Origin of the sequence: Novosphingobium sp. CF614, assembly GCF_900113255.1 — a bacterium.
Classification (GTDB): Bacteria; Pseudomonadota; Alphaproteobacteria; order Sphingomonadales; family Sphingomonadaceae; genus Novosphingobium.
The window spans coordinates 57,672-106,951 of sequence record NZ_FOOR01000010.1; the positions used below are offsets into that span (position 1 = coordinate 57,672).

Consider the following 49,280-nt stretch of genomic DNA (forward strand, 5'->3'; position numbering starts at 1 on the left):
CGGCATAGTCGCGTTCGACGCGCGCGCGCGCCGCCTGGCCCATTGCATGGCGTTCAGCGGGAGTGAGGGCGATCATTCGGCGCATCGCCTCGGCAAGCGAGCTCACATCCTTCGCTCGGCAAAGCAGCCCGGCGACGCCGTCCTCGACCACGTCGCGGCATCCTGGGACGTCGGTGGTGATCATCGGCCGGGCGAGCGCGGAAGCTTCCAGGAGCACCCGCGATGTGCCTTCGCGATAGGATGGGAGGACAATCACGTCCGCGTCAGCCATCGGCATGCGGACATCTTCGACGTGCGGGTAATGGTCGACCACACCCTCACCCACCCATTCCTCGACCGTACGCGCGGGAATGGCGGTGCGGTTTGCCGCGCCAATTCCACCGAGCAGGCCGAAACACACGTCCGGATATTCGCGGCGCACGATTCGCGCCGCTTCCACATATTCGCCAATTCCCTTGTCCCACAGCATCCGTGCGACCAGCAGAAAACGGAGCGGTCGCGCCGGGTCGGCGGGCGGCGCGGCGGCGAAACGGGTCAGATCGATGCCCGAACCGGGGAGCAGTACCGCCTGCCTCGCGTGGACGAGTCCCAGCGCCTCGAACTGCAAGAGGTCGTCATTGTTCTGAAAGAAGACGGTATGGGCCCCTGCGAGGCCGACGCGATACAGGCCCCGGACAATGCGGTTCAGTGCTCCCTTGCGCATGAAACCGGTGCCCAGGCCCGATATGTTGTTGAGGGTCGGAATACCCAGACTTCGTGCTGCGATCGAACCATAGACGTTGGGCTTGATCGTGTAGCCGAGCATGGCCGAGGGCCGTTCCCGGCTCAGCACGCGCCGATAGCCGGCCAGCAGCGCAAGATCGCGCACCGGCGACAGTCCCGCACTATCCATCGGCAGTGCTACCAGGCGGATACCCGCGTTAGCCAGCGTGGGGCGTGCCGCAGTGTCTTCCGGCGTAACCGCCACGATCTCAAAGCCCTGCGCCATCAATGCGCGCAGAACGCCCATGCGAAAATTGACGAGGTTCCATGCCGCATTGACGGTGGCGACGATCTTCATCGGACCGCTTCACCCTGGCTGGCGGCGAGTCCCGCGCATGCCGCCAGAAACTCGTCCCGGTAGAGGGGGGAGTCGCGCCAGGTTCGCACCGACGCCTCGCGCATGTTACAAAATGCACTGACATCGGCCAGCACCTGCTCGACCCTGTGGCGCGCCTGCTCAGGATTGCTGAACCAGATTCCGTTGCGGCCATCCTCGACATACTTGCCAATCTCGCCGACGGGCGTCACGATCGGGATCAATCCCAGTTGCATTGCCTCCACCACGGCCATGCCCATGCCCTCAAACCGACTGGTCTGGACGAAGAACGTTGCGGCCGCCGCATGGCGCGCGATCTCGGCTTGGTCGGCGGGGCCCACAAACCGTACGGCATCCGTCAACGCGAGTTGCGCGACTTTCGCCTCGAGCATCGGTTGCTCGCCCCGATCGGGACCGATGATCGTGAAGCGTGCTTCCGCGCGGTGGGCATGAACGAGTGCGAAAAACTCCAGTGCCAAATCGATGCGCTTGCGTGGGTGCAGGCGCCCCCATGTGATGAACTGCGCGGCCGGCTGCTCGCTGGTGACCGGGCCAAGACGCGCGGTCAGGAAGGAAATCTGCCGCGCGCGAGAGGCCAGAGTGGGGCCGAGCCGCTGCGCGGCAGTAGAGGCCGAATCGGCCCAGATGGCATCGGAGACCCGCGCCGTCAGTTGCGTGAGCAGCGCATCCACACGGTTGGCATGACGGGTATTATGGAGAAAGATGACGAGCTGCGTGCGCGGGCGCAGCGCCTTTACGGCCAATCCCACGATGCACGACCGCCACAGCGACAGCACCAATGCGGCCGGCCGCAGGTGCAGCAGGTGCCCGATCGTGCGGGCGAAGGCCAATGGGTTGTTCTCCGGCCCGATGCCCGATTCGTAGACGTAAGGGCGCGGCTCTGGCTGGCGTTTGCTGGCAACATAGGCTTTGCGCAGGATGAAGCCGGGATAACGTCCGGCGGGGACGCTGGACGCCGCGGTTTCGACACCGCCAATGTCGTCATAAGGGATGACGTGGACGATTTGCGGTAGCGTCTGTTCATCCGCCATTGCGGCGGCAGAAGAACTGGAGGCGCCGCTGTCGGCGGGTCTGACGCGGCTCATCGTCGCGCCCTCAATAGCCGATGGAGAGGAATCGCCAGGCCGAGCTGTGCCGCCAACACCATCGCGGTACTGCCCCAGCGCTCGCCCGGAAGGGGATCGAGCTCAAGCAGAGCATCGCGAAACCGGCGGGCGGCGGCAACGTCACCGAGACGAAGGCTGGTGCGTAGGCGGCCCAGCAGGAAGCGACGGCGGTTCGCCGCGCTTCGCAGTTGATCGCGCGCGAAGGCGAGGCTTGCATCGACGTTGGAGCGCGCGCTCATCCGCGTGTTGCCCACAAGGCTGATTGTCGCGCCGGGTACGGGATCGAACCCGATCCGCTCACCGTTTCGCGAAGCGGCGAGAAGGAAACCCCAATCTTGATGCTTTGCCAGGCGCGCGTCGAAGGTGGTGCCGCGCAGCGCGGGCTTGTACACGGAGATCGTCGACGAGCGCGCGTCGCCGCCTCCCGCGAACAGATAGTCTTCAAAGTCCCTGTCGTCATAGGCGGCCATCGGGCCGTCCCACTCCCGTACGCCGTCGCTCAGCCGGAAGCGGCCAATGGCGACGCTTGCTTGCTGCGTAGCATGAAGCGCGCGGCGCCGGGCGACATGGCCAGGCAGAAAATAATCGTCCGAATCGAGGAACAACACCACATCGCCCGCCGCGCGTGCAAGTCCAAGGGCGCGCGAATGCGCCGCGTTGCTTCGCTCCAGCTTGCCGATCAGAGTGACACGCGGATCGAGGGCGACGATCGTCTGCAACGCCTCTGCGTCATCGGAGGCGTCATCCACAACAAGAATTTCGGCGGCGCAATCATCGATCGACGCAAGGGCGCGGAGCAGAGTGGAAGAACTGTTATAGGTCGGAATGACAACGGTCGCGGCCGGCGTGGCCGACCGCAACGGGCCGTCCTGGGTCGCGGAAGACCCCGTCATGCCTTCACTGTCCTCACGCCGTGCCCGCCAGCGTCACTGCCGATCATTTCCTCGAACGACCCCTCGGCAACGATCCGCCCGGCATCGATGCGGATGATCGTGGAGCAATGCCGCAGCGTGCTCAGCCGGTGGGCAACAATGATGATCGTCAGGTCCTGGTCGAGCCGCCGAATAGCCTCCATGACCGTGTCCTCGGTTGCCGCATCGAGTGCACTGGTCGCTTCGTCGAGTACCAGCAAAGGACGGGGTGCATAAAGCGCGCGCGCCAGCCCGATCCGCTGGCGCTGCCCGCCCGACAGGCGGACGCCCTGCTCACCGACGCGGGTCGCATAGCCTTCCGGAAGCGTCGCGATGAACTCGTCCGCGTGCGCAGCCTCGGCCGCCGCGCGCACCCGGACCATGTCGATGGCGCTGGCTTCCTGTCCGAAGGCAATATTGGCGGCCAAGGTGTCGTCGGACAGGAAGATCGCTTGCGGGACATGGTTGATATTGGCCTGCCAGCGAAAGCGGTCTTGCGCATTGGCAAGCGATATCCCGTCGACCGTCACCGTACCTTGCTGCGGCTGAAGCAAGCCCATCATCGTGTCGAGAATGGTGCTCTTGCCGCTGCCGGTGCGGCCCACCACGCCGACGCGCGCTCCTTTGGGGATGGCGAACGAGATATCGTGCAGCACCGGCCCCGCGGCGCCATAGGCGACGGAAACGCCGCGCAGTTCGATCGCCCGCGCGAAAGCGAGAGGCGGCGCATCTCGATGCGGGCGCTCCACCGGTTGATCCAGCACGTCGAGGACATTGGTAAGATTGGCGTAATTGGTCATCATCTGCGACCAGCCAAAATAGACCTGCTGGAGGAGCGGCATCAGCCGTTGCCCACCGACCGCGAGGGCACCCAGCACGGGTAACGCCGCCGTCAGTCCTCCGGGCTGTCGCGAAGCGACGGCCGCGAGCCCGGCAATCAGGATCATGCCGACGCCCTCGACCAGATAGCGCGGTGCGTTGGCAAGGAAGGTCGTCACCGATTGAGCGTTGCGAAAGGACTGGTCGAGGTGCGCGAACTTGCGCAGATAGAGCGGTTGCGCCCGCTCGATCAGCACGTTGCGGATAGATCCCATGCCTTCCTGAATTGCCTGGATGCGCCGCGTGACAAGGCCGGAGAGCCGATTGCTGTTGCGCTGGAGCACACGCCGCACGGTCAGTGAGATACCAACATAGACGCCGCCGAAGCTTACGATGGCCGCCGCCGCGAGTGCGGGATCGATGGCCGCGAGCGCGGCAATGATGAAGACCATTACGGTGAGCGAGATCAGTCCCTGCATGAGCGGCTGCAGGAACAAGTTGGTGATGTTGTTCACCTTCTGGATGCCCGCCTGCAATTCCGCGCTGTTATGGAGCGTGTGGTAGAGGTAGCTCTGGTGCAGCAGGTGGTCGTAGAGGCTCATGCCGAGGTCGTGGCCAACGGCGAAAACGAAGCGCTGCGAGGCACGCAGCAACAGCAACCGAAGGACCATGGATATGATCGCGGCGGCGACGAACAGCATCGTCGCGGCGAACAGAAGACGATCGGACGGCAGGCCCAGCCAGGCGACGATACGACCAAACAGGGGATAGCGCTGAACGCGCTCGGGCGCGGCAAGCAGCGTCAGGAACGGCAGCAATGCGCCGATGCTTGCCATCTCTGCGAAGGCGCCCACGAGCATGAACAGCCAGATACGCGCCGCTTGGCGCCGCCGCTGGACGGACAGATGGGCGAACAGGCGGCGCACTGCGGTCGATACGCGGTGCGCCTTGGCGTCATGCAGACTGGCCTTTGCAACCGGCGTCAGCGGCACGAGCGTGCTCGGCAATGGGTCGCGGCCGGTCATGCTCGGTCTTGCTCCTGCTGCGGGATTGTCAGGCCCGGCATCACCACTCGGGTTGCAGCGAAGGTTGCTATCGAGCGCATCAGTAGGATTTGTCCGGACCGCCGCACTCGAGGCATATGCCATTTTCAAACAAGTAGAAGCGATAGGGCAACCACGCGGCGGCATGATCGCTATAGTTGATGAAGATGAAGAACACGACGAGGTAGAGGAGGAGGATGCCGAGGGCGAAAAGCTGGCGCTGCTGATTCGAGCGCGCCAGGGCATCGGGCGCGCGTGCGTAGACGAAACATTGGACGGGCAGCAAATACAGACCGAGCCGGTCGACCACGGTCGACGACGAGTAAAGGAGCGTCGCCGGCACGCTGGCCACCGCCGCCGCACTGAGCGCCATCCACGCGAGGCGGGAGCTCCCTTCCAATTTGAACTGTTTGCGAAAGACAAGGAAAATCGCGCCTGGTAGCGCGGCCATCAAGGCACGGACCAACGCGCCGGACGAACTGGCATCCACGTCGACATAGCTGGAAACGAGGACATCCGCGCGTGAACCGATCAGCGTGCGAAACCCGATGATGGTCACTGCGGCTATAAGCGCGATGACAAGCAGACGGTTGCGGCGGCTCACAACCGCACCGAGCGGAACCATCCCCAGTGCGGTGGCATGAAACAGTGCCCCGATCGCCACCCAAAGCGTGTATCGTCCGATTTTCTCGCGACCCAGCGCCAACAGCCCCATCAGGATGAACGATATGGCGATACCCTGGCGAATATATCCCATGCCGCAGACCACGACCAGGTAAGGGTACGCCACCGTCATGCAAAGCCACGGCCGTGGCTGGGCAAGGCAGAAGAACAGCAATGCCACCGCCATGACGATACCGCTGAACATGGTGATGACGACTATCCCGGTAGTGAACTGGGAGGCGATGATCGAGAGCAGGGTGAAGCCGAGGTCCTTGGAGGTTACCGCGGCATTGTCGACAGTCAGCCAGTAGAATGGCTCGAGGTTGAGATAGTAATTGCCCCAGTCCCCGCCGGTTTTCCAACGCCCCCCAATGAACAGCGCCAGCGCGATCGTATACAGGATCCACACGAAGTTGACGCGCGGGTTCACCTTCTCGACGCCTTGCTCAAGCAGTGCCATGAAGGCGGCGAAACCGAGAAAAATCCAATATATCAGCACTGAGCTTGCCACCCGATCAGCATGAGGACAGACCACAAGGCGGCGGTCCAATCATGGGTGCCGCGCAGGTGTTGCTGCCAACGAAGCTGCACTGCCGCACTATCCAGACCCTCTATTCCCGCCAATGATGACGGTGCAAGCTGCGTCTCGGCCCAGTCGCGCAGCGGTCCGCGCAACCACCGGTCCAGCGGCACGCCAAACCCCGCCTTGGGACGATCGATCAGGGCGGGAGGAACATGGCGGTAGAGCACCTGGCGCAACAGCCACTTGCCTTGGCCCCCGCGAATTTTCAGCGCAAGCGGTGTCTGCCATGCGCAGGCGACAACGTCGCGATCGAGCATCGGCGCGCGCACTTCCAGCCCTACCGCCATCGAGGCACGATCGACCTTGGTCAGAATATCGTCAGGCAGATAGGACATCATGTCCCAGTACATCATCTGCTCCTCGCGGGCGATCCCGGGAAGCGCTTCGTGTGTCGCGGACATGGATAGCCGTGCGTCATGGCGAATAGGAATTCCAGAGTGCCATTCCTCTGTAAAGGCGGCATAAATCTCCTGCAACTCGCCGCCCGACCGCATGGCGCGCGCAACTTTATGCGCCTTGTTGCCCAGCATGGCGACCGGCGCCATAAACGGAAGCGTGCCCATGCGGTCCCACAGGCTTGCCGGCACGCCCCCGATCAGCCGCCCGAGGTTGCGGCGTCCGCCAGCAGGCAACAGCGACAGGCGGTCGAAAATCCGACTGGTCATCGTGTAGCGATTATAGCCGCCGAACAGCTCGTCTCCACCATCGCCCGACAGGGCGACGGTCACGTCGCGGCGGGTTTCCCGGCTCAGGATATGCGTCGCGACCTGCGATGAATCGGCGAACGGCTCGTCGTAGATGGTCGGCAGCTTTGCGATGACGTCCATCACACAGGTCGGCGTCATGTAGTGTTCGTGGTGCTCGGTGCCGAGATGGCGCGCAATGGCCGCGGCATGCGGGGCCTCGTCATACGCGGGATCATGGAAGCCAATGGTGAAAGTCCGCGCTCGCCCGCCTGTTGCGCGCTGCATGAGGGCGACAATCAGCGAACTGTCCACGCCGCCTGACAGGAAGGCGCCGATCGGCACGTCGGACATGGTCTGCTGCAGGATCGCCGTAGTGAGCGTCGCTTCCAGCGAGGCGATGGCGCTATCGGGATCGTGCTCGGGTGCTTGCATGCCCGTGCGCGCGGCCGCCGCCAATGACCAGTAGCGCGCGCAGGTAATTCCGGGTGCGTCCGACGGCACGGCCGGTGGCCGGGAGGGGGGCTGGTCGATCGTGCGCGCATCAAGCGTCACGATCGACCCGGGCATCACCTTGAAAATACCGCGGTAGATCGAAAAAGGCGCCGGGACGCAATTGAAGCGAAGATAGAGAGCCGTAACGTCGGGATCGATGTGCGCCAAGAATCCCGGCACCGCCCTGAACGGTGCCAGGCTGGAGCCGAACAGGATTTTATCGCCGTTCCAGCCATAGAAGAGCGGCTTCTCTCCGATGCGGTCACGAGCGAGGCTCAGTTGCCGCTTTTCGCGATCCCATAGGCCCAGTGCGAACATGCCATTGCAGCGCTTGAGAGCCTCGGCCAACCCCCAATGGGCGATCGCTTCCATCAGCGTTTCCGTATCCGAATGGCCGCGCCACTCGATCGCGCCGTCCATCTCGAGCGCGCGCCGCACTCCGGCATGATTGTATATCTCGCCATTGTAGGTGAGAACGTAGCGGCCACAGCGGGAATGATAGGGCTGGTGGCCCGCTTCCGACAGGTCGACGATCGAGAGCCGGCGGTGGCCAAGACCGATGCCTGCCTCAGGATCGATCCACGCGCCCTCGTCGTCGGGGCCCCGGTGCGCCAGCGCCCTGGCCATCGCGCGAACGGTTGCCTCGGACACAAGGCCGGTGGTGAGTACCCCCGCAATGCCGCACATCAGGCATTGATCTCCAGGTCGCTTAGCGCATTGAGCGAGATGAGTTCGCGCGCCGTGGCGACCGGCAAAGCCTCCACCCGAAGCCCTTCGGCGGCGAGGCGCCCCACCACCTGCAGGAAGCCATGCTCGCCCTGCGCGCGGTCGTGCTCGGCTGCCGAACGGCGCAGGGCGCCAAGGACAGGTGCCGTCTGGAAGACGAACAGACCGATGTCACGCTCGCCAGGCCCTGGCTCGGTTCCCGTCACGCGGGTTTCGTCGAGGGCGATGACCGCCCCGCCCTCCCCCCGCGATACGACCGTATAGGCCCGCTCGACGTGGCGCGAGGGAAAGGTCAGTGCGGCGCCCGTCCGCAGATGATGCGCGAGCGTTGCCGTGAGCGTTTCATCCGACAGATAAGGAATGTCACCCCATACCAGCACGACTGTTTCCGCATCGCACGCCGCCGGCGATTGTTCGAACATCAACACAGCATCGCCCATGCCCGTCGGCATTGCCTGTTCGACCAGGTGTGCGGCCGTGCCGTTCTCTGTGAGGAAGTGCGCCACGGCGACGCGACCTGCCGGGGAGACCACAATCGTCGGATGAGGATCGGCCAGGCCGGTTACGTCCAGGATGCGGCCCAGAATCGGCCTGCCATCGACCGGATGGAGCGTTTTGGGATAAGGCAGTCTGGTGCGTGTTCCCGCGCCGGCGGCAGCGATCAGCACACGAAGATCAGCCATCAAAATCGGCCCCCACCTGCCCGCGCAAGCCGCGCATCACCGCGCGCGGAACAAGCCGCCGCTGCCGGCCCATCAGGATAAGCGCCAGCGTCGACCAGCCATTGCGAGCACCGTAACGGGTTAGACCGATGGCAAGCGTAAGGAGATTACGCAGCAGCACCTTATCAAAATATCGCTCGTTTAGAACTAGTGTATTTTTTAGATAATAGTAAAGTTTAGTCGGGGTCAGCGGCCGTCGCGTGACATCTGGATGGTAATGCCGAGCAGCAAGCACCGATCGCACCTCGCCGATTTGCCGCAGGCGAAAGAAATAGTCGACTTCATCGCCGAACATGAAATAGCGGGTGTCAACGGTTCCTGCCGCTTCGATGGCCGGCCGGGCGATCAACGCGCCGTTGAAGAAATGGGCGAACGGATAGCTGCCATCCGCCGCCAGCTTGCTGAGTTCTGCCAGCGTCTCCAATTTGCGGCGGCGTCCCAGCACGATCGGCAGTCCCCTGCTGTTGAGCAAGGGAACAGGGAACACGAAATGGCTCGGCATGTCCTCGCGCAGCACGACGGAGGAAACGCAAGCGATGCCCGGAGCCAACGCTTGCTCGAGGGCCGCAAGGGCTGTTGCATCGGGAAAGCCATCGTCGTCCATCAACCACACCGCCTCGAAGCCGCCTTCGAGGCACGCGGTGATGGCGCGATTCCAACCTCCGGCCGATCCGAGATTGGCCTGGTCGATGTGCGCAATGCCTTTGCTATCGAGCATGGCCACGGTGCCATCGGTGCTGGCGTTGTTGATAACCACGATCCCATCGGGCGGGCGCGTCTGCCCAGTGATATGATCGATGCAGCGCTCCAGCAGCGCGCATCGGTTGTGGGTGACAACTGCGGCCAAGATTCTCATGCGGCCGCTCTCGCCAGCACGGCATGAAGATCTGCCCAATTCACGCCACCTTGGCCGATGCGGATCGCATCCAGCCCGGCAGCGCGCGCGGCGGCAAGGCCGGCCTCGCTGTCTTCGAACACCAGCGCATCGGTTGCGGCGATCCCAGCCCGATCGAGTACCGCAAGGAAGCCATCGGGCGCGGGCTTGCCGCGCGTCACGTCGTCGGCCGTGATAATCGGGTCGAAACACCCCGCGAACCCCAGCACCGCCAGCGTCCTCTCCACGGTCGCACGGGCGCCCGAGGTGCACAGCGCAAGCCGGTGCGTGGACGAGGCATATCTCACGAACGCGCCGGCACCGGCGATCTCGCGTACCGCTGCAAGGCCGGCGCTGGCGGCGTCACGCTTCGCGGCAACAAGCGCGGCCACCGTAGCATCGTCGGCCTGCTGTCCCGCGCGCGTCAACAGTCTGCGCACCGCATCGCCAGTGGCCAGGCCCGCAACCGTCGCATAATCGACGGGCACTCCCCGCGGCTCCAGTACCGCAGCAAAAGCGGCGGCATGGACTGGCGAGGTTTCCGCCAACGTGCCGTCGAGGTCGAAGATAAATAGTTGGCGCCGCTTCAGAAACGCCTCAGTGCCATGCATTGGGTCGTGCCTCGTCATGGCGCTCGAGCTGTGCCAGGATCAGCCGCACGATCGCGTCGCCATCGTGCTTGCCCGGAGCCGTGCGCGATTCGAGATCAGCAACGACGCGCTCCACCGGCAGATCGGTGAAATTTTCCGCGTCGTCGTCCACGTAGGTCTCGTCGGGCTTGATCCGGCTCGAGTTGATGAGTGCGATGTGAATGAGATCTTCCGTAACAATACGTCGCTCCTCGCCTAGCCGCAAGAACCGGAGCGCGCCGCCGACGAAGTCGGAGGTGCGATAGCGCGGCGTTTCATAATCCGCGCCGATGTTGGTCACGAACACTTTGAGTGCGCCTGCATTGGCAGCGATGCCCGCCGCCAGCCCCCGCGACATGTAGGTGGGATAAAGAGAGCTATGCTGTGTTCCGGCAGAATAGATGATTGCATCCGCCTGATCGATCGCGAGGCGCGCACCGGCAGACAGCCGCACAGGGGTATGGCGTTGGGCCAGAAAACGCGCGCGGTCATCGGGTTCGAGCCGCCCGAGCGCATCGGTATCGACAGGGCGTTCCAGCAGGAATAGCCGCGCGATGCGATCGTTCGATCGTAGCTCCACGATGTCCGCTTCGCTCGTGAGGATCACACCATCCTCCCGTTCAGCCGCCAGCCACCGGTTGTCACAGCTGTTGGGCAGTACAACCCCGCGCAGGCGAAACAGACGATCGACCGCAGACACCGTGGCCTCCATGTCCCGGGCGTGAGCAAGGAAGGCGCCGGCATATAGGCAATTCATCAAGGCGCAGTCGGCAAACACGAACGGGCGCCCCATCATCGTCTCGGCCAGCGGCAACGCGTCAAGAAACACGGCGGTCCAAATGCGCAGCACTTGCGAGATACGAAGCGGCAGTGGACCGACGCCGTTCAGCGCTTCACCCCCGTCGCGGAAACGCGCGAGCATCGCCAGCGCGGTCTCGTTGCTGGTGTCCATGGCGAAGCGGTGGTCAAACAGCGTGCGTGTCGCCGCGAACGCTTCGTCATGGCGCAGCATGAGCGCTTGCACCTTGCGCAGATCCGACGGGCCCAGCATGCCGAAGAAGCGCCGGATCTCGCCGGTCGACTTGCCGTCGTCATAAGCATTGACGATCGAAGTCAGCCGCACTCCCGGCACATCAAGCAATGCCGGGATAAGTGTTGCCGCCCCGCGTCCCCCATTCAACACAACAACGTTCAGCATTCACCCGCCCCGAGTGCCTCGTAGACTGAGGCATAGGCACCTATGCCAGCTTCGAGACTGAACGCCAGCGCGGATTTACGGATTTGTGCGGATGTCTTCATTCGGGCCAGCACCTGCTCGAGACCGGCGCGCATGGTTGCCGGAGCCAGATCGGCAAGCGCCAGCGAGCCGTTGACGGCAGGGGAGAGCAGCGCGTCGAGATCGCCAACCCCATTGTTCGCGATCACCGGCACGCCGCAGGCAAGCGTCTCCCCAAGTTTGGTGGGCGAGCAGCCGAGCTTCGACAGGTCGGCACGGAACACCACCGACAGGTCGGCGGCGGCAATGAAACCCGGCACTTCCTTTCGCTGCGCGTTGGCGACGCGCAGCGTATCCTGCGGAATACCGGCGGCCGCAGCCGCCTGTTCCACCAAGTCGCTGTCGTTGTTGACCATCAGCAGGAAGACGGCGTTCGAACGCAACCCCCTCAGTTCCTTGAACAAGCGCATCATGTCGTCGAGCAGATAGTCGGGGCCGAGGCTACCGAGATAGAGAAGCACGGTTGCGTCTGCAGGGATATTCAGCCGTGCGCGCGCGGCAGTGCCCGCATCGGCGTCAAGACGAAACAGGTCGAAGTCCGCGCAACAGGGGATCACCGACCAGCTGGCCCGCTGCTCCGGATAGAGCCGGCGCAGATGCTCCCCGCCGCGCGCGGTGATGCAATTGACATGATCCGCTCCCAGGATGAAGCCTCGTTCGCGCCGCTTTATCCAGCGATAGACCGGGACGAATCTCCCTTTCGCGATCCCGCTATCCGCCCAGAAGTCGCGAAAGTCGAACAGCACCCTGGCGCCGGTCCATCGCTTTACCGCGAGCGCGACCGGCATGGGCGGGTGGCTGCGGCAATGGACCAGAGCAATGCGTTCCCGCCGCGCGATCCGCAGCGCCGCATGCATCATCGCGAGCAGATCGCGGACCGTTCCCACCAGCGGTTTGTGGTAGCGGATCGTCGTCCAGCGCACCCCGGCAGCCGCGAAGCGTGCGCGATAGTCGGCGGCGATTGCCTCCGTTCCCGCCTTCTCCGCGCTGAGCAGGTGGATATCATAACCGCGCCCGGCGAGCCCCAATACGTAAGGCGCCACCTGGCTCTGCCCGATATGATCGGCGATGCCGTCTTGGCTGATGAAAAGAACGGTCATGCCGCCGGCGCCGCGTAGTCCGATGACGCGGGCAGCAGAAAGCCCCTCATAACGGGCTCCCTAGTAGCAGCGCACGATACCGGCGCGCGATCGGCGCCGGCGCGAACGCGGCTGCGCGCGAACGCGCCGCGGCGGGATCATCGGGCGCCGCCAGCGCCGATATGATGGCCTCGGCCATTGCGGCAGCGTCGCCCACCGGCACCAACCTGCCGAGGCCTGCAAGAATTTCCGCCGGCCCGTTCGGGCAGTCGGTGGAAACCACGGTCAGCCCATGCCCCAGCGCCTCGGCCACGACGTTGGCAAACCCTTCGTAATCGGACGAAAGCACAAACAGGTCGGCAGAATTGTACCAGGCTCCTGGATCGGCCGTATATCCGGGCAGCAGCAGCCGATCCGCAATCCCCAGTGCCTCGGCCGTCCGTTCGATCGTTTCGTGCTCGCCGCCCTCGCCGACGATCGCGAGGCGGTCTTCCGGCCGTGCCATGCGGGCAAAGGCATCAAGCAGGAGGCGGTGGTTCTTCTGCGGCTTGAGCCTGCCTACGGTCAGGATGCGCCGGCCGGTGCCACCCCAGTCGGGCGCATTACCGGGCATTGCTGGCGCTGGTGGTGGGATCGGGTTGTGGATCGCCTTCACGGCCTCTTCCGGCAGCCCGCACAGCCGCGCCAAGTCCACGGCCGCGCCGACCGATACCGCCACGCATGCCGCCGCCCGCGGGTGACTCCAGCGCAGGATCGGTCGCAACAGCGCGCGCGCGGCTACCGGCCACCGCCACGCCTCGACCGATAGCGTGTTGTGCTCAACCACCATGGCGCGCGTCCAGCGCCGCGCCGCCCACACCGCGATGCTGGTCAGCGGCCATATGGAGGCAAGAAGCCCATCGGGCCGCTCACGCCTGCAATAGGCCGAAAGCGGGCCGGCCGCATTGCGCAGCCGGTTCGCGCCCAGCACCACCAGTCGAACGCCGGCGGGCACTGCGTCCACAAGTGCCCCTTCGCGGCGCAGCACCAGCAAGTCGACCGAATCTCCCATCGCAAGGAATTCGGCGGCGAGCGTCAGCGTCACGCGCTCGGCGCCTCCAGCCTCGAGGTTCGGCAACAGCAGGGCAATCTTGGCCACTCAGCTTTCCTGGCGCCGGACGAGATAATCGTGCCGGTCGAACCGCTGCACCGCAAAGCCGGCGCGCGAGACGACCACGACAACCTGGCTCACGGGTGGACCCGGCGAAACGGGCGCGCCGGAACCCCGACCGCCATCATTCCGGGCGGGATCGCCCGGGTGACTACGGCATTGGCGCCCACCACCGCGCCGTCACCGATCGTCGCGCCCTTAAGCACGGTAACCTTGACGCCCAGCCACACGTTTCGGCCGAGCCGCACCGGCGCCGTCACGAACCCTTGCAACCGGTAAGGAACCGCAGGATCGGTTGTCCTGTGGTCGTGGTCGCGGATCGCGACATATTGGGCGATCAACGTATCGTCGCCAATTTCAACCGCAGCCTTGGCATGAAGGGTGGTGCCGATCCCGAGGTGGCAACCGGCGCCGATGCGTATCGTGCCGCCCTCTGCCAGGATCGTGGCCCGCGCGGCGATCTCTGTTCCTCGCCCGATCACGATGCTGCCGCCATCGCTCGCACCGACGCGTGCAGTGGGATCGATCGTGACACCGGGCTCACACTGAATCTCGGGATGAGCCATGAGGATGAGCCGGCGGTGCAACCACGCGCGCCAACGCCATAGTGTGAAGCGCTGGCGGCGGATCCCGCCGGCGACTAACCAATTCCATCTCCGCCTGATACTTGATGCCCCCACGACCCGGCATTTAGCGCAAATCAGGGCCAGGTCCAAGCGGCGGTGAACGCAATCCTGGCCGCTCAGCTTTCCTGACGCCGGGCGAGGTAATTGTGCCGGTCAAGCTGCCGCACCGCAAAGCCGGCGCGCGAGACGGCGGCGACGATGGCGCCGGCATCATCAAGCTGTTCGAAAATGATTGCGTCGGTGCGTGCAAGCGTTGCTCGCGCGCCTGCCAGCGCATCGAGCTCGGCACCCTCGATATCAAGCTTCAGCAACGCGATCCGGCCCACCCCCGACAGCACCTCGTCGAGTGTGCGTGTCGTCATGGAAAGCGTCTCCGGCCGATCAAGCGTGTGCGCCAGGGCCAGCGTCGCTTGTCCACCCTTCGCTGGGTCGATCGCAGCCGTAACGGTGAGGCCCGGGCTGGCGGCGAGCGCGGCCTCCACGATATCCGCCGTCAAGCCATTGCGCGCCAGGTTGGCGCGCAAGCGCACCGCCGTGCGCGGCATCATCTCGATCGCGATCAGATGACCGCCAGGGCCGATCAGTCGCGCGGCGAATACGCTGAACGCGCCGATATTGGCGCCTGCGTCGACCACGGTATCCCCGGGGCGAAGCAGCGCCCTTGCCGCCGCGTAGACTGCTGCTTCGCGCCGGGGCAGCACCAGGTACAGCTCATCACAGCGCGCATGGACGCGGAAGCGGCCGAGTGCTGGAACCCGCACATCGATGTCGCGGAGCAGGACCGGATTGCGCCAGCGGTAGAAGCGGCCCCAGGCGGTTATCGGCGCGGCCAGCGCCGAGCGTCGCAGCCAGCGCTGATCGAACAGGGCCTCGCCCTCGATCTCGCGCAGAATGATGCCCCAGATCTTGATGCGCTCAATGTAGTTGAGCGTGCCTCGGCCCGCCCGTCGAACAGGCGCAGGCAGTCGCCGGGCACGCCTGGACGCCAGCTTCATGGCCGCCGCTGGGGGCACGGGCGCGCGGCATGTCCGGGCGGCGAACACCCTCTCCCATCCCTGCCTGGCTGATGTACCCCCACGACACGATGCCTAGCGCAAATCAGGTCCGCGTCCAAGCGGCGGTGCACGAAGATGGCGCGAGCGCATGGAAACCACGCCGAACAGACCGGCGGCGCCCAGAAGCGACGGCTCGATGCCGAGCGTCCGACGGGCGAACCGGTTCAGCATTCCGCCGCGAACAAGTGTCGCGACGAGGGCCGATGCCGCCACCCCGACGGCGCCGAACCATGGAACGAGCAGCACCCCGGCCACCACGGCCGCTGCCACCGATGCCGTAAAGGCTCTGGCTACCACGCGTTCGTGCCCCGTCATGCTCAGCAGGATGACGCCCGGTCCGAACATGGCGATGAGCAACTGGTTGCAACTGAGCACCAGCAACGGCCAGTAGGCACCGGCGAAAGCTGTTCCGAAGGCGAAGGGCAGCGCCCACTGTCCCGCGATCGCGATGGCCAGCGTCGCCGCGCCGACCGAGACCGTCATGAAGACCGTCGATCCCGCCACGATCCGGGCCAGTCGATGCGGTTCGTCGGCGGCATGGGCGCCGGCCAGGAAAGGCGCCACCACGATGTTCTGCAACGAAATCGGCACCGACACGGCGACCGAACAGGCCATCGCGACGCGCAGCAGCCCGGCGTCGGCAGTGCTGGCCGCGTAACTGGTCACAAGCACGCCGTAATTGCCCTCCAGCGTCCGCATCGCTTCCATGAGCATCATTGGCAGCGCTGCGGCAGTCCAGGCACGCACGCGTGGCGCGGCCCGCCTGGCAAGGAGGGGGATGCGCCGCCAAAACAGCGTGAAACCGATCAACGCGATCGCCGCGGCCGCCAGAGTCTGCGCGCCGAGCGCCGCCGGTATTCCAAGCGGTTGCGACCCGGCGAGGAGAAGGGCGGCAAACGCAAGTGGCCGCACGAGCACATCGAGCAGCTGACTGGTCACCACGCGTTCCTGCCCGCGCAGCAATCCGGTTGTCAGAGACGAAAGCGCTAGCGCAGGTAGCAATATCGCCGCGGTCGCGAGCGGTTGCATAAGCGCTGGCGCCAGCGGCAATACCTCGATGGCGAGACGCAGAGCGATGCCGATAAGAACAGAGGCGGCTGCGACCATCGCAGCAAACCACCAGGCTAGCGCCGCCGCATCGTCCGCGCGGTTGCGCGCGCGTGCCGCCGAAACCTCACGCGTGGCCAGGAGCGGCAAACCGAGTTGCGCCGGGACGGCAAGCAGGGTCGCAACCGCGACGGCCGTGCCGTAAATACCGTATCCTTCGGGCCCGAGCCGCCGCGCCAGGATCACGCCGACGAGGAAAGTCGCCAAGGTGCCCGCTATCCAAATCACACCGCTCGACATGGTCGCGACCGCGAGGCGGCGACCGAGTTCAGAACGGGTCAGCATGCGAAGAGGATTCATCACGCCGCCGCCTTTCAGGCTTCGTTCGGGGCATCGCAACTGGCTGGTGACGCCACGACAGGAGCGATAATCACCGCGCGCGCTGGTACATGGTCAGCTGCCAGGCACCAGTGCGACACCGGTGATTTGCGCTTCGATTTCGCTGAACATCTCGCCAGGCGTTGCCATCAGACGAACCCGCAACATCTCGCAGCCTGGCGTAACCTGCACCGGTGTCGATAGCCTGCGTAGCTGCGTATCGAGTGGATCAAGCGGCAAGGTAGCGATGACATTCCCGCTGACGCAGCGCAGCTCCATGCTCAGCCGGCCGCCGGTCGCACCTTGGGAGCGGCGCCGCGCGGCGAGTTGGAACTGGTAGGCGCCGGGTGATGCATAGACATATTGTTCCGCCAATACGCCGCCAGTCGAGCCGAAGTACCGGACATCAAGCGCCGTCGTCTGCGGCAAGTCGCTTGCCTCTACTGTGCGCGCAGTGCCGATGTTGCCTTGCTGAAGTGTCCAATTGAATGGCTGGGCGCCGGGCCAGCCACCGAAATTGCCATCATAGACACCTTGCGCGCGCGTACGATAGCTTTCCGGAAGCAGTTGCCGCCATGCCTGAAAGGCGCGCGCGCCTTGACCAGCTTTTATCAATGCGTAGAACACCGCGCGTTGCTCGTCCATGGCCGCTGTCCGGTCGAGATTGTCCGGCCGAACCGACAGCAGTGCAAGCAGGGTATTGGGCGATGCGTTGTTCACCGCCGTTTGGAAGAAGGCGGTGGACCAGAACGGTCCTGTCGCGAGCTTCTTCGCCAGCGCCGCTTGTCCGTCGGCATCATTGGCGATCGCACCCAACACCGTCATGACGGCAGTGATTGCCTCCGGCTCCAAACGGATCGCGGGACCGACCTCGTCGAGCGCGAGCGTGTACTGCCCGGAGCGCACGAAATGGTCGAACAGCCAGAAGCGGACGAGTGAGGAGCGTGGGTTACGGTCCCGCGCGGCGATCATAAGCCGCTCGGCGCGGTCGAGATCGCCCGCGGCCGCCACGTCAAGTCCAGCCAGTGCCAGCGGATCGGACAGCATGGGCGCCCGCGCAAGCGCCGAACGATAGAGCACGCGCGTGGCATCATCGATTTCGCCGCTGGCACTGGCAACCCGGCGGCTCGCGAGCACTGCGAGGCTCTGGCCATTGGCGGGCCAGAACTGGACAGCCAATTGCGGCGCGTCATTTTGAAAGCTGGCTTGCGCCGCGGCGCGAACCGCAATCCAGCCAAACACCAAGGCCCCGCTCAACAGCGCTATCCGGGCGCCATTGCTCGGAACATATCGACCACCCTCGATCATGCAACGCTATCGATATCGAGTTGCCGAATCTCGGTGTTTTCGCCGTAGCGCTGCCGCTGATGTCTACCGTAGCCGTAGCCGTAGCCGTAACCATAGCCGGCGCCATAACCGTAGCCGTAGCCGCCGTTCTTTGGATTGTATTTCGTCAAGATCGTGCCGATGACCTGCCCATTGGCCGCCAGCAGCCGCCGCAACGAGCTCAGCACCGCCGGGCGGCGGACCGCGCCGGCTTCCACCACCAGAATCGTGGCATCGCAAATTGCCGACAGGATTGGCACGTCGGCAAACCCCAGGATCGGCGGCGAATCAATCACAACGACATCGAAGTGTTCGACAAGCTCCATGAGAATTGTGTCGATGCGATTGGTCGCGAGCAACTGCGCCGGATTCAAAGGGACGGGGCCGCTCGGCAGAAGCGACAGGTTGGGAATGGAGGTCGCTGCCACGTGATCCTTCGCGCTGCCGGGCGACACGAGGAGCGTCGCCAGCCCGATCTCGTCGGGCTGGTTGGTCTTGAATGACGGCTTGCGCATGTCTGCGTCGACCAAGAGGACCCTGGAGCCCGTGCGAGCCAGGTTCTGAGCCAGCGCAAGCGCGGAGGACGACTTGCCTTCACTCGGCCGGGTGCTTGTCACCAGCACCGTCCGTGGGAAGCTGTTGTTGGACACGAACTGGATCGAACTCATGATCGTGTAGTAGGCTTCGCTGATCTCCGATCGCTGTTCCTTCAAGGCGTCCACGAACGAGGTGCCCTTGTCGCCCTTGGGGACCACGCCCAGCAATGGCACCCTGAGCTTGTTGATCACATCGTCCGGCGTCTTGAGCGTGTCATCGATGAATTCGATGGCGAACGCCAAGCCCAATCCCAGCACGAGACCCGCAAGCAGCCCGATCGCCAGGTTCTCATAAACGTTGGGTATGAATGGCGCGCTTGGCGGCGTCGCGTTGTCGACGATCGAGGCCTGGCTTTCACCCACCCCACCGGTAGTGCTGACCTCCTTCAGGCGCTGCAGCAATGCATCGTACATCGAGCGGTTCGTGTCTAAATCCCGCTGAAGGATATTATACTGAATCCCGCGGTTGCGCAGCTCGAGCACGTTCGAGCGGTAAGCATTAACCTGCGCTTGAAGCTGCTGTTCCCGGCCTCGCGCGGCGAGATAGGCTGCACGCAGCGCATTGCTCTGCGACGACCGGAGTTTGCCGGTCCCGGTGGCAATGCTCCTGTTGATCGATTCCATCCGTTGGCGCAGCGCGACCATTTCCGGATAGTCAGGACGAAATGTCCCGAGCTTCTGCTGATAATCCGCCTGCACCCCGGCAAGTTGGGCGCGCAGCCCCTGGATGGCGGGCGAATCTTCCGCGGAGGTGCTGGCTGCCGATGCCCCTTCCCGATACGCTTGCTCGGCGGCAATCCGGTCGCCGATGGCTGCGGAAAGTGCGTCGTTAAGAGACACGAGGGATTGTGCCGACAACGAATCCTGCGCGGTGCTGCCGCCGCCAGCGCTGCCACCGTCCTTGCCAGTCGTGACACTGGTGCTGCCAAGAGACAGGATGTTGTTGGCGCGCGCATAAGCCACCAGCGCGCGCTCGCTCACCTCCAGCTTCGTGCGTGTGGCGTCCAACCGGCTCTGCAAGAACTGCCGCGCGAAGGCCGTCGCATTGTAGCGTCGCTCCAGCGACGAGTCGATAAAGCCTTGCGCAAAGGCGTTGACGACCCGCGCCGATCGTCCCGCGTCGGGATCCTTATAGCCAATCATGATTAGGTTGCTACCGCGCAGCGGTGTCACCTCAAGGTGCCCCATCAGCTTGGCAATGGCCGCACCTTCGCGGTCAGCACGATTGGGATACCCCTTCACGAAGGACTCGTCGTCGGCAAGACTGAGGCCTCGCATCACCCGTTCCGCGAGCGTCCGGCTGCTCAGCAATCCAATTTGCGTCGCCAGAAACTGGGGTTCGTTGCGCGCCACCGGCTGCAGGTCCGTTTGCTGCTGCATCAGCTGCATCGGCTCTGTATTGATCTCCAACGTCGAGGTGGCCCGGTACACGGGCGTGGTCGAAATGGTGACGATGATCGAGACGGCAACGCCAGCGATCAGGACTCCAAGGATCAGCCACCGCCATTTCATCAGGATCCGCCAAACTTCATTGACGTCGAACTGATTTGGCGACTTCTGCGTGTCGAGCGGGTGGGCAAGCGCGGTGGTTCCCGCACTCACCAAGGAGCGACGCGACCCTTCCGGGCGTTCTGGCGGCGATGGCGCGGTGATTTCATTCATGGCGTTCGTCGATCCAGCAGATGATGATTTGTTTCGTCAGTGACCGGTCCTGCTCACGCGGCCCGGTTCCTACGCATTTTGCCGAGGATATCATGCGGCGGGGCACAGGGCACGCTCCGTATTCATCAGTCCGCCAACGCGATTTCGATCGTGCGCGCGCCTCCGTGGCGGCGGCGCCTGCGCGTCGACTGCCACACCGGCATCTCTAGCGATTCCGGGGCAACCATCAAAGCGGCAGCGAAAGCACCGACCGCGGCCATCGCCGCCGTGCGAGATGGATAATCCACCAAGCTATGCGCCAGCAGGATGCCCACGCCGATGCAGCCCGCGCGCGCCAGCACCTCGCCCTCCCCGCGCCGCCACAAGCGCCGCGCCTGAGCGAACCAAAACATAATGGCCGCGCCGAGCAGTGCGACGCCAGGCAGCCCGTGCTCCAGGGCAATCTCGACATACTCGTCATGGGCGTGATTCATGTACTCGTTCGAGGCCTTGTTCGCGTCTTCGTAGAGCGGATAGATGAGCCTGAACGTGCCCCCACCTGAGCCGAACGGAAGATAGTCCAGTGCAGCGGCGGCCGTGGTGCGGATTGACAGGTTGCGCATATGCGGATCGATGCCGCTCAGCTTATCGCCTAGATCGTTGACCTTAATCGGTGCTACGACTGCGGCTATGCAGCACACTAGGCCAACAACCGCGCCCACCTGCAGCAGCGTGCGCGGAATGGCGCCATGTTCGCCGCGCACGAACACCGCCACCGCAGCGAAGAACGCTGGTGGCAGCAGCAGCCAGCCAGCTGCGGAACTGACGATCACCACCCCGAGTGCGATCAATAGGGCGACGCATCCGGTTATCATGAGCCGCCCGACTTTTGCATGGTCATGCTTGGATCCGCGCTTGGGGCTGACCGCAAGAGCGCCGACGAAAGGAAGAGTGACCAACAACAGCGTGGCAAGATGATTGCGGTTGGCAAAGAAGCCCACCACGCCGCCACGGTTCGTCACTTCGTATATGTAATATGCCGAATCCGGGCCCTGCATCTTTTGGAAGATGCCGAGGAAAATGGAAACGACCGCTCCGACCACTAGGACATACACACAATAGAGCCGTCCATATCCCGAAGAAGCATAGATCAGCAGCAGCATGGCAACCGGCGGTACTAACGCCATCAAGGCTCCAAGCGTTCCATCTGGCGACAAGGAAATGGGAAGCCATGGCATCCCCCCGCCCACCAAGTCGAACCCGTCCGCAACTAGGCCGCGACCCGGAAGCAACTTCCATAGGAAAGGTGGCAGCGGTACGAGTTCAAATATCAGGAGTGCCCCCGCCGCCGCGAATAGCACGATCAGGGTTCGGGCTGGGCGCGACAATTCCGGTAGCGCACCCGAAAGCACGACCGTAAGGATGCATAGTAGGCCAAGAAGCTGAAGCACGCCGTTCGCCAAGAAGCCGGCCGCACTCGCTCCGCCTAGCGTCAAGCAGAACAACAGATATACCGGCGCAAGGTAGCGATTGATAATACGTGACAACTATGAGGCCCCAGATCGAATCCGAAGCACCATCGGCGCCACTGCTCGCGCATGCTCGCCCAGCGAGATCGAGAAGGCCAGAACAAGCCTGGTCAATGCTGCCCGGGAGAACGTGTTCGCCTGCGGCCTTGCGGCAAAGGCGCTGCGCGCCGGTGTGGTTGCAGCCGCGATCAGGGCAGAAATTGTCATGGTTTTGCGCACTCCCCCTCCCCCCTTCAAATGCCTAGCACGCCAAGAGGGTGCGACAGGACAATAACGCTTGCCTATCAGTGCGTTTGGAAACCCGCAAGTCACTCATGCTGGGCAGGGCTCGCATCTTGCACAGCACGATGCGAGTTGGATGCAAAATCCATAGATGGAATTAAGGCTGAAAGAACAGAAAGTTACCATAGGCATGATATGCCTATGGTCATCGAATCGCCTTCGGCAACACGGACTCTTCAGGATAACTCGTGGGCGTTGCGACTAGCGTAATAGCCCCGAACAGCAGACTGACTTACGGGCTGGCCGGCTGTGTGGGGTCATCGTGACCGCCCAATGCGGTGAGCCCCAAAATGAATGCGGTGAGTGCCGCCAAGGAAACTACGATCGTCTCCGGCTTACGCCAGTATTGGCCCTGGTGATCGCCATGCATGGACGTACCGGTGTGGGACTGATCGGGCTCCGCTGCCAACGCGACGGTGCTCGCCTGCGGGGCCGCGAGAGCCATTGCAGCAGCAATCATTGCAACCTTGCGCATTGAACCTCCAAGTTCCTACGACAAACACACCAGAAGGTGTTGTAAGTAACAGATATCGCCGCTCCTACCAGCCTATCCGGAAAATCGCAAGCCTTTCACGTCTTTGCAGACATTGCCTCGTGATTGGACGACAGGGATCGATCCAGTCCGGAGAGGGGCGGATTAGAACCGCGAGAACAGCGCGATAAGCGGGACGGATTGCAGCAGGGTAACCCAGGCCGGGCTTATGTCTCTACCGTCGACGACGACAATGTCGTTGGGATAGATGATCGGATCGGGATCCTTGCCGTCCCGTATCGTCGTCAGGTCGAACGCCGCGGCATTGCGCTGGCCGTTGATCTGGCGGAATACCACCACCTTCTTCGGGTTGGCGCCCTGCGAGGTGCCGCGCGCCATGGCGATCGTTTTCAGCAGCGTGGTCTTGTCAGGGACCGGATAGAGCCCCGGCGTGCCTACAGAACCATCGACAGTAACCGTCCTGGCTACCGCACTCTTCAGGGATACCGTGACCTGCGGCTGCTGCAGGTAGCGCGCGCCTAGCCGCGCAGCGAGATCTGCGCCAAACTCCTGCGTTGACTTGCCCACCGCAGGAACCGCACCGATCAGCGGCATTGTCAGATTGCCGGCAGCGTCGACCTGGCGATCGCCCGATAGCGAATCGACGTTGAAAACCGTCACGTTGACCACGTCCCCGGGTCCCAGCCTGTACGTCGCCAGCGTATCCGAGACGGGCAGCTCGTCCGGCGCGGTGAAATTCCCGGGATTGTAGGTTAAGTTGGCATCCCGCTTTGCGGCGCAGCCAGCCAATAGCGCCGCGCATGCCGCCAAGCCAATCAGCCTGAGCCCAAAATGCAACTGCTCCTCCTTGCGGCAAACGCTTGAGGGGTTTCGCCCGCTCTCCTGCTCTTTTCATGCCTCAAGCGTGCCGGCGAGGCAACCCAACACCTTCGTGTGCGCATCTAACCGGTGGAGAGGAACCATCGCTGCGCACCCTCCAGGCCGATCGCGCTCAAAACACCGCTTTTATACGCGCCAGTGTCGATCCCTATACGATTCTCGCATTCCACGATCGCCTTCTCGACCGTGTGCCCATGAACGATCATGGCCCCGTGATCGACCTGACTGTCCAAGAATTCTTCTCGAATCCAGCGCAGGTCGGCCCCCTCCTGTTCGGCAATGGGCAGACCGGGGCGGATGCCCGCGTGGACAAAGAGATAGTCGCCGATCGCGATCTTGTCCTCCGCCGCGTCCAGCAGGGTAACGACGTCGCGCGGCAACCGCCGCTTCAGCAGCGTCACGAGATCCGCGTAGCTGCCGCGATTAATTTCTTCCTCGGCGAGTCCGAAGCTCATTAGCGTGGCCAATCCGCCATTGCTCATCAGCGCGCGCGCCGCCTGACGGTCGCCGCGCGCGGCAAGCACGAACAACTCCTCGTGATTGCCCTTGAGCAAGCGGCCGACGCCCGAAGCCAGCAGATCACGCGCGTAGCCGATGGCGCGCGCTGAATCGGGACCGCGGTTCACCAAATCACCGAGCAAGATCACAGTCTGCGCGGCCGGTCCTCGCTCCGCATGATCGATCGCGATCATGTCAAGCAACTGGCGCAACTCGTCCGCGCAACCGTGAACGTCTCCAATGGCGTACACACGTTGCCCTGGCGGTACGATAGGCGCCGTGCGTGCGCGATCGACTGTCGGCCGGGATCGGGAAAAAAACGGCAGTCGCACCTTCGCTATCCAATCTCCGCCGCGTCCGAAAACGGCAAGCCCCCCTGCTCTTCGCGTTTGCCAGGTTCTGCCTGTCAAATGGGGCTCAGCGCGAGCCGAAGCCACTCAGAACCGTGCGCAATGTCTTAAGCGCGATCAACAGGTCGAGCCAAGCAGAGAAATTTTTGATGTAGTAGAAGTCGTATTTCAGCTTTGCGCGGACGTCGTCGACGTCGGTGACATGCCCCTGCCGCACTTGCGCCCACCCGGAAATACCTGGCCTCAGGATGTGGCGATAAAGGTAGAAGGGAATTTCATTCTCGTACCAGCGCGACAGAGGGATGGCTTCCGGTCGCGGGCCGATCCAGCTCATCTCGCCTTTCAGGATGTGCCAGATTTGCGGCAGCTCATCCATGCGGCTACGCCGGAGGATGTGGCCGATGCGTGTGATGCGCGGATCGCGGAGCGCCGTCATCGCTTCGCTTCGCGCAGCCTCGCCGCTCGCCTCGTCGCGCACGTGCATGGTGCGGAACTTTATCATCCGGAACGGGATACCGCGATAGCCCATGCGTTCCTGAATGAAAAGCACCGGCCCAGGCGAGCCGAGCTTTATCATCAGAGCGATGCCCAGCAGCAGAGGCGCAAGCACTGGCGCCAGAACAAGGACGCCGATCAGATCCACCGCCCGTTTGACGTGGACATAGATCAGGTTCGGCACCAGCGAGCCGAAACTGTTCTCGGAAAGGTGTTCCATCGATACCTGTCCGGTAAGCGATTCCATCAGCACTTTGGTGTGATAGACTTCATGCCCCTGAATTGCCGCCACTGCGAGCATGCGCGCCCAGTCATCGTCGTGATCATGATGAAGATCGGCGACGATCACGCTCCTGGAAACACTTGGTAGATCCGGCTGCGTCAAGACCCCCCACCTGACCTCGGGCGTTTCACGCACCAACTCGGTGCGGCCAAACGGCACGAGCCAGAAATGGCGTTGCGCGTTGCGCGCGATGTGTAGCGCTATGGTGAACGCAACCAGCACCGCCAAGGCGAACGAAACCGACAGGAACAGGCGGTTGTAATCGAGCCGCGCCAGCAGCAGCACCGTCAGGGCTAGCCCATAGGTACTGGCGAAGGAAGGCAAGATATAGGTGAAGGCGCGAGTGCCCGGGAAGGAAGCGAAGCGCCGGACGGACAGCGTTGCGACGATGATCGCCAGCGTTGCGGCGATGATGCTGTGGGTGACGCCGCGTCCGGCGCGGCTATCCTGACCCAGATAAGGGACGAGCAGCATCGCCGGCAGCACAACACCGGAAAAGAGACCCAGCAGCAATTGCGCGCGAAGCTTCTCGGCTTTGCTGCCCAAACGCCAGGCTATAGGATCACGCCTCATCAGCATCGGTCGTCACCCCCGGAAATGCTCCCCAATAGCTGTCACCAAAGTGCTCTATCGGATCCGCCTCTAAAGCGGCGAGCCTATACAGTTATTATCCTGTGCTTGTCAGCCGTTGTCTACCTATCATTCCATTCATGGATTGCCGCTGCGGCAGATTGCCGAGATGATCTGTTCGGATCGTTCTCCGTTCTGTCCAGGCTCGCGGCGCAGCAGACCGCCAAGCCATACTTGATCGCTTGGCGCGCACGCCCTCGCTGCAGAAGTGCACTATTCAAACCACTTGGCCAAATTTTGCCGAAGCAGCACTAAGCTTTCGAGGCGTTTCTTGCCATCCGGCCGTAACGATGCCCGATCCACCAGTATAGCTGGCGGGGAAGCAGCAGCTTCGCGAGATTGGTCGCCCGGGCATACATGGGGGCGTGGAGGCGCAGGCGGTGCGATAGCGCCTGGCGCCACGATATCTTCACCGGCGGACAATCGCGGACCAGCCAGGTCGCCACGGTGATGCCCTTCTCTTCGGGAGTAACATAGCGGAGGCCTGCCGCGCGCAACCGTGCTTCCATCTCTGCTTGGCGATGCTCCTGGCCCGCGACCTTGCGGATATCGAAGTCGATATAGGCGCTGCCCACCTTGGCGAGTTCGCCGCTGTCGAGAAGATCGGAAAGGATGTCGACCTCGCTGCCTTCGCAGTTCATCTTGAGGAACACTTCCGCACCGGAAGGAATCTCCGCCGCAAACCACTCGCTTGCCCGCACCAGCGTGATGGTTTCCGCCCGTATCACAATCTCGTTCCGTTCGATGACCCGCTTGCCGGCGTAGAGGCTGCCGCCGCGCAGGCCTGCGCCCTGCAACTCGGCCGTGCCGTTATGGTCGGACAGGGCGATGGGCTCGATCCGGAGGCGCTTGTCGCTATAGCTGCGGAGCACGGCCACGCACGCTGCACACGGTTCGATCGAGTAGATCCGATCGAACCCCCATTGGGGATCGAGCGCGAAGCTCAGCGTTTCGCCGTAATGCCCACCGACATCGATAAAGATTCGCATCAGCGCCCCCTTCGGCCTCGCACTTGCCAGAGGCAGTTTGGAGCGGCAGGTGCGATAGGCGGCCTACTCAGAGGCGTGTGGGAAGGCAAGAACGAATTCGGCACCAGACCTCGTCGCTCTCACGGAGAGCCCCTGTCCTGTTCAGATGCGACCATTTCGCCCGCTCCATCCTCTGCCAAATGCGATAGCCCTGCGAAACCGCCTCACCCCCTTGCCACCCAGCGCGGACGCGGCAAAAGTCCGGTCATGATTCCTCCCATTACCGACGATTTGCTATCCGAAGCGGTCAGGACCGCGCAGATGCTGGAGGCCGGCCGCGTCTATTTTCGGCAGGGGCGGGTCACCGAGCTGATGGTCGAGCGGGACATGGGCGTGGTAGGGGCGATGGTCCGGGGTAGCGGGCGCAACAGCTACTTCACTTCCGTCATCTTCGAGGACGAGGAATATGGCAGCTTTCCAAGCAGCCAGTGCAGCTGTCCGGTGGGCGATTCCTGCAAGCATGTCGCGGCGCTGCTGTTCGCCTTGCGCGGCGCCTTGCCCGACCGGCGACCGCCCTCCCCCGCCGCCAGGTCGGGGCTGCGGATCGAGGCGAAGGCTCAGCCGGCACCGACGCTTTCCGGCCCGGTCGGCACATGGCTCGAAGCCGTCACGCTCGACGCGCTTTCCGCACGGGCCAGGCACGATCCGCTCTGCTTCGTGATCGAGCCCGCGCGCGCGTTCAAGCCGGCCAAGACCGGCAAGAAGGCGGCCCAGGCCGGCGAGAAGGTGCCTGACCGTTTCATTCCCAAGGTACGGGCCTGGCGGCTGCGGGCCGGCGAGCAGAGCTGGCGGCCCGCCTATCAATGGGAACTGTCGCATGCGGCCGGATACCTCGACCCACGAGCGACGCGGCTGCTGGCAAGAACGGCGCCGGCGGCGTTCGGCGGCGATTTCGGGCCCGATGGTGCGCCAAGGGGAGCCCATGGCTGGCAATGGCTGCGCGAAGCGGCCGAGGCCGGCCTATTGCGCTGGAAATCGCCCGATGGGCCGCTGGTGACGACCCACGACACCGCGGTCGAGGCCCGCCTGTCATGGAGCCTGTTCGAGGACGGCCGGCAAATCATCGGCCTGGCAGCGATCGACCCGGCCATGCCGGTCTTCGCCGGCGATCCGCCGATGGTCTTTGATCCCGATCGCGCCGAACTCGACCTGATCGAGACCGGCCTGCCGCCCTCGCTGGCCGGCCGGCTGCTGGCCATGCCGCCGGTCGGCCCCGCCGAAGCGCCCGCCCTGGCCGCCCGGTGGGCCGAGATCGCGGGCGATGCCCTCGCCCCTCCCCGGCTGCCCGTGATCGAGCAGATCGCTTCGATTCCGCCCCGGCCGGTCCTGCGCTTCCTGATAGACCGGGTCCAGCGCCCGGTGCCGAACCTGGGCTGGGGCAGCCGGTCCCGCGTGCAGGCGACCGAACTTGTCCGCCTCGAGTTCGACTACGCCGGCCATCGCATCCGCGCTTCGGCTTCTGCGCGCGAAGTGATCGCGGTGACGAAGGCCGGAATGACGCGCGTGATCCGTGATCTCAAAGCAGAGCAGGCCGCCGTCGACCGCCTGGCGCAAACCTCGCTGCTGCCGATCGCCCTGCTCAAGGGGTTCGATCCCAAATCCCACCAGGGCTGGGATCACATGCTGCCCGATCCGGGACGGGATGACGATCCCTCGGGAGGCTTCGCCGAATTCCTCATCAACGAGGTCGAGACGCTGCAGGCCGAAGGCTGGTTGGTCGAATATGCCCGGGACTGGCGCTACGGCTACGTTCCGCTCGACAGCGACGAAACCCGGCTCGCGCTGGTCCCGGACGAGGGCAAGCAGGCAAAGACCAGGCGCGCCAAGGACAAGACTGGGGAAATCGACTGGTTCGACGTGGAACTGGCGGCGCTGGTCGACGGCCAGCGCATCGATATCCTTCCCGCCTTGCGCCGACTCCTCGCCGAGAACGGCAGCGCCCTGCTGGACCACGACGACGATCATCGCATGCCGGTGATGCTCGGGAACGGCCGTTTCACGGCGATGCGGCTCGGCACGGTGCGGCCGCTGGCCGAAGCGCTGCTGCGCCTGGCCCTGGCCGATCGCAGCGCTGCCACGCTCAGGCTGAACCGCTACGACATGGGGACCGTGCACGAGCTGGCCGGCAGCGGGCTGGGCTGGGCCAGCAAGGACAGCTTGCGCACGCTCGCCGCCGCCTTGCACGGGCCCGACGGCGGCGCCTATGCCAAGCCGGCGGGGCTCGTGGCGGAACTGCGGCCCTACCAGCAGGTGGGCGCCGCCTGGCTACGCGCACTGCACGAGGCGGGCCTGGGCGGCATCCTTGCCGATGACATGGGGCTGGGCAAGACCCTGCAGGCGATCGCGCATATCCTGGCCGTGCGGCGGCACGCGGCGAAGCGCGATTCCCCGTCGCCTCTGGAGCCCCCGGTGCTCATCATCGCCCCGACCTCGGTCCTACCCAACTGGCAGGCGGAGCTTGCGCGCTTCGCACCGGGTGTCGAATGCCTGCTGTGGCATGGAACCCAGCGGCGCGAAGCCATCGACGATTTGCGCCGGGCGGAAGTGGTGCTGACGAGCTATCCGCTGCTGGCCCGCGACCAGGAACTGCTGGCGGAACGGGAGCATGCGCTGGTCGTGCTCGATGAGGCCCATGTCCTCAAGAACCCGAAGACCGCCGGCTTCAAGGCCGCCGCCGCGCTGAAGGCGCAGCAGGTGATCGCCTTGTCGGGCACGCCGATCGAGAACCGCCTGAACGACGTCTGGGCGCTGGCGAGCCTGACCAATCCCGGCCTGCTGGGCTCGTTCGAGGGTTTCCGCAAGGCCTACCGTACACCCATCGAAAAGCACAACGACAGCGCTGCCCAAGCCGCGCTCGCACGCCGGCTCAGACCCTTCATGCTGCGCCGGACCAAGGACCAGGTCGCCGCTGACCTGCCGCCCAAGACGCTCATTCCCGAACGGATCGAACTGTCCGATCAGCAGATCCGGCTCTACGAGAGTCAGCGGCTGCTGATGCAGAAGCGCGTCCGCGAGGAAATCGACCGCGTCGGCCTGATGCGCTCGCAGATCATCGTGCTCGACGCCATGCTCAAGCTACGCCAGATCTGCTGCGACCCGGCGCTGCTGCCTGGCGGCCTGGGCGAAGGCACGGCTTCGGCGAAACGCGCCCGCCTGCTGGAAATGCTGGGCGAACTGATCGAGGAAGGCCGGAAGGTCATCGTCTTCAGCCAGTTCACTACAATGCTCGATCTGATCGCGGCCGATCTCGACCATGCCGACATCGCCTATGAGCAGCTGCGCGGCACCACCAGGGACCGGGCACGCCCCGTCCGGCGTTTCCAGCAAGGCGAGGTCCCGCTCATCCTGGTCAGCCTCAAGGCCGGCGGTGCCGGGGTCAACCTGACCGCGGCGGACACCGTCATCCTCTACGACCCGTGGTGGAACCCCGCCGTGGAAGCCCAGGCGATCGACCGCGCGCACCGCATCGGCCAGGACAAGCCGGTCTTCGTCCACCGGCTGATCGCGACCGGGACGATCGAGGAAAAGATCCTGGCACTGCAGGAACGCAAGCAGAACCTGGCGGACATGCTCTGGGACGACCACGTGCAGGCGGGCGGACCATCACTCAGCGACGAGGACATCGCCTTCCTGCTCGGCTGATCGCTTATGGCAGCGTCTCTGGCGTCTGCGTTGTTGTAAACGATTGTCGCTTGAGCGGTCGTGCGGCAAGCTTCTTGATCGGAACTAGCGGGCTCGTTCCCAGACAGCTCGTCCAAGGTCGTTGGACTTGGCCGCGAAGAGCGAGCCGAGCGCAGTTAAATGCCCCGCATCGCGGTAAAGCGGCCGACCGTTCCATTCGCTGACGCACTGCCCCGTGCGGCACATGCCCTGTGCAAGGAAGACCACCGGCACGCCGCGCCGCTGTACATGGGCCAGCATCGCGATGGTCGGCGCCTCCAGGACCGCGTGCAGATCAGGGCGCAGCCGGCAGTCAGCGAAACGACCCAAACGCGGCAGGTGCTGGCTCTTGCGCTCCCAGCACAGCCCTTGATCGTAGCTCGCCATTGGCGGCGGTGCGATCACCACCACCCGTTTGCCCAGCGCTCGGAGGCGTCTGGCCGTGTCCAGGATTGCGTCAGCCGCAGCAGCGCTGCGCCGCGCCTGGGGGATCTGGGCCGCCCCCGCCGACGAGACGATGTCCGCCTCTGGGTTGAGGAATCGGTCGTAGCGCGCCGCGAGCACGACCACCTGCACACTGGGCTTAGCCACGAGATAGCGGAGTATGGCCGCGTTCCACGTCAGGCACCGGTGCGCCTTGGTCTGCTCGGCCATGCCGGCGCGCTCGGTGAAATCCGCCATCGGACCGCACATTGCGCGGGTCTGCTGCTCGATCGGCCGGCTCGTCGTCGCGTCGAGGCCCGGGATGATGTGCGCGGCATAGGAGTCGCCCCAGACCAGGATCTCCGGCGCACGCGATTGTCCGCACCCGACGGCAACTTCGGGCGCACCCTCTTTGAGGCAGCCCTTGAACCCCATGACTTGGGCGAGGACGCGCTGGTCCGGGCGTGGGCGGAACTCGACCAACACGACCGGGAGAATAACCAGCACGGCGGCTGCAACGGCCAGTCCGCCGATCAGCCGGCGCGCCTGATCGGGCGGAGTTGCGCGCAAGGGAGTCTCGACCACCCGGTACATCAGATAGCCTGCCCCGAGCGAGGCAAGCATCAGCGACCCGATGACCCCCATAGGAAGATCGCGTTCCATGTACAGCACGCGCGTCAACGCGAAGAGCGGCCAGTGAACTAGATAGAGCGAATAGGAAAAATCCCCCACCTTGGCGAGCGGCCGGATGAGCGCCGAGTTGCTCAGACGCGCCGACCTGGCCAGGATGATCGTCGCCGTCGCCACGCACACCGACAGCGCCGCCAGGCTGGGGTGGGGCAGATCTGACGGAACGATCGGGATCAGCAGCACGATGATCGCGGCCGGCCAGAGCAGTCGGCTCGCCAACTGCCGGATCCGGGCCTGGCCGGCCGCGATCGCGGCCAATGACCCTATTCCCAGCTCCCATCCCCGCGTCGGCAGAAAGAAGAAGGTAGCCGCGGGGTTCTGCCAGACAAAGGCGAGGCACAGGACGAGTGACAGGCATGTAGCGAGCGCGATCACGCCGTTCCGGACGCGAGCGCGCAACAGCATCATGGCGATCGGCATCAAGATATAATATTGCTCCTCGATCGCCAGGGACCACATGTGGAGCAGTGGTTGCTGCCAGGCCTCGCGAGAGAAATAACCAGTCTGGCTCCACAGCATCATGTTGCTGACGAACAGTACCGAGCTCACGACCTGGTCGCGGAAATCGACGAGTTGGCTGGTGGTCAGAACCCCGGCGGCAGCGATCGTCGTCAGCAACAGCATGGCGAAGGCGGCCGGCAGGATCCGCCGCGCGCGGTGATAATAGAAATCCTTGTACCGGAAACGGCCGGCATCGACGTCGCGCGCGATGATCCGCGTGATCAAGAACCCGGACACAACGAAGAATATATCGACGCCGAGATAGCCCGCACGGACCCAGTTCAGCCCTGAATGATAGAAGAGCACGAGCAGCACCGCCAAGCCGCGCAACGCCTGAATATCGGCGCGGAACGCCCAGGGCTGCGTATCCTGGAGACCTCGATCGTCGGTTGCCATTCGCCTCAGCCGCCTCGCAAACGCATGGTCACGGAGAAGACGAAATTCGGGCCGCAGTTAGGGGCACCAGACACACTCACCTCGCGTGCTCCCGATCGCTGAAACCGAGTAACTCGAAATGCCGTGCCAACACGGCATCTTCGCCGAACCGGCGCACGCCCTCTTCCAAAAGCGCCGGGTCGGTCGGATGATCGAGCTGAGCGCGGATCGCCTCTGCCATCGCCCCGATATCGCCGACAGGCACAAGCTTGCCGTAGCGGCCGCCCTCGAGGATCTCCATAGGCCCGCTCGGGCAGTCGGCCGCAACCAGACTGCAACCGCAGATCATCGCCTCGATCAGCGCGTTCGGCAGCCCCTCGAAATACGAACTCAACACGAACACGTCCGAACGTGCGAAGTAGCGGAGCGGATTGATGATCTTGCCTGGCAGTGCGACACTGGCTTCGAGCCCGAGGTCGCGGACCTGCTGCTCGAGCGCGGCTCGCAATGGCCCCTCGCCGAAGATGACTAGCCTCGCATCCCGCCCATCGGCGATCGCCTGTGCAAACGCGGCGATCAGGTCCGAATAGCCCTTTCGCTGTGATAGCGTTCCTGCGCTGATGACAATCGGGGTTGTCTTGTTGACGAACCATGGGTGGTCGACAGGTTCATGCATGCGCTGGCGAGAGGGCGCATCGTTTACCAGGTTGTGGACGGCGACGTGCGGAGGCTTGGGAAAGAAGCTGCGATACTCCTCGACCATGCCTTGCGAGACGCAGGTCAGGGCATCGGCGCGCCACATTACCGCACGCATTGCCTGCTTAAACAACCACTTACGGGTGAACGGGCGATTGGAATAGGTGAAGAACGGATTGACTCGAGACGAGCCGCTGATCTTTGCCTTGGAACCGGTCATCAGCGCCGCCAACAGCACCACGCCGTTCAGATTGTCCTGCGAGGAGAAAATGATGTCGGGTCTGTTCCGACGTAGATAACGGCAAAGCGGCAACAGCATTCCGCGCGCGGAGGCATGGCCCAGCACCGTCAGGCTCGCACCGCCGCGATCCGGCAGGCGATCTGCCGCACCGACATGTCCGAATACCAGCTCGACCTCGTGCCCCCGCGCCGCAAGCGCCCGCGCGAACCGGATCTGCGCTAGCGGTACGCCCGTCCAGGAGAATCGGGCAACGATCACGCAGATCTTCATTGAATTCCATTTTCTCGGCTGCGGGATGGGTGACGCGTGGCAGGTGATTGCCACCATGTTGTCCTCTGTCAAGCCAAGGGGTGGCTCGATGCGGGATCTCGAAGTGTATACTGGTCGTAAGATTGCCGAAGGTTGATCGTGCATTCTGTAGGAGAGCTTCGACTTCCTGTTCAGCTCCGTGCAGGCGTTATGTGCGGGTTCTTCCTCCTTTCTAAAAATCGCCAAAGGCTTCGAAAGGGTTAGAAGGGTATTTGGGGATTCTGTTACAAGGTTAGACCGCCCGCAGAGCTTCCCGCAGTTCCGGATTTCTGCAAGTCGCAGCGGCACGGTCGTTCCCGGAATGTCGTGCATACGTTCCTGAAGTGTCGGCGTTCACGTTCCTGAAATGTCGATGAGGTGTTCCCGTTGGGTCGAAGGCTCTTCCTCCGACGTTCCCGGAGTGTCGATGTGGTGAAATGGGGCACCACTTTTGAATCACTTTTCCTCTGGCGGAGCGAAAGGATGTTCAATCGCCCACGTTTTGCATCCGATTGCTTGCGATTGCGTGTGCTGGACTGGGGGTGGACGCGACACTTCGGGAACGGGGCCCCTGCCCTCGAGCTTGGCCTTCACCCTCTGAGCTCGTGCCGGTGCTTGGCGTGATGGCGCCGCACCCATCCGACGAAGGCGCGCTGCCAGTCGGCGGGGGTGCGTTCGGGGCTGGCGGCGACCCAGCGTTCGAACTCGGCATGGAGGGCGTGGAGGTCCCAGCCCGGGCATTCGCGGCGCAGCAGGTCGATGGTCTCGTCGGTCATGAACCCGCGGGTGGCGGCGTCGGAAAGGCCGGCGATGGTGGAGCGGATGAGCGCGCGGGCGTCGATGGTCTTGGGGATCGCCCCAGGTTCCGGGGCGCCCTGCCCTGCCCTGCCCGCTCGCGGACGGGGCGGCGGCGCAAAAAGTTTCCTCGAGGAAACTTTTTCGGAAAGAGGAGAGGCTTCGGCGGCGGCCGGGCTCCCTTGCGGGGGTATCCCTTCGTCCTGGACCTGCCGAAGCGCCGAATTTTCAGCCGTATCCATTTCCGCCCCGCCCTTCCCGTCCACGCGGCGCATGCGCAGCATCGGCTCGCCGTCCTTGGCGGTTTCGACCGCGAGTGCGTAGCCGGGCAGGTCGTCCTTTTCGGCGAGCTTGAGCATCTCGAACTTGAAGCGGCGATATTGCCCCTCGGCACCCGATTTCTCGAACAGCACCGGCATGGAGATGGCGAACCCCCCCTCCCCTGCCCCGCCGGCATGCTTGCGGGCCACGCGATAGAGCCAGCGCTCGCGCCCGCCGGTGATGTCGAAATAGGCGCGGTCGATTGCGAGCACCCCGCCTTTCATCATCACCCCTTCCCAGAACCAGCTCGAGAGTTCCAGCGTCATCCCGTGCGAGCGCTCGGTCTTCTCGTCGACGAGCTGGGTCCAGCCATCGAGCCAGGAGAAAGTCGCCTCGCGGCGATTCTCGGCGCGGATATTGGTCTTGATGGTCGTGGCGACGAGCCGGTCGAGCGCCTGGCCGAGCAGTTCGTAAGCGCGGCCGGTGGTGGGCCGGCCGATCGCGCGCAGCAGGTCGTAGGGCATGATGTGCAGCTTGCGCGGCATGTCGTTCAGCCCCCGGCGGACCATGTCCGCGAGCACGCTGGCGCAATAGATCAGGATGTCCGCATCCCAGATCGTCGCCATGCCGTAGTCGGGATTGGCCGAGACATGGACGCGCACCTGGCCATCGGGACTGGTATAGTCGATCGGCTTGACCCGCTTGGATTTGGCCAGGCTGAAGAACGGCCGCTCCATCATCTCGCGCTGGTCGCGCAGGGGCAGGTTGGCGATATAGGGGAGGAACAGGTCGAACTGTTCGTCGGTCATCGTCGCGGCCTTGCGCGCGGGGGCTTTGCGGACGCGATTCACGAAAAGTTTCCTCGAGGAAACTTTTGGGCGAATTGCCGGGCGGGCAGGGCAGGCCGAAGTATGACGGGGCAGGGCACTAGCGGACCGATATGCCGTTCAGTCGCAGCGTTTCCAGCACGTCGCGCAGGGCCTGCAGCAGATGATCGTCGGCGGCGCCGCTTCCCATCGGCAGGTGGAGGATGACACCGTGGCGCGTCACGCCCTTGACTTCCATGATCGTGCGTCCCAGCGACCCGCTGACCTCGAATTGCAGCGACCGCTGGTCTCGCCGGGCGGGCGTGCTGGTGGCGGCGAGCAATCGCCGGAGCACCGCCGTGCCGGGCAGGGGAGGGGCCCCGGCGGCGATCGCCGCGCGGTTCTCCGCCGCGATCGCCTCGGCCTCGGCGAGGATCGCCCCGGCGCGTGCCTTGTCGTCGAGCGCGGTGGCGAGCTTGTAGGCGGGGTTCAGCGTCAGTTCGTGCAAGTTGGCGAAAGCGGCGAGCACGGTATCGGGAATCGCCGCGGCCTTGAGCATCTTGGACAGCCAGCCCTTGGACAGCTTGAGCCGCTCCGACATGCGCACCGCCCTGCCGCCATAGTGCCGGTCGATCGCGTCGGCATAGTTGCGCGCGCGCTCGATGTCGGAAATGTCCTTGCGCGCGCGGTTCTCGATATCGGCGAGGCGGAAGGCGGCCTCGTCGTCGAGGTCGGCGACTTGCGCGAGCAACTTCATCTCGGGATAGGAATGGGCGCGCAGCCAGGACACCGCGAAGTGCCGCCGCGTGCCGGCGATCAGCTCGTAGTCGTGATCGGGATCGTCGGAGAGATGGCGCACCACGGCGGGGACTTTCTGCCCGCCTTCGGCCAGGATCGAATCGATGAGATCGCGGCAGCTCTGTTCCGACAGCTTGGCCTGGATGCGGGCGTTGCCGTCCCATATCCGCACCCGCGCCGGATCGAGCAGCAGCTGCGTCACTTGCCGTACTTCGCCGCTGGCGACACGGGCCAGCGCATTCTCGCGGCCCAGCAGCGAGAGGCCGGCGCGGGCAGGGGAGGGGGCCTGCCGCGACAGGGCCTGGGGGGCGGTGTCAGGCGCCTGCGCTTCACCCTCGTCAAGCAGGCTGGCGAGATAGTCGGATTGCTTGCGGGCCATTACCAAGACTCCCGTTCCTGAAGTGTCGGAGTACATAAAGTGAACATTGCGCTGTAGGAAAGGCAAAAAATCATGGCTGCCCACCCTTCAGCCGTGCGGCGATGCGGGTGACCAGATCCATCCTTTCATGCAGGATCGCGATGATCCTCAATTCGGCTGCGGTTCGAAAGGCGATGATATGATGATGGCGGCAGTGCAGTTGCAGATACTGCCTGCCGCCGGCGGTGAAACGCGATGTCACCGCCTCGCCGCCCGCCATGCGCTCGATGCACGCGATCAACGCCTGCCGGTAACGGTTGGCCTGATCGATCCCCCAAGTGCGTAAGCTGTAGCGAAAGATGCCAAGCGCATCCCGTTCAGCCATGCGCGAAAGGGAATAGAACTTCATGTCCGGCCGGCCCGTTCCTCGGCGAGCGCTTCCCCGAATATGTCATCCAGGCTCTTGGTGGACATCTCGCCGGCCAGGGCCGCTTCGGCGCGCGCGTTCAGGAACGCGAGGAATTCCTGCCAGGCGGTTTCCTCCTCCGGATCGCCGGGTTGCGGGGCAGGGGCGGAAAACAGGCGTTCCAGCGCATATTGGCGGATCGTCTTGCCTTCCAGCGCGGCCATGGCCTTCAGGCTCTGGTGCTGTTCGGGCGAGATATCGATGGTGAGGCGGCTCATGCCCATGGCTCCTTCGGCGGGAAGGCGCCGGGCTTACCACAAATGTGGGAATGTTGGAATGTGGGCCTGGTTCGCCTAGCCATCAATGATTTCCCGCCCATTGATGACGTCCCGCTCGCTGGCCGGCGGCGCCACGCCCCAGCCCCGCCGCACCAGCGCCTCGATCTGGCCCATCGCCTCGTCCAGGTTGGCGCGGCAGCGCTTGTGCGTGCGGGGGGTGCCGATCGGCTTTTCCAGCTCGTAGATCGACATCATCCGCAGCGCCGCGTGGCTGATTTCCGCGCTTTCCAGGATCGGCACCGGCAGCAGGGCAGGGCCGAAGGTCTGCTCCATGATCTGGCGCACCATCGCATGGCTGGGATCGTTGGCGTCGAACTTGGAGCACAGCAGCCGCACGAAATCGTAGCCGACGGCGATCCCCGCCTGCGCCAGCTGGCCGGTCACCTGGTCCATCATCGAAAGGAACTGCACGGTCGAGCAGAAGTCCGGCGTGGTCGCCGCCAGCGGTACGATCAGCGCATTGGCCGCCTGCATCACCGCCAGCGAGATCGTGCCGAGGGCAGGGGGGGGATCGAGGATCACCACGTCGTAGCCCTGGGCAAGCTCCTGCAAGCCCCGCTTGAGCTTGCGGAAGCGCGAGGCGAGCACCGAGCCGCCGTCCGCGCCCGAGGCCGCCAGTTCGTATTCCACGTCGAACAGCTCGAGGTTCGAAGGGATCAGGTCGACATTGGGCCAGGGCGTCTTCTGCACGGCATAGAGCAGATCCGTCCGCGTCGGGTCGATCGACAGATAGGGATAGAGCGTCTGTTCGCGCGTGATGTTGAAATGCGGGTTGAAGCCGAACAGGGTGGTGGTGGTGGCCTGGCTGTCGCAATCGACCACCAGCACGCGGTAACCCTGCACCGCGAAGTAGTGGGCGAGGTGGGTGGTGACGGTCGACTTGCCGACCCCGCCCTTGAAATTCTGCACCGCGACGATCGCCGGCGCATCCAGCGGCGCGCGGGCAGGGGAGGCGCCCAGGACAGCGCGCATGTTGAGCAGATCTTCCACCGAATAGCCCGGCCGCCGGCCGTTCTCGGTAGGCGGGGGAGGGGGCAGCCGCCCATCCTCCTCGGCCATGCGGATGCGATTGGTGGAACACCCCAGCAGCGCCGCCGCCTCGGCGATCCCGAAGTGGATGTTGAGGCTCTTGCGGCTCTCCGGCAGGAACGCCTGCCGCCGCAACCGCTCGATCATCCGCTCCCCGGCTTGCGCCATTTCAGTGAGGCGTTCGACTTCTGAATGCATTTCCTGCTGACACCGCACGGTTGAACGATATTCATCGAGTATGGCGGAAACAGCGTTCAGTCCAGTGCAATGCTACCACTTTGCGTGAGATCGCCCGCGTCCTGCGACCGGGCGATCAAATGCGAAAGCCCGGCTCATTGACGGCGCCTTCCTGACCCCGGCGGCGCTACTGGCGACTACCACCGGTCAAAAATCATGTGACCGGCTGCCTCGCTCATTATCTTCGATAAAGATGGAACGCGCGAACTTCCAACCGTACTTGGCGATGCGATGCAGCGCCTGCGCCGTGCGCGCCTGCAATTTTTGGTCGGGCTTGGGTGCGACCCGGCCGCGGATCTGATCCAACCGCATCCCTATTGCGTCCATGCTGGGTATCCTGGACATGTAGAGATGTGCCGCGTCATCGTGCCGATCCACGAAATAGTTTGCGGCCGGCACTGACAGGTCCTTGCCGTACCGCATGAACACGGCCTGGTCGAACGCCACACAGAGGTCCAGGGCATCCCACGTGTCAATATCGGCCCTCTGGGTATGGCAGCGTTCGCTGAATGCGCGTGCCTTCACCATGTCCCCATCGGCGGCCATGCGCCGAAACGCGTCCATGGCGCCCATGATCGCGGTGCTGGACACCGGCGGCATCGCCTCTGCCTCTCTGACGCTGGCTGCCTTCAGCGCCGCGATCGCCTGCTTCGCCTCGCTGTTATCGTTGTCGATGCTGACAGCGGAAAAGGCCGCGTCTGGGCGAAGAAGCAGGCGACGCTCGATTTCCCAACCGGCAACGATCGTGGCCGCAAGCACCACCGCAAGCGCCAGTTGTGCGCCATAGCGCCTGAGCAGCGGTCGGCGACGCCGCACGACCAGCGCTCTCGAGCGCGAACCGCGAGAAAGGGAGACCGCCCGTGCCGTCACTACGTCGCGGCGGCGCTGCGCCAGTTCGGCATCGTGCCCTGCGCGCAGGTCCCCATCCATCAGGATCCGAAATGCCTCGTTGAGCTCGGCGGCGCGGGCATGCGCCAGTGGCGACTGGTTTACGTCGGGATGATAGCGCCGCATCAGCACGAGATAGCGCGCCTTGATTTCCTCCCGGGAGGCGGTCGAAGAGACCCTCAGAAGATCGTAATAGCTGCCCCGCACGCCCCACGCTCCAGCTCATGAGCCACCGCGCTTGCCAGCATTGCCCAGGCGCTCGCCGGGCGCAAGCATAGTCCGACGGCAAATGACACGACTTCCGCCAACGCCCCGATCGCTGGCCGGCAGACCGAGCGGCCTACCGCCGACAGGTCATGCCGCCAGCGTGCACGAAAGACCGAGGTCTATTGAATTGTCGCTACGGGCGAGTGGTCGAGCCCCGGGGCATTCAGCGCCTGCTTGTTCGGCCCCGCGGCGCCGTCCATGCCGATGATCCAGCGCCGATTGGCGGTGCCCGGCGCCGGAGCGGCAGGAGATGTCGCGGCGGTCTTGTGATCTGCCCGTAACGCTACCAGCGCCGCGCTGCGCGTGCCGGCCTTGGTCGTTGCCGGTAATTTCGGGGGAGCCTGGCCATCTTCGGTCGCCGGCAGGATCCTGCCCGTGCTGTCGAGAATGGGCCGCGCCGTCGGCGCCGTCGTCTGATCGGTCGATGCGAGCGACGGCTTGCCGTCTGCGCTGAGCAGCACGAATCGGCCAGCGGCCGTGCGTTCGAAAGTCTGTGGCTCGTTTCCGGCATAGGCTTGGGCAAATGCCGGCGGGCGGCCATAGCTGCCGTCTATCCGGTAGAAGATGTGCAGGCCTATGGAGGATATCTTCACGAGCGAATCCGCCCAATACGGCACCACGTAATCGGCATGGTAATGCGTCGAGAGCCCCACCGGGGAATAGACGAAGCCGGCCAATGCCGCAGCCGCCACATTGCGCATGCGCTCCCAGATCGCCGGGTTGGGGATCCGTGCGAGCGACCCGTCGCAAGTGAAGGTGAACTGGCATCCGGTACTGCGCTGCGAGCCCTGGAAGACGACACCGCAGACCGTGTGCGGGTAGAGCGGGTGGCGTACACGGTTGAGCACGACCTGTGCCACGGCGCGTTGGCCTTCGAGCGGCTCGAAGGCGGCTTCGTAGTAGATCGCCGCCGTCAAGCAGTCGAGCGAACGCTGGTAGCTGACATCATCCGTCCGTGGCACGATTAGCGGCCGCGCCGCGGGGTTCGGCAGTGTCGATATGGGCCGGGCGACGTTGCTGATCTGGGCTTCCTCGGGCGTCAGCGCTTCGAGCGCGGCCGGGTCGGACACCGACAATGTTTCCGGATCGAATGGCAGCGCCTGCTTTTGCGCACCCGCCGCTCCGGCACTGCCATGCCGAAATCGTTGTGTCGGGTTAAAAGCCAGCATGCTTGCCGTGGCCAATGAGCCGATTAGAAGCAGGATGGCGACCCATTTCCACAAAGCGCCGCCAGCAGGAGGCCGACCAGCCTCGGGCACCGCCGTTGCGGCTTGTGCGCAGGTGCCGTTTGTCATCGCGGCTTCGCGGAATTACGATCGCCGCCCTCGGTCCCACTTTTGCGACCAGGCACGGGTCGCGTCCGGTCCGGTTCGCACGGATAGGTTTCTTTCAGGGCGACAACGGCAACCGAGGCACCCTGCGCGGCGCGGTAGCGAGGGTTGGCCGTGATGAAGGCGACGAACACATCGCGCAGATCTTTCTGGGCCACTTCCGTGGGCGCGCAGAATTCGCGTTGCCCCAGCCAGACTTCATAAGCGCGCATGGCGTCGTGGATGCCGGCCAGATAGGCATAGCAATACGAGATGGAATAGGCGGAAGGTTCAGTGCATCGGTCGGCCAGCTTGCCTGCGGTCATAAAGCCGAAGGGAGTTTGCGATTGCAGCGGCTTGGCCTCGGCCGACTGGCCAGCTGGCACCGGAGCGGCAGGCGCGGCAACCGGCGCCGCTGCCGGCATGGCAGCTGCGGTCAGGAGAAGAAACGCGATCACGCGCGGAGCGCTGAATTCGCGCGCGCAGCACGAAGCTCTGAGCGCCCGCGATGGCCGGCGATCTCTTTGCCTCCGCGCCGTGCTTGTTTATCAATCAATTGCCGCACCTCACCTGGTCGAAATCTCTCGGGCCGGGCCTATCTACATTGCAATGCAGCGTCCGACGAGACCTAATGGAGTTTCGAAGCGACACGGGAAAATGATTTTGCCGACAGTTTTGCACTTTCCAGCGGGTTTGCGGCTCGCACGAAAGCTACCAGAGCCTGTCAGATGCCCCAGTAAGCGACGCCGCGAGGCAGATCCTCACCGGCGAACAGACCTTTGAGGTCGGCAAGCAGGCCGCCCGGCTTCAGGTATCGTGCCGCGCCCGCCGCGCCTGCGGCACGATACTGGGCGTGCGGCACGGCTATCAGTACGGCATCGTATCTCGCCTTGGGCGGGTTGGTGACGAGTTGCAAGCCGTACTCATGGATCGCCTCGGCCGGGTTCGCCCGCGGGTCGGCCACGTCCACGCTATGTCCCAGCGCTTTCAGGCGCGCGATCACGTCCGATACCTTGCTGTTGCGCAGATCCGGCACATCCTCCTTGAAGGTCAGGCCCATCACCAGGACATCCGAGGCGGGCATCAGCCGCTGCGCAAGCTGGTCGGCGACCCATGCACCCATATCGTCATTGATCGCGCGGCCCGACAGGATCACCGCCGGGTCATGCCCTAGTGCGGCGGCGCAGTGCGCGAGATAATAGGGGTCTACCCCGATGCAGTGACCGCCGACCAGCCCGGGCTGAAAAGGCAGGAAGTTCCACTTGGTGCCTGCCGCCCTCAGCACGTCCCACACCGAGATGTCCATCAGCGAAAAGATGCGGGTGATCTCGTTCATGAAGGCGATATTGATGTCGCGCTGCGCGTTCTCGATCACTTTGGCGGCCTCGGCAACCTTGATCGAGGCTGCCTGGAAGGTGCCGCCCGAGGTGATCGCACCATAGATGGCAGCGAGGCGTTCGGTAATCTCGGGGGTCTCGCCGGCGACCACCTTGGTGATCCTGTCGATGGTGTGCTCGCGGTCACCCGGGTTGATGCGTTCAGGCGAATAGCCGAGGAAAAAGCCGACGCCGCGCTTGAGGCCCGATACGTGTTCAAGGATCGGCCCGCAAATGTCCTCGGTAACGCCCGGATAGACAGTGCTTTCGAAGCACACGATCGGCCGGCGGTCCGCCGCCAGCATCCCACCGACCATTCGCGAGGCGCTTTCGACGATCGACAAGTCCGGCCGTTTGGCGGCATCGACGGGAGTGGGGACGGTGATGATGTAGACGTCCGCCGGCGCGACGGCCATGGGATCGCTGGTGAGTATCAGGCCGGTCTTGGCCAGGCGATCGGTGTCGATCTCGTTGGTCCGGTCGTGGTGGCGCTCCAGTTCGGCGATGCGCGTGGCATCGATGTCGATTCCCACCGTCTCGAACCGGTGCGCGAGCGCAATCGCGAGTGGCAGCCCGACATAGCCGAGCCCGACGACGACGATACGTGGTTGCGCCATCGCCGTGTCCTCCATAACCGGCTCAGACACGATGATGGACGCAATACAGGTTGACGAAGGCTGGCGACCGGCGCGGCGGGCTCGGCATCCGGATTGCGTGCACGCCGGCCGGCCGCATCGGCAGACAGGTCTTCACCGCTTCACGCTCGCATGCTGGTGCCGAAAGTCCAATCATACGGCCGATGTACTCCGAATTGGTGTTGCCGATATTGTGGCCGGGCGCGGCGTGATCGCCGGCCCAGTGATCAGCGTCGTCATCACCAGTTCCCCACCTACCCACGCACGCGATGGCCGTGCGGCCGAGTGCTAGCCTTCCCGCAACGGCGATGAAAGCTCTATATTGTGCGACACAATGGGCAGCTCCGATCGGGGAGTGCGTCGACATGACCGCGGCCGTGCGATAGTAAAAGGCAACCCGTGGAGGCTCTGATGCTCGCACATGTCCTCAACCGTCGAAGGCTGCTGAGCGCTAGCGCGGGCGCGGCGATCGCCGCCGCCTTGGCGCCCGTCGCCGCGGCAGAGACCATCTTCACGCCCGAGCGCTTCGGTGCCAGGGGCGATGGCCGGACCGACGACAGCGACGCCTTCTCCCGTCTGTCCGATGCCGTGAACGCAGCTGGCGGCGGCACGGTGGTGCTGCGCCGCACGACCTATCTCGTGGGCACGCAGCGGCACGGGCCCGATGGCTTTACCACAACGCGGCTGCTGGCTTTTGCCGACTGCAGCCGCCCGGTCGAGATCCGCGGTAACGGGGCGAAGCTGCGCTGCGCGGCAGGGCAGCGCTATGGCGTATTCCTGCCGGATGGATCGCCCAATCCCGATATCGCGCACAAGGGCAGGGAGGGCATGACCCGCCCTTACGCCGCGATGATCGAGGCACGGCAATGCAGCGGTGGCATCCTGATTCAGGACATCGAGCTTGATGGCAATTCCGCGGCGCTGGTGCTCGGCGGCCGGCACGGCGACAAGGGGTGGCAGATCGGCTGTGCCGGCGTCGCACTGCGCAACAACACCGGACCTGAGCGCCTGATCAATGTCTACGCGCATCATCAGCCGCACGACGGCTTCTACGTTGACGGCCCGCGCGAACCGACCCCCGGCGTTGTGCGCCAGTTTGTGAATCTGCGGGCCGACACCAACGGCCGGCAGGGCATGAGCATTGTCGGCGGACAGGATTACCGCATCGAGCGTTCGACCTTTACCCGCACGGGCCGTGGCTCTGTGGCGAGCGCGCCGGGGGCGGGAGTGGACATTGAGGCCCAACGCAAGAAGCTCATTCGCAATCTCGTGTTCGTGGACTGCAAGTTCACCGACAACCGGGGCTGCGGCCTGGTCGCGGATTCGGGCAACAGTGCCGACGTGAGCTTCACCGACTGCCTGTTCGTCGGCACCGACAACTGGTCCGCCTGGCCCAACAAGCCCGGCTACCGCTTCGACCGCTGCACTTTCGTTGGCAGCCTGGTACACCCCTTCGCGGATCCGGATCCGGCGCGCGCGACGCGCTTTACCGAATGCCTGTTCACCGACAATCCAGCGCTGTCGCCAACCGGAAAGCTGATCCTGCGCAAGAGCCCGGCGTCGGTGTTGAACCAGGCGGACAACGTGCTGTTCGACCGCTGCCGCTTCGAGATGACCCGCGACGGCGTACTGCCGTCAAGCGAGGGCGCGATCTACCGCGACTGCACGATGAGCCAGCGTTCCTCCAAGACGGCGGCGACACGGGGCAGGTTCGAGGGGCGCAACGTCATCACTGGCCGGGTCGATCTTGGTAATTCCACGATCCTGGGGAGTACCATTTTGAACGGCAGTACCGTACCGAAGCGCGGAGGACACAGAAGTCGGCCAGATCGGCAATCCCGATCGTATCAATGGAGGCAGAGATGAATATCTTCGTGCTGTGTACAGGCCGTTGCGGGTCGCGGTCGTTCGTGCAGGCTTGCAAGCACATTACCAATTATTCTGCCGGGCATGAGACGCGTGTGCGCCTCGTCGGCGCGGACAAGTTCGCCTATCCGGCCAACCATATCGAGGCCGACAACCGGCTCTCGTGGCATCTTGGCCGGTTGGACGATGTCTATGGTGACGATGCCTTCTATGTTCATCTGCATCGCGACCGGACCAAGGTGATCGCCAGCTACGCACAGCGCTGGGCACCGGTGGGCGGTATGATGCCGGCCTACCGCAACGGCATCCTGCGCGCAGGCACGCACAGCAAGCTCGTGATCGCGGAGGATTTCGTCGCCACGGTCGAAGCCAATATCGCCAGCTTCCTGCGTAACAAGTCGATGACCATGAGCGTCGCGCTGGAGGCAGTAACCGATTGGTTCCCGATCTTCTGGCAACGGATCGGCGCGCAGGGCGATCTGGAGCAGGCGTTGGCGGAGTGGTCCTATCTGCACAACAGCCGCCGCGAGCGGACCGGTGTCCGCAAGTTCAAACAGAAACTCAAGGGCATCCAGCAGATCTTGTTTGAGCCGCCGCTGGCCTGAGCCGCAGACGGCATCGATACGGGGCAGGGGCTCAGCTGAACAGGAAGTTCGCGCGTCCGAGATCGGACTCGGCCGGCATCGCCGCCCAGCGGACGACATCGACGGCGGTGACGGCTTCGCCCGTGTCGATGCGCGTGCACTCATGTGGTTCCCAGCTCTCGCGGAAGAAGCCGCCGCGCCCCGCGAAAGCGCCGCGAGAGGCGGTCAGTGCGGCGTGCCCGGTAGGGTGCCATGACCGGCAACTGGTAGATCGCGCGCTTGAGACGACGGTGCAAGGTCATGCAGATCACTCCAACCGCGGCGCTGGAATTGCAGATCGCGCGCGGGCGAGGAGCGCTATCATTACTGCTGGCATAGCTCAACGCGCTTGCATTGCCTGGGTGGGTGCGCGAACCGTCCGGCAGGGACAATCGGAGGGGTGCCAATGCCGTTGGTCAGTGTCGTAATACCCACCTTCGGCCGGGCGACGCTCGTGTGCCGCGCGGTAGGAACCGCACTCTCACAGACGATGCGGGATCTCGAGGTGATCGTCGTGATCGACGGCAATGATCCTGCGACCCGCGCTGCGCTCGCAGCGATCGGCGACCCGCGCCTGCGTGTCATCTCCCATCCTACAAGGCGCGGCGCCGGCGCGGCACGCGACACTGGCGCCGATGCGGCGACGGGCACGTGGATCGCGCTCCTCGACGATGACGACGAGTGGCTGCCGGGGAAGCTCGCCGCGCAACTCGCGGCGGCACCGGACGAGCCGGCCGTGCTGATGACGTTGTCGCGCGTGATAAGCAAGGCCGGCACTTTCGTCCGGCCGGGCGAGGCCTATGACGAGCGTATTCCGCTCGACGAATGGCTGTTCGACCGGCGGACCTGGACGAAAGGCGGGGAGAGCTTCCTGCAATGCTCGTCGCTGATGATGCCCCGTGCGCTATTCGCCCTGATGCGCTTTGCCGACATGAAGCAGCACGACGACTGGGAGTTCGTCCTGCGCGCCGTGAAGCAGCACGGTTACCGGCTTGTCACCGTCCCCGAACCGCTGGTCGTCTATTACATGCCCGAGGCGCGCGCCTCCTTGAGCCGCACGCACACTTGGCGCCGCTCGATCATCTGGGCGCTGAGCTTGCGCGCGATCCTCACGCGCCGGGCGATGAGCGGCTTCTTCCTTACTGTCGCCGCGCAGATGGCGGCCTCTTTCGGGCAGCGCGAGGGGTTCGCCCCACTGTGCGCCGCCGCCCGCCGCTACGGCACGCCGACACCCAAACAGCTCTTCGCCTTCATCTTTTTCCGCGCTTCCCCGCTCACCTTGCGCCGCAGGCTGCGAGCCTGGATGCAGGCCGAGCGAAGGTGACCCTTCCACGTTTGCACGGCTGACCTGGTGGTGTCGGGACGAGGTGCGTCCCTGCTATGCGCGTCGCGCGATCGTCACGCCTGCGGCGCGTCGCTCAAGGCGTCAGTTCCGGTAGAGGGCGAAAAGACACTCGTCGTTCAACGCCCGGCAAAGGGTCTCCCGACTGATTCCGGTCTCGCGTGCAAGCGCGCAATGGTGCCCAGCGCGCGCAGCAGTTCTTCGGGAGTGCATAGGCGTCGATATCTGCCGGGGTATTCAGTACCTCGGCGGCATCCCAGGGCTTGGTTCGATAGCCATCGTCAAATCTCCTTCGCCATGACCTTTGCCCGTTCGAGGTCCCGTTTCTGCGAGTCCTTATTGCCGCCGCACAGCAGGATCACCACGACATCGCCGCGCCGGGTGTAGTAGACCCGGCTCCCGGTCCAAAGGCGAAGCGTAGTTTGCTCACTCCGTCACCGACAGACTTGGCGTCGCCGAAGTTGCCCTGTGCGATGCGGTCGATTCGCTTGGCAATCCGTGCTCGCGCCTGAACATCCCGCAGCGCCGTGACCGTGTTCTTGCTGATTCCATTATCTTCGGCGCAATCCGATTGGACTTGGGACGCCCTCCAGTCTGGCGGACGAGGATCTCATTCATGCACAGCATTTATTAACATAATCCTTGTTATCAGTTTATCCTATGGGCCGCGTTTTGTGAGTTTTGTAGGATAATGACACGACGTCGCCGTCCGCCCCTTCTCCATCGAGCAATCCTGGTTTCTGGGCAATCTGCGCCAACGATATGAAGTCTGGCACGATGCCCAGCGCGAACTGGCGGTCATGCCCTATGAACCTGCGCTGCAAGATGGAATAGTGAACGGCCGCGCCACTTCTACTGGATTTTCATCGTGCCGTAATATACCGCGCCTTGCGGCTACCTCTGCTGTCGAGCGACCGGCTTGCTCAAGGGGCTGCGGTGCGTCACATATGCAACCGCGCTGGTGTTTCGCCGGCCGCTTGAAACGGGCTCGGCAAAACGAACGTGGATGATCGACACAGTCTCACGGTTTCCTTGTGCCTGAGTGGCCGGCCGGTGGTCCTCGTCGGCGAGGGGGCGGCTGCGGAAGACCAGCGCCGGATACTCCAGCGTGCGGGCGCGTTGATCGTCGGGGAAGGTTCGAAGGCGACGCTCGCGGTCGTCGTCGATGATCCGGCGGCGGTGTCGCGGCTGAAGGTGCGCGGTGCGCTTGTTTACGCGGTAGGCCGGCCGGAACTATGCGATTTCACGCCGGTCGAAGCTGCAAATTCCATGCCGGATAAAGTTGTAAAGCGACGATGGCTGGCAAGGAAACCGCACATTGCCGAGACGAGAGAAGCCGGGGTCGAGAGCCAGGAGATACCGCCTGACGACGGTGGAGAGGCAGCAACAGACGAAGCGAAGGCCACGGAACTTGCGATATCTCTCCCGGTTGCCGCTAAGACAATGGCCGAGACAGTAATAGCAGAAGCAGAATGCGCGGCGCCCGAGGTGCCTGTCGTCGCCGCCCCAGAGACTGCGGCAGAGGCACCGCCGGAGAGCCCCGAGACGCCCCCTGACGACAGTACGGAAGAGGCGGAGGGTAAGTCTGAAAACGCATCCGTCCGAGCGCCGATCGACCTCTACACCGCCGCGCCGCCGCGCGCCGCCAACGGAGTTATGACGCGCATCGGCAGGACAATCGGAACGCTACTGCGATCGGCATGGCGGCTGTTGGCCGCCTGCCTGCGCGCGATCTTCGCGCCGTTTGCGGCAGTAGTCGAGATCCTGACAGGAGCAATCCAGACGTGGACTTCCAGGGCGTTCGAGCGTCCGATCTCTATCGATCTTACCCTTGCAGGCAGCGTGCCGGCCAGCGCGGCGCCGGAGGCCTGGCGAGGAGACGAGGTTTCCACCAATGAACCATCGAGTCAGGCCGGGGAGACCGATCTTCTCCCCGCTTCAGAGCAGTCGACCCGCTAGATGTGAGTATTTTGGAGTCGGATGGAATCTGGAGGGTTCTGTGAGGTCGCGCGGCGCTGAGGGTGGGGCTTGGCGCTGTGCGCGACCTCATTGAAGCCGGATTGAGCTAACCCGCTGA

General features: G+C 64.2%; 39 protein-coding genes (1 of these 39 only partly in view). 5 read left to right on the forward strand and 34 right to left on the reverse strand.

Annotation, left to right across the window (positions count from 1 at the left end; all coding sequences use genetic code 11):
- The 22 genes from BM052_RS12515 to BM052_RS19520 form a co-directional block, all read right to left on the reverse strand.
- A protein-coding gene (locus tag BM052_RS12515; RefSeq protein WP_091147357.1) for a glycosyltransferase family 4 protein crosses the window boundary here: on the reverse strand, nt 1–1,060 show its 5' portion. It extends 62 nt beyond the left edge of the window; the window shows 1,060 of its 1,122 coding nt (coding positions 1–1,060); it begins with the start codon at nt 1,058–1,060; the stop codon falls past the left edge of the window.
- Nucleotides 1,057–2,184: a glycosyltransferase family 4 protein gene (locus BM052_RS12520; RefSeq protein WP_143084833.1), complete on the reverse strand. Its 1,128-nt coding sequence runs from the start codon at nt 2,182–2,184 to the stop codon at nt 1,057–1,059. The genes BM052_RS12515 and BM052_RS12520 overlap by 4 nt, the downstream gene beginning before the upstream one ends.
- A complete protein-coding gene (locus BM052_RS12525) occupies nt 2,181–3,098 on the reverse strand; it encodes a glycosyltransferase family 2 protein (RefSeq protein WP_091147360.1) in 918 nt (305 codons plus the stop codon). The genes BM052_RS12520 and BM052_RS12525 overlap by 4 nt, the downstream gene beginning before the upstream one ends.
- Nucleotides 3,095–4,960: an ABC transporter ATP-binding protein gene (locus BM052_RS12530; protein ID WP_177198457.1), complete on the reverse strand. Its 1,866-nt coding sequence runs from the start codon at nt 4,958–4,960 to the stop codon at nt 3,095–3,097. The genes BM052_RS12525 and BM052_RS12530 overlap by 4 nt, the downstream gene beginning before the upstream one ends.
- 79 nt (nt 4,961–5,039) lie before the next feature.
- Nucleotides 5,040–6,101, reverse strand: coding sequence for an EpsG family protein (locus BM052_RS12535; protein WP_143084834.1), 1,062 nt, complete (start codon nt 6,099–6,101; stop codon nt 5,040–5,042).
- Nucleotides 6,102–6,133: 32 nt separating this feature from the next.
- On the reverse strand, nt 6,134–8,089 hold the full coding sequence (asnB, locus tag BM052_RS12540; RefSeq protein ID WP_091147367.1) for an asparagine synthase (glutamine-hydrolyzing): 1,956 nt from the start codon (nt 8,087–8,089) through the stop codon (nt 6,134–6,136).
- Nucleotides 8,089–8,796 (reverse strand): NTP transferase domain-containing protein, encoded by a 708-nt coding sequence (locus BM052_RS12545; RefSeq protein ID WP_177198458.1) that lies wholly within the window; start codon nt 8,794–8,796, stop codon nt 8,089–8,091. The genes asnB and BM052_RS12545 overlap by 1 nt, the downstream gene beginning before the upstream one ends.
- Before the next feature lie 7 nt (nt 8,797–8,803).
- Nucleotides 8,804–9,706 (reverse strand): glycosyltransferase, encoded by a 903-nt coding sequence (locus tag BM052_RS12550; protein WP_091147371.1) that lies wholly within the window; start codon nt 9,704–9,706, stop codon nt 8,804–8,806.
- The gene (locus BM052_RS12555; RefSeq protein ID WP_218151551.1) at nt 9,703–10,335 is read right to left on the reverse strand and encodes an HAD family hydrolase; all 633 of its coding nucleotides are present in this window, start codon (nt 10,333–10,335) and stop codon (nt 9,703–9,705) included. The genes BM052_RS12550 and BM052_RS12555 overlap by 4 nt, the downstream gene beginning before the upstream one ends.
- Entirely contained in the window at nt 10,322–11,551 is a 1,230-nt protein-coding gene (locus BM052_RS12560; protein ID WP_091147375.1) for a 2-phospho-L-lactate transferase CofD family protein, read from the reverse strand. Before BM052_RS12560 ends, BM052_RS12555 begins: the two co-directional genes overlap by 14 nt.
- Nucleotides 11,545–12,657: a glycosyltransferase gene (locus BM052_RS12565; protein WP_177198459.1), complete on the reverse strand. Its 1,113-nt coding sequence runs from the start codon at nt 12,655–12,657 to the stop codon at nt 11,545–11,547. The genes BM052_RS12560 and BM052_RS12565 overlap by 7 nt, the downstream gene beginning before the upstream one ends.
- 118 nt (nt 12,658–12,775) lie before the next feature.
- Complete coding sequence (locus BM052_RS12570; RefSeq protein ID WP_218151552.1) at nt 12,776–13,846, reverse strand: glycosyltransferase; 1,071 nt, start codon at nt 13,844–13,846, stop codon at nt 12,776–12,778.
- An 89-nt stretch (nt 13,847–13,935) separates the two neighbouring features.
- Nucleotides 13,936–14,424, reverse strand: coding sequence for an acyltransferase (locus BM052_RS12575; protein ID WP_091147379.1), 489 nt, complete (start codon nt 14,422–14,424; stop codon nt 13,936–13,938).
- Between the two features lie 176 nt (nt 14,425–14,600).
- Nucleotides 14,601–15,479 carry an FkbM family methyltransferase gene (locus BM052_RS12580; RefSeq protein ID WP_091147382.1) on the reverse strand — a complete coding sequence of 293 codons (879 nt, stop codon included), beginning with the start codon at nt 15,477–15,479 and terminating at the stop codon, nt 14,601–14,603.
- A gap of 93 nt (nt 15,480–15,572) precedes the next feature.
- Entirely contained in the window at nt 15,573–16,931 is a 1,359-nt protein-coding gene (locus tag BM052_RS12585) for a lipopolysaccharide biosynthesis protein (protein ID WP_177198460.1), read from the reverse strand.
- A gap of 108 nt (nt 16,932–17,039) precedes the next feature.
- Nucleotides 17,040–18,272 carry a tetratricopeptide repeat protein gene (locus tag BM052_RS12590; protein ID WP_091147388.1) on the reverse strand — a complete coding sequence of 411 codons (1,233 nt, stop codon included), beginning with the start codon at nt 18,270–18,272 and terminating at the stop codon, nt 17,040–17,042.
- Entirely contained in the window at nt 18,269–20,548 is a 2,280-nt protein-coding gene (locus BM052_RS12595; RefSeq protein WP_091147389.1) for a GumC family protein, read from the reverse strand. The genes BM052_RS12590 and BM052_RS12595 overlap by 4 nt, the downstream gene beginning before the upstream one ends.
- A gap of 125 nt (nt 20,549–20,673) precedes the next feature.
- Nucleotides 20,674–21,690, reverse strand: coding sequence for an O-antigen ligase family protein (locus BM052_RS12600; RefSeq protein WP_177198461.1), 1,017 nt, complete (start codon nt 21,688–21,690; stop codon nt 20,674–20,676).
- A gap of 1,285 nt (nt 21,691–22,975) precedes the next feature.
- Nucleotides 22,976–23,641: a polysaccharide biosynthesis/export family protein gene (locus BM052_RS12610; protein ID WP_177198462.1), complete on the reverse strand. Its 666-nt coding sequence runs from the start codon at nt 23,639–23,641 to the stop codon at nt 22,976–22,978.
- A gap of 131 nt (nt 23,642–23,772) precedes the next feature.
- Entirely contained in the window at nt 23,773–24,540 is a 768-nt protein-coding gene (locus tag BM052_RS12615; RefSeq protein WP_255406119.1) for a metallophosphoesterase family protein, read from the reverse strand.
- An 85-nt stretch (nt 24,541–24,625) separates the two neighbouring features.
- On the reverse strand, nt 24,626–25,915 hold the full coding sequence (locus BM052_RS12620) for a sugar transferase (protein WP_255406120.1): 1,290 nt from the start codon (nt 25,913–25,915) through the stop codon (nt 24,626–24,628).
- Nucleotides 25,916–26,217: 302 nt separating this feature from the next.
- Nucleotides 26,218–26,955, reverse strand: a complete 738-nt coding sequence (locus BM052_RS19520; protein ID WP_143084837.1) for an FkbM family methyltransferase — start codon at nt 26,953–26,955, stop codon at nt 26,218–26,220.
- Between the two features lie 246 nt (nt 26,956–27,201).
- Here BM052_RS19520 and BM052_RS12630 point away from each other — a divergent pair, with 246 nt between their 5' ends.
- Nucleotides 27,202–30,636, forward strand: coding sequence for a DEAD/DEAH box helicase (locus BM052_RS12630; protein ID WP_177198463.1), 3,435 nt, complete (start codon nt 27,202–27,204; stop codon nt 30,634–30,636).
- An 84-nt stretch (nt 30,637–30,720) separates the two neighbouring features.
- Here the strand turns inward: BM052_RS12630 and BM052_RS12635 are convergent, their stop codons facing one another.
- From BM052_RS12635 to BM052_RS12685, 11 genes are all read right to left on the reverse strand, one after another.
- Nucleotides 30,721–32,664, reverse strand: coding sequence for an acyltransferase family protein (locus BM052_RS12635; RefSeq protein WP_091147403.1), 1,944 nt, complete (start codon nt 32,662–32,664; stop codon nt 30,721–30,723).
- 76 nt (nt 32,665–32,740) lie between these two features.
- Nucleotides 32,741–33,907: a glycosyltransferase gene (locus tag BM052_RS12640; protein WP_177198464.1), complete on the reverse strand. Its 1,167-nt coding sequence runs from the start codon at nt 33,905–33,907 to the stop codon at nt 32,741–32,743.
- 551 nt (nt 33,908–34,458) lie between these two features.
- Nucleotides 34,459–35,733 (reverse strand): replication initiator protein A, encoded by a 1,275-nt coding sequence (locus BM052_RS12645; protein ID WP_091147446.1) that lies wholly within the window; start codon nt 35,731–35,733, stop codon nt 34,459–34,461.
- 118 nt (nt 35,734–35,851) lie between these two features.
- Nucleotides 35,852–36,907, reverse strand: a complete 1,056-nt coding sequence (locus tag BM052_RS12650) for a ParB/RepB/Spo0J family partition protein (RefSeq protein WP_091147408.1) — start codon at nt 36,905–36,907, stop codon at nt 35,852–35,854.
- Between the two features lie 70 nt (nt 36,908–36,977).
- Complete coding sequence (locus BM052_RS12655) at nt 36,978–37,295, reverse strand: type II toxin-antitoxin system RelE/ParE family toxin (RefSeq protein ID WP_091147411.1); 318 nt, start codon at nt 37,293–37,295, stop codon at nt 36,978–36,980.
- Nucleotides 37,292–37,570, reverse strand: coding sequence for an antitoxin (locus tag BM052_RS12660; RefSeq protein ID WP_091147448.1), 279 nt, complete (start codon nt 37,568–37,570; stop codon nt 37,292–37,294). Before BM052_RS12660 ends, BM052_RS12655 begins: the two co-directional genes overlap by 4 nt.
- A 75-nt stretch (nt 37,571–37,645) precedes the next feature.
- Nucleotides 37,646–38,857, reverse strand: coding sequence for an AAA family ATPase (locus tag BM052_RS12665; RefSeq protein ID WP_091147413.1), 1,212 nt, complete (start codon nt 38,855–38,857; stop codon nt 37,646–37,648).
- A 186-nt stretch (nt 38,858–39,043) separates the two neighbouring features.
- Nucleotides 39,044–39,991: a J domain-containing protein gene (locus BM052_RS12670; protein ID WP_091147416.1), complete on the reverse strand. Its 948-nt coding sequence runs from the start codon at nt 39,989–39,991 to the stop codon at nt 39,044–39,046.
- Nucleotides 39,992–40,170: 179 nt separating this feature from the next.
- Nucleotides 40,171–41,346 (reverse strand): cell wall hydrolase, encoded by a 1,176-nt coding sequence (locus BM052_RS12675; protein WP_218151553.1) that lies wholly within the window; start codon nt 41,344–41,346, stop codon nt 40,171–40,173.
- Nucleotides 41,343–41,819: a Rap1a/Tai family immunity protein gene (locus BM052_RS12680; protein ID WP_143084839.1), complete on the reverse strand. Its 477-nt coding sequence runs from the start codon at nt 41,817–41,819 to the stop codon at nt 41,343–41,345. Before BM052_RS12680 ends, BM052_RS12675 begins: the two co-directional genes overlap by 4 nt.
- A 266-nt stretch (nt 41,820–42,085) precedes the next feature.
- The gene (locus BM052_RS12685; RefSeq protein WP_091147449.1) at nt 42,086–43,354 is read right to left on the reverse strand and encodes a nucleotide sugar dehydrogenase; all 1,269 of its coding nucleotides are present in this window, start codon (nt 43,352–43,354) and stop codon (nt 42,086–42,088) included.
- 429 nt (nt 43,355–43,783) lie between these two features.
- On the opposite strand from BM052_RS12685, the gene BM052_RS12690 reads away from it, so the two are divergent.
- Both BM052_RS12690 and BM052_RS12695 read left to right on the forward strand, forming a co-directional pair.
- Entirely contained in the window at nt 43,784–45,238 is a 1,455-nt protein-coding gene (locus BM052_RS12690) for a glycoside hydrolase family protein (protein ID WP_143084840.1), read from the forward strand.
- A complete protein-coding gene (locus tag BM052_RS12695) occupies nt 45,235–45,843 on the forward strand; it encodes a hypothetical protein (protein WP_177198465.1) in 609 nt (202 codons plus the stop codon). Before BM052_RS12690 ends, BM052_RS12695 begins: the two co-directional genes overlap by 4 nt.
- 140 nt (nt 45,844–45,983) lie before the next feature.
- On the opposite strand, the gene BM052_RS19950 is transcribed toward BM052_RS12695, so the two are convergent.
- A complete protein-coding gene (locus tag BM052_RS19950; protein ID WP_177198466.1) occupies nt 45,984–46,124 on the reverse strand; it encodes a hypothetical protein in 141 nt (46 codons plus the stop codon).
- Nucleotides 46,125–46,267: 143 nt separating this feature from the next.
- Here BM052_RS19950 and BM052_RS12700 point away from each other — a divergent pair, with 143 nt between their 5' ends.
- Nucleotides 46,268–47,185: a glycosyltransferase family 2 protein gene (locus tag BM052_RS12700; protein WP_091147426.1), complete on the forward strand. Its 918-nt coding sequence runs from the start codon at nt 46,268–46,270 to the stop codon at nt 47,183–47,185.
- A 1,020-nt stretch (nt 47,186–48,205) separates the two neighbouring features.
- Nucleotides 48,206–49,162 (forward strand): NAD(P)-dependent oxidoreductase, encoded by a 957-nt coding sequence (locus tag BM052_RS12710; protein WP_143084841.1) that lies wholly within the window; start codon nt 48,206–48,208, stop codon nt 49,160–49,162.
- The last annotated feature ends 118 nt before the right edge of the window (nt 49,163–49,280 follow it).

Excerpts from the sequence above, each read along its gene's own strand:
- BM052_RS12640 (WP_177198464.1), bottom strand. The coding sequence starts at position 33,907 with ATGGTGGCAATCACCTGCCACGCGTCACCCATCCCGCAGCCGAGAAAA.
- BM052_RS12595 (WP_091147389.1), bottom strand. The coding sequence starts at position 20,548 with ATGAATGAAATCACCGCGCCATCGCCGCCAGAACGCCCGGAAGGGTCG.
- BM052_RS12550 (WP_091147371.1), bottom strand. The coding sequence starts at position 9,706 with ATGAGAATCTTGGCCGCAGTTGTCACCCACAACCGATGCGCGCTGCTG.
- BM052_RS12630 (WP_177198463.1), top strand. The coding sequence starts at position 27,202 with ATGATTCCTCCCATTACCGACGATTTGCTATCCGAAGCGGTCAGGACC.
- BM052_RS12600 (WP_177198461.1), bottom strand. The coding sequence starts at position 21,690 with ATGCTGCTGCTGATCTATGCTTCTTCGGGATATGGACGGCTCTATTGT.
- BM052_RS12580 (WP_091147382.1), bottom strand. The coding sequence starts at position 15,479 with ATGAAGCTGGCGTCCAGGCGTGCCCGGCGACTGCCTGCGCCTGTTCGA.
- BM052_RS12685 (WP_091147449.1), bottom strand. The coding sequence starts at position 43,354 with ATGGCGCAACCACGTATCGTCGTCGTCGGGCTCGGCTATGTCGGGCTG.
- BM052_RS12635 (WP_091147403.1), bottom strand. The coding sequence starts at position 32,664 with ATGGCAACCGACGATCGAGGTCTCCAGGATACGCAGCCCTGGGCGTTC.
- asnB (WP_091147367.1), bottom strand. The coding sequence starts at position 8,089 with ATGTGCGGCATTGCGGGGGTACTCACCACCGGCCTTGTGTCCGAGGCA.
- BM052_RS12665 (WP_091147413.1), bottom strand. The coding sequence starts at position 38,857 with ATGCATTCAGAAGTCGAACGCCTCACTGAAATGGCGCAAGCCGGGGAG.
- BM052_RS12690 (WP_143084840.1), top strand. The coding sequence starts at position 43,784 with ATGCTCGCACATGTCCTCAACCGTCGAAGGCTGCTGAGCGCTAGCGCG.
- BM052_RS12530 (WP_177198457.1), bottom strand. The coding sequence starts at position 4,960 with ATGACCGGCCGCGACCCATTGCCGAGCACGCTCGTGCCGCTGACGCCG.
- BM052_RS12655 (WP_091147411.1), bottom strand. The coding sequence starts at position 37,295 with ATGAAGTTCTATTCCCTTTCGCGCATGGCTGAACGGGATGCGCTTGGC.
- BM052_RS12700 (WP_091147426.1), top strand. The coding sequence starts at position 46,268 with ATGCCGTTGGTCAGTGTCGTAATACCCACCTTCGGCCGGGCGACGCTC.
- BM052_RS12560 (WP_091147375.1), bottom strand. The coding sequence starts at position 11,551 with ATGCTGAACGTTGTTGTGTTGAATGGGGGACGCGGGGCGGCAACACTT.
- BM052_RS12535 (WP_143084834.1), bottom strand. The coding sequence starts at position 6,101 with ATGGCACTGCTTGAGCAAGGCGTCGAGAAGGTGAACCCGCGCGTCAAC.
- BM052_RS12620 (WP_255406120.1), bottom strand. The coding sequence starts at position 25,915 with ATGCTGATGAGGCGTGATCCTATAGCCTGGCGTTTGGGCAGCAAAGCC.
- BM052_RS12585 (WP_177198460.1), bottom strand. The coding sequence starts at position 16,931 with ATGCTGACCCGTTCTGAACTCGGTCGCCGCCTCGCGGTCGCGACCATG.
- BM052_RS19950 (WP_177198466.1), bottom strand. The coding sequence starts at position 46,124 with ATGACCTTGCACCGTCGTCTCAAGCGCGCGATCTACCAGTTGCCGGTC.
- BM052_RS12650 (WP_091147408.1), bottom strand. The coding sequence starts at position 36,907 with ATGGCCCGCAAGCAATCCGACTATCTCGCCAGCCTGCTTGACGAGGGT.
- BM052_RS12590 (WP_091147388.1), bottom strand. The coding sequence starts at position 18,272 with ATGATCGAGGGTGGTCGATATGTTCCGAGCAATGGCGCCCGGATAGCG.
- BM052_RS12660 (WP_091147448.1), bottom strand. The coding sequence starts at position 37,570 with ATGAGCCGCCTCACCATCGATATCTCGCCCGAACAGCACCAGAGCCTG.
- BM052_RS12675 (WP_218151553.1), bottom strand. The coding sequence starts at position 41,346 with ATGACAAACGGCACCTGCGCACAAGCCGCAACGGCGGTGCCCGAGGCT.
- BM052_RS12555 (WP_218151551.1), bottom strand. The coding sequence starts at position 10,335 with ATGCATGGCACTGAGGCGTTTCTGAAGCGGCGCCAACTATTTATCTTC.
- BM052_RS12520 (WP_143084833.1), bottom strand. The coding sequence starts at position 2,184 with ATGAGCCGCGTCAGACCCGCCGACAGCGGCGCCTCCAGTTCTTCTGCC.
- BM052_RS12525 (WP_091147360.1), bottom strand. The coding sequence starts at position 3,098 with ATGACGGGGTCTTCCGCGACCCAGGACGGCCCGTTGCGGTCGGCCACG.
- BM052_RS12645 (WP_091147446.1), bottom strand. The coding sequence starts at position 35,733 with ATGACCGACGAACAGTTCGACCTGTTCCTCCCCTATATCGCCAACCTG.
- BM052_RS19520 (WP_143084837.1), bottom strand. The coding sequence starts at position 26,955 with ATGCGAATCTTTATCGATGTCGGTGGGCATTACGGCGAAACGCTGAGC.
- BM052_RS12575 (WP_091147379.1), bottom strand. The coding sequence starts at position 14,424 with ATGGCTCATCCCGAGATTCAGTGTGAGCCCGGTGTCACGATCGATCCC.
- BM052_RS12695 (WP_177198465.1), top strand. The coding sequence starts at position 45,235 with ATGAATATCTTCGTGCTGTGTACAGGCCGTTGCGGGTCGCGGTCGTTC.